The organism is Idiomarina aquatica (assembly GCF_003987185.1).
GTDB classification, from domain to species: Bacteria; Pseudomonadota; Gammaproteobacteria; order Enterobacterales; family Alteromonadaceae; genus Idiomarina; species Idiomarina aquatica.
On sequence record NZ_PIPS01000001.1, the window covers coordinates 114392 to 171548 of the forward strand.

At 53.5% G+C, this 57157-nt stretch carries 54 protein-coding genes (2 of these 54 cut by a window edge); 22 read left to right on the forward strand and 32 right to left on the reverse strand.

The features are described 5' to 3' along the window. Both CWE23_RS00615 and CWE23_RS00620 read left to right on the forward strand, forming a co-directional pair. Window positions 1-413, forward strand: partial view of an aspartate/glutamate racemase family protein gene (locus tag CWE23_RS00615; RefSeq protein WP_157982894.1) — the 3' portion only. The gene continues 280 nt to the left of window position 1, outside the view; the window shows 413 of its 693 coding nt (coding positions 281-693); the start codon falls outside the window, past its left edge; it ends in the stop codon at window positions 411-413. Window positions 414-627: 214 nt separating this feature from the next. Continuing rightward, window positions 628-1899: a M23 family metallopeptidase gene (locus CWE23_RS00620; RefSeq protein WP_126819117.1), complete on the forward strand. Its 1272-nt coding sequence runs from the start codon at window positions 628-630 to the stop codon at window positions 1897-1899. Between the two features lie 23 nt (window positions 1900-1922). On the opposite strand, the gene CWE23_RS00625 is transcribed toward CWE23_RS00620, so the two are convergent. The 3 genes from CWE23_RS00625 to CWE23_RS00635 all read right to left on the reverse strand — a co-directional run bounded on the left by CWE23_RS00625 (window position 1923) and on the right by CWE23_RS00635 (window position 5938). Further along, a complete protein-coding gene (locus CWE23_RS00625) occupies window positions 1923-3848 on the reverse strand; it encodes a hypothetical protein (RefSeq protein ID WP_126819118.1) in 1926 nt (641 codons plus the stop codon). A 35-nt stretch (window positions 3849-3883) separates the two neighbouring features. Continuing rightward, on the reverse strand, window positions 3884-4225 hold the full coding sequence (locus CWE23_RS00630) for a hypothetical protein (protein ID WP_126819119.1): 342 nt from the start codon (window positions 4223-4225) through the stop codon (window positions 3884-3886). Between the two features lie 69 nt (window positions 4226-4294). Then, entirely contained in the window at window positions 4295-5938 is a 1644-nt protein-coding gene (locus CWE23_RS00635) for a diacylglycerol kinase family protein (RefSeq protein WP_126819120.1), read from the reverse strand. Between the two features lie 100 nt (window positions 5939-6038). On the opposite strand from CWE23_RS00635, the gene CWE23_RS00640 reads away from it, so the two are divergent. After that, entirely contained in the window at window positions 6039-7403 is a 1365-nt protein-coding gene (locus CWE23_RS00640; RefSeq protein ID WP_126819121.1) for an MBL fold metallo-hydrolase RNA specificity domain-containing protein, read from the forward strand. Here CWE23_RS00640 and CWE23_RS00645 read toward each other — a convergent pair. The 5 genes from CWE23_RS00645 to CWE23_RS00665 all read right to left on the reverse strand — a co-directional run bounded on the left by CWE23_RS00645 (window position 7360) and on the right by CWE23_RS00665 (window position 12024). After that, the gene (locus tag CWE23_RS00645; RefSeq protein WP_126819122.1) at window positions 7360-8355 is read right to left on the reverse strand and encodes a Fic family protein; all 996 of its coding nucleotides are present in this window, start codon (window positions 8353-8355) and stop codon (window positions 7360-7362) included. The genes CWE23_RS00640 and CWE23_RS00645 overlap by 44 nt on opposite strands. Before the next feature lie 11 nt (window positions 8356-8366). Beyond that, window positions 8367-10460, reverse strand: a complete 2094-nt coding sequence (locus tag CWE23_RS00650) for a sensor domain-containing diguanylate cyclase (RefSeq protein ID WP_105306278.1) — start codon at window positions 10458-10460, stop codon at window positions 8367-8369. After that, the gene (locus CWE23_RS00655; protein ID WP_105306277.1) at window positions 10433-11032 is read right to left on the reverse strand and encodes a biliverdin-producing heme oxygenase; all 600 of its coding nucleotides are present in this window, start codon (window positions 11030-11032) and stop codon (window positions 10433-10435) included. Before CWE23_RS00655 ends, CWE23_RS00650 begins: the two co-directional genes overlap by 28 nt. A 78-nt stretch (window positions 11033-11110) precedes the next feature. Next, window positions 11111-11530, reverse strand: coding sequence for an HIT family protein (locus CWE23_RS00660; protein ID WP_105306276.1), 420 nt, complete (start codon window positions 11528-11530; stop codon window positions 11111-11113). Then, entirely contained in the window at window positions 11527-12024 is a 498-nt protein-coding gene (locus tag CWE23_RS00665) for an alpha/beta hydrolase (protein ID WP_126819123.1), read from the reverse strand. Before CWE23_RS00665 ends, CWE23_RS00660 begins: the two co-directional genes overlap by 4 nt. 93 nt (window positions 12025-12117) lie before the next feature. Between CWE23_RS00665 and CWE23_RS00670 the strand changes: the two genes are divergently transcribed. After that, window positions 12118-12990 carry a hypothetical protein gene (locus CWE23_RS00670; protein WP_126819124.1) on the forward strand — a complete coding sequence of 291 codons (873 nt, stop codon included), beginning with the start codon at window positions 12118-12120 and terminating at the stop codon, window positions 12988-12990. A 16-nt stretch (window positions 12991-13006) separates the two neighbouring features. Then, window positions 13007-13855 (forward strand): hypothetical protein, encoded by an 849-nt coding sequence (locus CWE23_RS00675; protein WP_126819125.1) that lies wholly within the window; start codon window positions 13007-13009, stop codon window positions 13853-13855. Between the two features lie 6 nt (window positions 13856-13861). Here CWE23_RS00675 and CWE23_RS00680 read toward each other — a convergent pair whose 3' ends face one another. Next, window positions 13862-15139: an acetyl-CoA hydrolase/transferase family protein gene (locus tag CWE23_RS00680; RefSeq protein ID WP_126819126.1), complete on the reverse strand. Its 1278-nt coding sequence runs from the start codon at window positions 15137-15139 to the stop codon at window positions 13862-13864. 159 nt (window positions 15140-15298) lie between these two features. Here CWE23_RS00680 and CWE23_RS00685 point away from each other — a divergent pair, with 159 nt between their 5' ends. Together CWE23_RS00685 and CWE23_RS00690 are read left to right on the forward strand one after the other, a co-directional pair. Continuing rightward, window positions 15299-15901, forward strand: coding sequence for a methyltransferase family protein (locus CWE23_RS00685; protein WP_105306271.1), 603 nt, complete (start codon window positions 15299-15301; stop codon window positions 15899-15901). Between the two features lie 169 nt (window positions 15902-16070). After that, window positions 16071-16361 (forward strand): hypothetical protein, encoded by a 291-nt coding sequence (locus CWE23_RS00690; protein WP_126819127.1) that lies wholly within the window; start codon window positions 16071-16073, stop codon window positions 16359-16361. A 7-nt stretch (window positions 16362-16368) separates the two neighbouring features. Here CWE23_RS00690 and CWE23_RS00695 read toward each other — a convergent pair whose 3' ends face one another. Continuing rightward, window positions 16369-16758, reverse strand: coding sequence for a glutaredoxin family protein (locus CWE23_RS00695; protein ID WP_126819128.1), 390 nt, complete (start codon window positions 16756-16758; stop codon window positions 16369-16371). A 152-nt stretch (window positions 16759-16910) separates the two neighbouring features. On the opposite strand from CWE23_RS00695, the gene CWE23_RS00700 reads away from it, so the two are divergent. Then, window positions 16911-18143 (forward strand): permease, encoded by a 1233-nt coding sequence (locus CWE23_RS00700; protein WP_126819129.1) that lies wholly within the window; start codon window positions 16911-16913, stop codon window positions 18141-18143. Here the strand turns inward: CWE23_RS00700 and CWE23_RS13830 are convergent. Together CWE23_RS13830 and asnA are read right to left on the reverse strand one after the other, a co-directional pair. Continuing rightward, window positions 18140-18904 (reverse strand): CLCA_X family protein, encoded by a 765-nt coding sequence (locus CWE23_RS13830; protein WP_198678790.1) that lies wholly within the window; start codon window positions 18902-18904, stop codon window positions 18140-18142. The two genes, CWE23_RS00700 and CWE23_RS13830, sit on opposite strands and share 4 nt — an antisense overlap. A gap of 12 nt (window positions 18905-18916) precedes the next feature. Next, complete coding sequence (asnA, locus tag CWE23_RS13835; RefSeq protein ID WP_158682658.1) at window positions 18917-19897, reverse strand: aspartate--ammonia ligase; 981 nt, start codon at window positions 19895-19897, stop codon at window positions 18917-18919. Between the two features lie 143 nt (window positions 19898-20040). Here asnA and asnC point away from each other — a divergent pair, with 143 nt between their 5' ends. From asnC to CWE23_RS00735, 6 genes are all read left to right on the forward strand, one after another. Beyond that, a complete protein-coding gene (asnC, locus tag CWE23_RS00710; protein WP_105306267.1) occupies window positions 20041-20511 on the forward strand; it encodes a transcriptional regulator AsnC in 471 nt (156 codons plus the stop codon). A 118-nt stretch (window positions 20512-20629) separates the two neighbouring features. Next, the gene (locus tag CWE23_RS00715; RefSeq protein WP_105306266.1) at window positions 20630-23266 is read left to right on the forward strand and encodes a M14 metallopeptidase family protein; all 2637 of its coding nucleotides are present in this window, start codon (window positions 20630-20632) and stop codon (window positions 23264-23266) included. Between the two features lie 127 nt (window positions 23267-23393). After that, complete coding sequence (locus CWE23_RS00720; RefSeq protein ID WP_105306265.1) at window positions 23394-23564, forward strand: DUF1328 family protein; 171 nt, start codon at window positions 23394-23396, stop codon at window positions 23562-23564. Between the two features lie 119 nt (window positions 23565-23683). Continuing rightward, the gene (locus tag CWE23_RS00725; RefSeq protein WP_105306264.1) at window positions 23684-25357 is read left to right on the forward strand and encodes a carbon starvation CstA family protein; all 1674 of its coding nucleotides are present in this window, start codon (window positions 23684-23686) and stop codon (window positions 25355-25357) included. Window positions 25358-25371: 14 nt separating this feature from the next. Then, window positions 25372-25644 carry a cory-CC-star protein gene (locus CWE23_RS00730; RefSeq protein ID WP_105306263.1) on the forward strand — a complete coding sequence of 91 codons (273 nt, stop codon included), beginning with the start codon at window positions 25372-25374 and terminating at the stop codon, window positions 25642-25644. 32 nt (window positions 25645-25676) lie between these two features. Further along, window positions 25677-26696 (forward strand): ArsA family ATPase, encoded by a 1020-nt coding sequence (locus CWE23_RS00735; RefSeq protein ID WP_126819130.1) that lies wholly within the window; start codon window positions 25677-25679, stop codon window positions 26694-26696. On the opposite strand, the gene CWE23_RS00740 is transcribed toward CWE23_RS00735, so the two are convergent. After that, complete coding sequence (locus tag CWE23_RS00740; RefSeq protein WP_105306261.1) at window positions 26660-27421, reverse strand: hypothetical protein; 762 nt, start codon at window positions 27419-27421, stop codon at window positions 26660-26662. The genes CWE23_RS00735 and CWE23_RS00740 overlap by 37 nt on opposite strands. 93 nt (window positions 27422-27514) lie before the next feature. On the opposite strand from CWE23_RS00740, the gene CWE23_RS00745 reads away from it, so the two are divergent. From CWE23_RS00745 to CWE23_RS00755, 3 genes are all read left to right on the forward strand, one after another. Beyond that, window positions 27515-28519, forward strand: coding sequence for a zinc-binding alcohol dehydrogenase family protein (locus CWE23_RS00745; protein WP_105306260.1), 1005 nt, complete (start codon window positions 27515-27517; stop codon window positions 28517-28519). A gap of 103 nt (window positions 28520-28622) precedes the next feature. After that, entirely contained in the window at window positions 28623-29780 is a 1158-nt protein-coding gene (locus CWE23_RS00750) for an efflux RND transporter periplasmic adaptor subunit (RefSeq protein ID WP_105306259.1), read from the forward strand. Between the two features lie 12 nt (window positions 29781-29792). After that, window positions 29793-32894, forward strand: coding sequence for an efflux RND transporter permease subunit (locus tag CWE23_RS00755; RefSeq protein ID WP_105306258.1), 3102 nt, complete (start codon window positions 29793-29795; stop codon window positions 32892-32894). A gap of 67 nt (window positions 32895-32961) precedes the next feature. Here CWE23_RS00755 and CWE23_RS00760 read toward each other — a convergent pair whose 3' ends face one another. The 4 genes from CWE23_RS00760 to CWE23_RS00775 form a co-directional block, all read right to left on the reverse strand. After that, window positions 32962-33345 (reverse strand): FxsA family protein, encoded by a 384-nt coding sequence (locus tag CWE23_RS00760; protein WP_105306257.1) that lies wholly within the window; start codon window positions 33343-33345, stop codon window positions 32962-32964. An 89-nt stretch (window positions 33346-33434) separates the two neighbouring features. After that, complete coding sequence (locus CWE23_RS00765) at window positions 33435-35141, reverse strand: M28 family metallopeptidase (RefSeq protein ID WP_105306256.1); 1707 nt, start codon at window positions 35139-35141, stop codon at window positions 33435-33437. Between the two features lie 24 nt (window positions 35142-35165). Next, the gene (locus tag CWE23_RS00770) at window positions 35166-35690 is read right to left on the reverse strand and encodes a DUF192 domain-containing protein (RefSeq protein ID WP_105306255.1); all 525 of its coding nucleotides are present in this window, start codon (window positions 35688-35690) and stop codon (window positions 35166-35168) included. A gap of 83 nt (window positions 35691-35773) precedes the next feature. Next, the gene (locus CWE23_RS00775) at window positions 35774-37180 is read right to left on the reverse strand and encodes a protein adenylyltransferase SelO (protein ID WP_126819131.1); all 1407 of its coding nucleotides are present in this window, start codon (window positions 37178-37180) and stop codon (window positions 35774-35776) included. A gap of 74 nt (window positions 37181-37254) precedes the next feature. On the opposite strand from CWE23_RS00775, the gene CWE23_RS00780 reads away from it, so the two are divergent. Further along, entirely contained in the window at window positions 37255-38151 is an 897-nt protein-coding gene (locus CWE23_RS00780) for a gluconeogenesis factor YvcK family protein (RefSeq protein WP_105306253.1), read from the forward strand. On the opposite strand, the gene dcd is transcribed toward CWE23_RS00780, so the two are convergent. Both dcd and apbC read right to left on the reverse strand, forming a co-directional pair. Further along, the gene (gene dcd, locus CWE23_RS00785; RefSeq protein WP_105306252.1) at window positions 38148-38735 is read right to left on the reverse strand and encodes a dCTP deaminase; all 588 of its coding nucleotides are present in this window, start codon (window positions 38733-38735) and stop codon (window positions 38148-38150) included. The genes CWE23_RS00780 and dcd overlap by 4 nt on opposite strands. A 32-nt stretch (window positions 38736-38767) precedes the next feature. Next, on the reverse strand, window positions 38768-39766 hold the full coding sequence (gene apbC / locus CWE23_RS00790) for an iron-sulfur cluster carrier protein ApbC (protein WP_126819132.1): 999 nt from the start codon (window positions 39764-39766) through the stop codon (window positions 38768-38770). Between the two features lie 90 nt (window positions 39767-39856). Here apbC and metG point away from each other — a divergent pair, with 90 nt between their 5' ends. Next, window positions 39857-41899: a methionine--tRNA ligase gene (gene metG / locus CWE23_RS00795; RefSeq protein ID WP_126819133.1), complete on the forward strand. Its 2043-nt coding sequence runs from the start codon at window positions 39857-39859 to the stop codon at window positions 41897-41899. Between the two features lie 5 nt (window positions 41900-41904). On the opposite strand, the gene CWE23_RS00800 is transcribed toward metG, so the two are convergent. Next, a complete protein-coding gene (locus CWE23_RS00800; protein ID WP_105306250.1) occupies window positions 41905-42210 on the reverse strand; it encodes a PilZ domain-containing protein in 306 nt (101 codons plus the stop codon). A gap of 88 nt (window positions 42211-42298) precedes the next feature. On the opposite strand from CWE23_RS00800, the gene hspQ reads away from it, so the two are divergent. Further along, window positions 42299-42640 (forward strand): heat shock protein HspQ, encoded by a 342-nt coding sequence (hspQ, locus tag CWE23_RS00805; protein WP_241970501.1) that lies wholly within the window; start codon window positions 42299-42301, stop codon window positions 42638-42640. A 75-nt stretch (window positions 42641-42715) separates the two neighbouring features. Then, window positions 42716-43084, forward strand: coding sequence for a histidine triad nucleotide-binding protein (locus CWE23_RS00810; RefSeq protein ID WP_126819134.1), 369 nt, complete (start codon window positions 42716-42718; stop codon window positions 43082-43084). 11 nt (window positions 43085-43095) lie between these two features. On the opposite strand, the gene CWE23_RS00815 is transcribed toward CWE23_RS00810, so the two are convergent. Further along, window positions 43096-43545, reverse strand: a complete 450-nt coding sequence (locus CWE23_RS00815) for a hypothetical protein (RefSeq protein WP_241970502.1) — start codon at window positions 43543-43545, stop codon at window positions 43096-43098. A 2-nt stretch (window positions 43546-43547) separates the two neighbouring features. Next, window positions 43548-45320 (reverse strand): gamma-glutamyltransferase, encoded by a 1773-nt coding sequence (gene ggt, locus CWE23_RS00820; protein ID WP_126819135.1) that lies wholly within the window; start codon window positions 45318-45320, stop codon window positions 43548-43550. A 73-nt stretch (window positions 45321-45393) separates the two neighbouring features. Here ggt and rrtA point away from each other — a divergent pair, with 73 nt between their 5' ends. Then, window positions 45394-45975 (forward strand): rhombosortase, encoded by a 582-nt coding sequence (gene rrtA / locus CWE23_RS00825; protein ID WP_126819136.1) that lies wholly within the window; start codon window positions 45394-45396, stop codon window positions 45973-45975. Here rrtA and CWE23_RS00830 read toward each other — a convergent pair. The 10 genes from CWE23_RS00830 to CWE23_RS00875 form a co-directional block, all read right to left on the reverse strand. Next, entirely contained in the window at window positions 45972-48479 is a 2508-nt protein-coding gene (locus CWE23_RS00830; RefSeq protein ID WP_126819137.1) for a S9 family peptidase, read from the reverse strand. The genes rrtA and CWE23_RS00830 overlap by 4 nt on opposite strands. Before the next feature lie 11 nt (window positions 48480-48490). After that, window positions 48491-49129: a maleylacetoacetate isomerase gene (gene maiA, locus CWE23_RS00835; RefSeq protein ID WP_126819825.1), complete on the reverse strand. Its 639-nt coding sequence runs from the start codon at window positions 49127-49129 to the stop codon at window positions 48491-48493. After that, window positions 49129-50154, reverse strand: coding sequence for a fumarylacetoacetate hydrolase family protein (locus CWE23_RS00840; protein WP_105306245.1), 1026 nt, complete (start codon window positions 50152-50154; stop codon window positions 49129-49131). Before CWE23_RS00840 ends, maiA begins: the two co-directional genes overlap by 1 nt. Before the next feature lie 3 nt (window positions 50155-50157). Then, window positions 50158-51291 carry a homogentisate 1,2-dioxygenase gene (locus CWE23_RS00845; RefSeq protein ID WP_126819138.1) on the reverse strand — a complete coding sequence of 378 codons (1134 nt, stop codon included), beginning with the start codon at window positions 51289-51291 and terminating at the stop codon, window positions 50158-50160. Then, the gene (gene hppD, locus CWE23_RS00850; RefSeq protein ID WP_126819139.1) at window positions 51284-52357 is read right to left on the reverse strand and encodes a 4-hydroxyphenylpyruvate dioxygenase; all 1074 of its coding nucleotides are present in this window, start codon (window positions 52355-52357) and stop codon (window positions 51284-51286) included. Before hppD ends, CWE23_RS00845 begins: the two co-directional genes overlap by 8 nt. A 228-nt stretch (window positions 52358-52585) precedes the next feature. Then, window positions 52586-54139 carry a transcriptional regulator TyrR gene (tyrR, locus tag CWE23_RS00855; protein ID WP_126819140.1) on the reverse strand — a complete coding sequence of 518 codons (1554 nt, stop codon included), beginning with the start codon at window positions 54137-54139 and terminating at the stop codon, window positions 52586-52588. Between the two features lie 136 nt (window positions 54140-54275). Next, window positions 54276-54626: a 4a-hydroxytetrahydrobiopterin dehydratase gene (locus CWE23_RS00860; RefSeq protein ID WP_126819141.1), complete on the reverse strand. Its 351-nt coding sequence runs from the start codon at window positions 54624-54626 to the stop codon at window positions 54276-54278. A gap of 77 nt (window positions 54627-54703) precedes the next feature. After that, the gene (phhA, locus tag CWE23_RS00865) at window positions 54704-55507 is read right to left on the reverse strand and encodes a phenylalanine 4-monooxygenase (protein WP_105306240.1); all 804 of its coding nucleotides are present in this window, start codon (window positions 55505-55507) and stop codon (window positions 54704-54706) included. Between the two features lie 39 nt (window positions 55508-55546). Next, window positions 55547-56782 (reverse strand): methionine gamma-lyase, encoded by a 1236-nt coding sequence (gene megL, locus CWE23_RS00870; protein ID WP_126819142.1) that lies wholly within the window; start codon window positions 56780-56782, stop codon window positions 55547-55549. A gap of 124 nt (window positions 56783-56906) precedes the next feature. Continuing rightward, window positions 56907-57157: the final stretch of a YcjF family protein gene (locus tag CWE23_RS00875; protein ID WP_126819143.1), read on the reverse strand. It continues 742 nt past the right edge of the window; 251 of the gene's 993 nt are visible here — the last part of the coding sequence; the start codon falls outside the window, past its right edge — the gene reads right to left on this strand; it ends in the stop codon at window positions 56907-56909.

Sequence of the window (57157 nt, forward strand, 5' to 3'; positions counted from 1 at the left end):
CCGACGCGATAACTGTTCCCGTGTTGCATATTGTCGATGCAACCGCCGCGGCCATCCGTCAGCGCGGTATTCGCAAGGTTGGCTTGCTCGGCACTCGCTTTACCATGGAAGAAGACTTTTATCGTCATCGTCTCGAGCAGCAGGAACTTGATGTGCTAACACCCGCGACGGACGTGCGTCAGCAGGTGCACGATATTATTTTTAACGAGTTATGCCACGGCATTACATCGGAACCCTCAAAGCAGGTCTATCTTGAAGCCATTGAGGCGCTGGCTGAGCGCGGTGCTGAAGCCGTTATTCTTGGTTGCACCGAGATTGGCTTACTGGTCTCGCAAAACGATAGCCGTTTACCCTTATTTGATACCACCGAAGTTCACGCCGAAGCGGCGGTAAAATGGGCGCTTGAGGGATAACATCACCCCACACTGCCAGCGCCCTTAAACCATTACACAGCATTTACACCCCACTCGGGAATTTTTGCGCCGACTTATGTCTAACCAAAAACTTGCGTCCTCGCGCGGGCGCTGATAAGTTATCGCGCCTTCAGCGCTCAGTCTCGGTTGATAAAGGAAGTTATGGTTAATAAACAATCTGTTGTAGTTTATTTGTGCGGAGGCGACCGCTGATATGATGGGCGTAAAACGCTGGCAGGTTTTCGCGGCTGCCCTCGCCATCATCGCGTTATCGCTGGGACTCAGCTCAGGCGGCGACGACAGTTCCGCCGATGTGCACGTCCCGCAACCACTGGTCCCTTTTGATTCTGCCTGGGTGCAGAGCGACGCCGACAATTACCGAACTCCGGTGGATGTTATCGGTGAACCGCAGTTGGTCTACGTCGCCCCCGGCCAAACCTTAACCTCTCTGCTGGTGCAAGAGGGTATTTCCGCCCAACAAATCACGCTGCTGGCAATGGCCGCCAGACCCGTCATCAACCTCGGCCGACTGCAAATCGGCACCCCTATCGAAATCACTTATATCGCGCCCGGCCAACCGCGTGTCCGCCTGGCACGAGAGTACGGCGAAGTGGTGGAGGCCATCTATTCAGACAGTGGCTGGACCATCAAGAAACATCAGTTGCCAACCCGCTCGACGACCGAGGAAACCGCTGTGACCATCGAGCGCAGCCTTTATCAGGACGCGGTCGAGAACGGTTTGCCGGTGAGCATGGTCAACAGCTCGATTATGGCGCTCTCCCACTTTGTCGATTTCCAGCGACAAATTCAGTCAGGTGACATTTTTGAGGCACGCTACGAACGTTATCAGGTGGTTCGTGACAAACAACTGTTTGCGCACCTGGCCCACCCACTACGCCTGACGTATCTGCGCTTTACCAATGATGGTGAGGACTATCGGTTGTACCGCTTCGACGGCACCTTTTATTTTGACGATGGCCGCGTCGCTCAGAGTTTCCTGCTGAAAACACCGCTGAACGGGGCGCGCTTGTCATCTCATTACGGTAACCGTTATCACCCGGTACTGGGGTATAACCGTCTGCATAAGGGCATCGATTTCAGTGCCCCGGTGGGGACGCCGATCATGGCCGCTGGCCGTGGAACCATCAAGCATGCGGGCCGTAAAGGCAGTTTTGGTAATGCCGTTATTATCGAGCACGCTGACGGTTACGAAACGCTGTACGCGCATTTGAATGGCTTTGCGGATGGCCTGTCTGAAGGCGATCGGGTCAATCAGGGCGATGTCATCGGCTATTTAGGCAACACCGGCTTGTCGGCAGGACGTCATTTGCACTACGAAGTGCACCGTTATGGCCGCAGCATTAACCCACTCAGTATCAAAGCGCCCTCCAACCGGCGCTTAGAAGGGGCTGAGTTGGCCCGCTTTAAACGCTATTTGGCACAATTACGGCAGGATGGCAGTGAGCTTGAAGGGCTGGCACCGTAACGGCGCCATGCCCTATTGATTGATTACTGAACCTTTGGTAACGGAGTCTGTTCGCTGATTGCCAGTGACGGGTATTGTTCAATCAACTGCTGATAACGTTCCGGAAACCGCAGCTTTATCACCGCCATTCGGCTTTGATGAAAGCGGGTAATCTCCGGGTTTGTTGCCATCAGCGCGTCGATCATCTGATTGATGCGCTCGAATTCATAGTCGCTGCCGGCGTGACGCAATGCCAGCAGCATGGGGTCAGCCCCTTGTTCGTCGCCTTTGTACGGCACCCCCTGATCGAGTAACCATGTGGTTAGCTGCAGGTCTTTTTCATTAACGGCATAATACAACAGGGTTTTGCCGCGATTGTCCGTGGCCGCAATATCGTAGCCCACGTCATTCAGCGTTTTTATCGTGTCGAGATTCATATCGAATCGTTTAAGCTGATGATGTTGCAGTGGCTGCGGCAGCAAGTCGGTTTGCTGTAACTGTTGATAGTACGCGACATCGACTAACATGATTTGGCCAACCAGATACCACCGTTCGGCGTCCGTCAGTGATTGTTGCTGCAGGTGCGTCAGCACCCTTTCAATGTCACCATCAACCAAAGGCTGTATGACCTCATCAATCACTTCTGTTCCTTTCATCCGCTGCGCATTGTTCTGATGAATCTGGCGGTACAAGTCCACAGCAAACGGCGAAATGTCGGCCAGATCGGCGATGATCGCACTCGGTGAGTCTCCGTAACGTGCTACCGCTTCTTCCATCACGTCATAGCGGCTTTGCGGTTGCCATTGCTGCACTATCGCCTCGACCGTCTGCTGACATGCTGAGCGAGTTTCGGCCACATCAGCAATGTCGAGTTGCTCTTCCAAATAGGCATCCCGTTCGCTGACTAAGCCCTGGTAAAGACGTCCATGGGTTTCGGTGGTCAGCGTTTGGCGTGGTTTGATGGTGAGCAGATTAACGTTAAACTGCTGTCTGAGGGTTTCGATCTCATCTTCATCAAATCGATAAAAGCGACGCGGAAAGTGACCCATCACAGATTCTGCCGACTGTTCAGAAAACCGCGCGCGGGCGCCAAGGGTAATCAGTCGATTGATGATTTCTGCCCGTTGCTCGTGTTTCTCGCAGCAATTCATGAGTCCGCTCAGCGCCCACTCCATGGTTGAACCGAGGTAAGCGTCGTGTGTGGGCGTTAATCCTGCATCCAGCAGACGGTTAAACACCTTTGAGCGCCCGGCCATTGCGGCAAAATCCAGCAGTGACAGGGCTTCTTCGAGGTACTCATAGCCGACGGTGGCGCTGGCGTCCGGCAGGCCATCAATCAGCAGGATAATATCGTCATCACTGAGCTCAGACTCGGCGATCACATAAGCGACATCATCAACGCTGATCTCGCCGCTGTCGGCGATTTGTTGTTGTTCTGCTAACGGCAGGTCGGCGAAGCCTTCCAGCAGACCACTGGGAACTTTGCGCTGCACGCTCAAGCCTTTGGCGGCGGCACCCGGCATATGCTCCTCGAGTTTTTCTGCCAGCATCGCATTGATTTTCGTCACTTCAGCGTTTTTTCTCAATTGCTTAGCCCGGAACATGGCGGCGAAATTAGAGTTTCTGAACGCGTCAATGGCGACGGTGATTTCGTCGACTGAGTAACCCTCATCGAGATAATCCGAGAAATTACCGACCGACTCACGAATCCATTGCTGCTGACCTTGGCGCAATTGGAAAAACGTTTGTTGGCACTGGGCAAAATTGGAAGTATCGACCTTGAGCTTGGTTTGCGGCTTTGCGTCATCAAGCGCCGCCGGGGCGTTTGCCGGCGACTGTTTATCGTGCGCTGAGGCTGAGAGCCGGGCTTCTGGCTGCAGCGGCTCCTTGTCCAGATACAACCACAGAGCCACCAGCAATAGCGCGGCAATAAGGACGGTTATAACGACCTTTTTTGTTATTTTTATCATACATCCCTGTTAGTTATTCACTTAAAGCGTCCTACTTAAGCACCCTTAAGCGGAAACTTCAAGGCGTCGTCTACCGCCTGTGGCAGCAACGGAAACGCGTATTGCCGGTATGCACTGGCATTCAGCGCTTTGCTGGCGAACAAGTAAGCCGGGATGATCAACAGTGGTGCCGGTACCGAGCCCCACTCCGGCAATACGATGGCGGCAAAAATAACGGCTAACAGCGCACTTTGACGCAACAGTACGGAACCTTTGAAATAGATTTTCGCGCGTAACTTAGCAATGGCGATAGCGCGTCGTGCGGTAGCGCCGTCGACCTCGGCCAGCGCCGGCTGCTGGCGCCAGCCGACAATATCGAAAAGAGGTTTTTTAAACAACGTAAACACCTTAACTTAATGTTGGAACAGCAAACTCAACAGACATCAGTTTACCACAAAACCGACCAATTAGTAATCAACGCGTTCCGGCACCAGGATCTTCAGAGCGCGCTTTTGCAAGGTCACTTTCATGCTGTCGCCCTGATAAGGCTCACCATCAACAACGTACTTCAATGGTTTTTGATCACGGCGTTTTACCTCCACCGCATTCGCCTGGGTATAGCCGGTATTGATGCCCAGGTTTTCCTCGGTCAGTCCGGAATACAGCAATTCGATCAGGCTGAATACGTGTTGGTTACCGGAGGACTGTGGCTCGATCCAGGTCAGATCCAGTTTACCGTCGTCCATCATCGGGCTGCCCTGCCCCTGCGCCAATAAGGTGGTGATTGGCGCGGCATTTGCCACAATCAAACTGCTGGTCTGCCACGCCTCGGCCGGCTCGTCGTTGAGACTCACGTGTAACGGCAACACTTCGTTTTCGTTGCATGCCCGCCACAGCCCTTGCAGATAAGCCAGTTGCCCCAGTTTGTTTTTGGCCTGGCGGTCGGCTTTTTCGATCATCTGCTGCTCAAAGCCTATTGCCGCACACAACAGCATGGTGCGGCCATTCACATCGCCGACATCGATGGCACGGCTGCGGCCCTCGATGATGGTGGTGCAGGCGGCTGACACCGGGCTGATTTTTGAACTCATCCCCCACAGTGCCTGACTTAATGAGTTGGCGGTGCCCAGTGGAATGATGGCCATCACCGTATCGCTGTCTTTAACCACACTGGCGACCTCGGTCAGTGTGCCGTCACCGCCACAGGCGATAACCAGTTCGGCATTGGCATCGACCGCGCGTTTGGCTAATACATCGGCGCCGGTGGTCTCGGTAGTTTCGAGTATTTCCAGCTCAAAATAGGGGCTTAACAGCGCTTTGACGGCGTCTTTTTGCTGTTGCCATTTACCGCCTCCGGAAACTGGATTGGCGATGATCCAGGCGCGTTTCGCCAGCAATAGCCGATGATCGTGGGCGAAGGCTTCCAGTTTTTGTTGCTGCACGCTGTTTAAGCGCGCAACGCGGCGCTGATCTTTGATGCTGGCAAGGACGTCCTGCACCGACGAATGATGGCTGCGCATCAGCAAATAGGCGGCGACCATAAAGACCGAACGGCCACGTCCCAACGCGCAGTGCACCAATACCTTACGGCCTTGCTGGTGTTGTTGCTGAATCCACTGCATGGCCTGATGGATCTGTTGCTCGCTCGGAGCCTTGTGGTCCAGTACAGGAACGTTGAGGTAAGCGATATTGGCATTTTCGGACGACCAGTCCAACGCATCGAATTCAGCGGTCACATCAAGGATGGCGTTAATGCCTTCGTTTTTGAGCTGTTCGATGTCGCTGCCAAACAAACGCCGTCCGACGTAGAGGTTATCGCCGACGCGGTGCCAGCCCGGTAAGCCGTCACGACGACGGGCAATGGCATTATAAACGCGCACACCGAGTAAAAAAGGCACTAACAGCCAGCGGATGGCCAGCGGGATGGTGCCGCCCTGGCGCTTGCGAAACAGCGAGGCCATATCCAGCCAATAAGCCGATGCCACCATGGCCAGCGCCACAAAACTCCAGCCAAACAACAACGTTAACGGCCAACCGGGAAGCCACAGTGCCAGTACCAACGCCGTGAGCGCTCCGGCGAGGTAGTAAAAAGGAATGTAACTGACCTGCATAGCGCAACTCCCATGTCGTACAACAATGTCTGCCATTGTTGGTTGCCGGCTATTGCCGGAGTGTGTCACATTATCAGCGACCGTTTTGCGAGGAACCTTTATGGACATTATCCATCATGGCGGCTTTGATCAAGTTACCGGTTCGTGTCACGAACTGCGGGTGAGTGACGGCGAGCGCTATTTGATCGACTGCGGCATAACTCAAGGTCATGACCAGAGTTCTGTGCCCGGTGCGTTACCCGATGTCAGCTTTGTTTCTGATTCGATTAAAGCCGTCATCATTACTCACTGCCACCTCGACCATATCGGTCGCCTTCCCTATCTGCTGGCGGCGGGTTTTAACGGGCCTATCCTGTGCACTAAAGCAAGCGCGCGGCTACTGGCGCTGGTGCTTGCGGATGCGATTCAGGTTGGTATCAGCCGTGATGCCGAGCTCATTGAAGCCGTGCTGGAACGGTTGCAACAGCAATTACAGCCGCTTGCGTATCAACAGTGGTGGCAATTGTCCGATCGCTGTCGGATACGTCTGCAAAACGCCGGTCATATTATGGGTTCAGCTTACGTCGAATGTGATGTCGATGACCAGCGAGTGGTGTTTTCCGGTGATATTGGTTGCAAGGGCACGCCATTGTTGCCGGACCCGACACCGCTGGAGCGAGCCGATCTGCTGCTGCTCGAAAGCACTTATGGTGATCGTTCGCATGAATCCCGTGCTGACCGTCAACAACGCCTGAAGCAACGGATCGAGCGTTGCATTGAGGACCGTGGCGCGGTCTTGATTCCGGCGTTCAGTATGGGCCGCACACAAGAGCTGCTGTATGAGTTTGAAGACATCTGGCATCAACTTGAGCAATCTCATCAACAGCAGTTTCCTGAGATTGTCGTGGACTCGCCGCTGGCCGCTGAATTAACTGACGTCTATCAGGAGTTGCACGAACTGTGGGATGCCGAAGCCAAACAACGCCTGCAACAGGGCCGTCATCCGTTGTCGTTCAGCCATTGCCATACGGTTCGCGATCATGATCAACACATGGCGCTGGTGAACCGTCTGACATCAACCGCCGAGCCGGTGATTATCATTGCGGCCAGTGGTATGTGCGCTGGTGGCCGTATCAGTAATTACCTGCGTGCGTTACTGCCCGATCCCAGAACCGATGTGTTGTTTGTCGGCTATCAGGCACAGGGTACACCGGGCCACGACATTCAGACCTACGGCCCGAGCGGTGGCTATGTCTATCTTGACGGCGAAAAAGTGACCATTAATGCGGGTATCTACACCCTCGGTGGTTATTCTGCTCACGCCGATCAGGGCGAACTGCTGGCGTTTATTGGGTCCGCTCAATCGGCGGTAAAACGGGTCCGTCTGATCCACGGTGAGCCCCATGCACAGCGCGCGCTGGCCGCACAAATCCGGGAGCGGTTTAATATTCCGGTAGAGACAGCTGCTGAGTTGTTCGGCGGGTAACCACCCAGCGCCCGGCTCGGGCAGAGCCTTCGCGAACCAACAGGCCGTCACGCTTTAACCGCGACAGATGTTTTTCTACCGCTCGTGACGAAATGCCCAGCACGGCAGCCGCGCGAGCGGCGCTCCACTGTGGCTGCTGCTCCAGCAGTACCAGCAATTTATCGCGTGTTGAGGCTTTGTCCGAACCCATTTGCACGCCGGGTTGTGAGAAAATGGCGGTGGATTTTTCCGAACCTGGCTGTGCATCACTGTACGGAGTTTCATTAAGCCGTGTTTCGACGCAGTATGAAATTTCGTTCAGCACGAACGCGATAAACGCACTGTTGTCGTTGTCCGCAATGGCCTGGCGTAACGTTGCGTAATAGTCGCCCTGCACTTCCAGCAATCGTTGCTCAAGCGGCAGCCCCGTCAGCGTTGGTCGCCAGGCGCTGAGCAGGCCTTTAAACCACAGCCGCGCCAGCACACCATTGGCTTTGCCAAACGGCTGAATAAATTCAAAGTCGTAGAGTACGTTAACCGCATGCAGCAGCGGATGATGCTGCGGTTCCGCAACGCTCTGCAGCACTTGTCGCAGCAGTTTAGCGGCCTGATTCGCCGGTGCGGTCATATGCACCAGCCGGTTATCACGGTAAAAGCCCATCCCGGTACTGCGGTAGTGACCCGCCTGAGGTGCATCACCAAGCAGCGCCGAGTGGCAGCGTTTCAGTTCTGCTTCGCTGTCCAGTTGCAGCGCGTCGAGCTGTTGATAAAGATCGGTCAGGGCTTGCACATGATGGTCCTGGTCAAGACCATCAAAGGTCAGGCTGGCCTGGGCCTGCTGTTGGTATTGCCGCGCCATCTCAGCCGCATCTTGCGGCACAAAACGCGCCTGCAAAAAACCGATGTTCTCGCACGCCGACGCAAGCTTCTCCAAAACTGGAATAACCGCCAGCATGGCGTTTGCTAAACTCACGTCGTTCTCCTTTATTGTTCTGCCGCGACTCGATTTCGACCCTGGTTTTTGGCCCGGTACAGTGCCTGATCCGCTCGTCGTATCAGTTTACTGCGCGAATCACCGGCATCCAGAGAAGCTACACCAAAGCTTGCCGTGACCACACCGGCTTTGTCAAATTCCAGCCCCATCAGCACCTGCCGCAGTCGCTCCGCCAGTTCCCTGGCTTGCGCAAGATCACTTTCCGGTACGATCACCAGGAACTCTTCACCGCCCCAACGTCCCAGTGCGTCGGTATCCCGCATGGTCGGCTTCAGTGCTTTGGCAATGCCCTTTAACACTTGGTCACCGACATCATGGCCATAGGTATCATTGACCTGTTTAAAGTTATCAATATCAAAAATAATCACACTGAGCGCGTGCTGATGGCGCTGCGCGCGGCTGAGCTCGGTATCCAGGGTTTGCTCCATATGGTAGCGATTCCACAGTTGCGTTAAGGCATCGGTGTGCACCAAATGTTCGAGGCGTTTGTTGGCCTGTTGCAAGCGTTCGTTCAATTCTTCGATTTGATAGGCCGAGGCTCCGATAGCCAGATCCTCAGCCAATGTGCGGGCCGCCTGTTTCTGTTCGTCGGTCCATTCCAGCGAACGTCCTTTTAAGGTCTCCTGCCAACCGGCAAAGGAACGCCGGGGGGACAACACCGTTTTGCCCTGAAATTGCTGGGTCTCGGTTTTTTCCGGGCGGCCGGCCCAGCTTTTCACTTCTACTGCCTCGCGGCGCAGCATTAACAACCAACCGTTGAGCTTTTTCTCATAGGGCATCGACACCGCCAGCAACCCGCAAAACGGCGAACCACGGAAAATTTCGGCGCAATCACTGTCGGCCAGATCGCGGCTACTGAACAACCCGGTAACCCAATGGTACTTGTGCAACCACTCCACCAACTGCGACACACGCCACAGCTCCAATTCGTCACCACAATGACTGACGTCCTTACCGTGCGCCAGCACCACCGTTTCCACCTGAAACAAGTTTAACCAGTGCTTACCCTGGCTGGCGAGTAGCTGTGCCGGTGCCATGATATCTTTGTCGGGGTCAAGCAGCGCTTTGCGGCTTTCCTCAACTCGATCTAAAAAGGCGATGGCCTGATATTGACGTTGTAGCATCAGCCGTTGACTGGCCATCAGCACCAGTGAATGCAGTGCGTGGCGTTGATAGGGATTGGTGCGGGCCGGTCGTACACCGTGACAGGAGAGCAGCCCCCATAAACGGTTTTCGTCAAAGATAGCCACCGACAGTGAGCGGCTGACGCCCATGTTCTGCATATAACCGGCGTGCATTGGCGATACTGCACGCAGGGTCCCCTGACTGAGATCCAGGGGTTCCAGCGCTTGCTCAAGCGCTGGATTCTGTAACAGTTGGTGCGGCGGCGCGGTTGAGGACGCTATTTTACGTACCGCATTAACGTGGTACATATCACGCACCTGTGAGGGAATATCGCTGGCCGGGAAATGCTGTCCAACGTAGCTGTCGAGATTATCTTCCTGCAAATGCTCAGCGACCACTTCACCGTTCCACTCCGAATCGAAGCGATACACTAAGATACGTTCAAAATCGCTGATCTCGGCGGCACTTCTAACCAGCTGTTCAAGCGTCTGCTGTTCTGTTTTACAGCGGCGTAACCGGTCAAACTGATGCCGTACGGTGGAGGTAAAGTCGCCGGCGAGCTTAACGTAGAGCGGTTCGATTTCGACCACCAACAGCCGCTGACCGTTGCTTTGGCGTAGCTGATAAACGGTACAGAAGGCGTCAATCGCCGTCGCCGCAAAGGTGTATTCAAACGAGTCGGTTTCATAACCATAACCCAGGCGTTGCCGGGTACGTTCAAGTTCGGCTAAAAAACACGATGGCAAGGTTTCTGCTAACGGTTCCGCAAACAGCGTCGCCAGCGGTTGTTGTAAAAACTGATCGCAATTCTCACTGGCAACCAGCAGTGTGCTGAGATCGCTGTTAAACGCCAGTAAGGCGCCGTGAGACTGCACGGCACCGGGGATGTGAATCGGCTCTTTGGCGCAGTTGGCCAGAGCCTGTTCCCAATTTATGTCATCATTAGGTTGTTCTGCCACGCGGCAACTCCTCGACGGTCAACAGGGCTAAGTAACAACTGAAAACATGCCTTTGCTCCCTCGATGCAGGCCTGTTGCTGTGTTGCCGTTAATTCAAGACCAGCAACCCAGGCCACAAACAATGACCAGGTACCACGACGGTGAAAACCAAAATATCTCAGCCCGTTGCTATGGGTGAGACCGAGTTTCTTTTTCAGCCGTTGTGCCAGCAGTTTGCCGCCGCTGGTTGAGCCTTCAATGACGTAGGCCTGTCCAATTGCCTGGTACTGACAATGGTGTGCGGGCGCACCAGCTATGGTCGGCACCTGTCCGCCCAATTCGGTGATGTCTTCCCGAATGTCGGCCAAACGCGGAAAATAGGCATAATCACGGCGCTGTTCATCACCAAAATGATGCACTAAGTTCGGCTCGACCGCCGCCACAAACTGATACAGTCGCTGCAGTGCCTGCAAGTACTGCTCAACCTGTAAGTCGGCACTGAGAAGTTGGCGCATAAACGCCAGTTGCTCAACGTCCTGATGCAAGTTCGCGGTTTGCTGCCGCAATGCTGTGAGTAAAGGTGTGTCCATCATCACTGTTAAACGCACTCCCGGCGGATTATGATCAACGCATTAATGCATTGGCTTTGTTGCTACTATGACGAGTCATTGTTACAAACTCAATGCTTTAAAGATTTCCTGTAGCCGGGTTACTGTTTCCTCCGCCAGTGGTTTCGGCGGCAACCGTCCCCAGACGGGATCCGGCCACACCGGATCATCACTAAAACGGCCAATATGATGCAGGTGCAATTGCGGTACTTTGTTACCGATGGCGGCAATATTGAGTTTTTCCGGACGATACTCGGCCTTTAGCCAATGGCTCAAAAACGCACTTTCGCGCCACAACTGTTGTTGATCGGCGTCATTCAGGTCAATGATTTCGGTCACGTTCGGTACCCGCGGAATCAGCAAAAACCACGGGAACTGACGGTCGTTCATCACCCGCACCTGCGATAACGGCCAGTCGGTGATATGAATACTGTCCTGCGCCAGACGTGGATGCAATTCAAATGGCTGGGTTTCTTCACTCATGCTAAGTCCTTGGTTAAAAAGCGGGTAAACAGATCAACGGTATGATCCAGGGTTTTGATCAACCGGTGGTCATCGTTGACCACGTGCAAGTCCGCGGCCAGCCGTTGCGCAACGCGCCAGCTGTTGGCGACCGGCACAATATCATCCTGCCAGCCGTGCACAATTGCCATCGGACAACTGACCTGAAGCTGGTCAAAATTTGCGGCGCCGCCGAGGTAATAGGCCGGTGCCAGCACAAACAGACCCGCGCAGGGGCGTTGACTGGCAGCCACCGTGGCAACGTATCCCCCCATACTGGAGCCGACCAGCAGCGGTGGTTGTTGACATTGGTCAATGGCGGCGAGCAGCTGTGTGACGCGCTTGTCAGCATCCATCTCACCGTTAAAGTCGATACTGTCGACACTGCAGGCAAGGTTTTCCGCCGCTTTTGCCAACGCTTTGATTTTAGTGCCCCAGGGGCCACTTTCTTTACCGTGATTAAAAATAACGTGCATAGTTAGTTGTTTATCGATATTAATTTTGTCTATATAAAGGTATGTTGTATTTTTGTGACAGCAACAATAACTCATACTTATTAGGATATAACGATGTTGCCAAGTTCGCTTTGCCGCACTGTCATGCTCGTCACCACGTTGACTATCGCGTTGTGCAGCTCCGCTGTATCGGCCGATGAACCCGATATCCGTTTTGGTGTCAATGCAGCACCGCCGTTTCATATTCCTGAGGCCCTGCAAAGCAAGCTTAACACGCCGCCCGGTTTTTGCGACGAGTTAGTGGCATCAGTACAACGACATTTACCGGAATTATCCGTTGAAGTGGCTTATTTGCCCCACATTCGCATTCGTCGGTTGATGAAACGCGAGCAAAATTTGTGTTTTCCCTGTTTAATTAAACGCACATCGTACAATCCCGATTATTACTTTAGTGATACCGTCAATTTGTATGCGCCCCATGGGGTGATCACCCGCAAGTCACTGGCGGAAAAACTCATTGCCCGCTACGGCTCACCACTGAGTTTCGAAACTCTGGCACAACAGCCGGAGCTGCGTTTTGCGCAACCCAGCGGCAGAAAGTATGGCGATATTCAGCCGATCCTCGACCAGTACTTAATTGACACGCCGCAGCATCGCTCGGTGTTCGGTGAAAACTCGGTGTTTAATCTAATGGCAATGATTGCCGCCGACCGGGTCGACTACACCATTGATTATGAAATGATGATTCATTTTTACGAGCAATTGGACAACGAAGCAGACTCCGAAAAATTGATCTATATTCCTATTAAGGAATATCAACAGCGTCCCATTATTGGTGCCATTGGCTGCGCTCGCAACGAGTGGGGTAAAAAAGCCATCGACTCCATTAACCGGATGTTACCGGCGATTGCCGGCGATGAAACATTCCAGCAACGACTGGATTTCTGGTTAGGTAGCGACAGACCCAGAGTAAAAACCAGTGACTGAGTCACGGGAGGTGATTATGAAGCTGATACCGACAGTACTGCTATGCGGGATGCTGGCACTGGCTAATAAGGCTCATGCACTGACCCACCCCGAGCCGGGGAAACCGCATGAGATCATTTGGGGTATCAACGTGGCACCACCCTTTCATATCGCCAATGGCGATTATGAGGGTGAAGGCATCTGTGATGTGCTGGTTGATGTTATGCAGGATCAGTTGCCGCAGTTATCGCATCATATTCGCCGCTTACCCGCGCGCCGTATCACCTTGTTAATGAAACGGGAAAAAAATCTCTGCTTTCCTTGTCTGATTAAGCGCTCCAGTTACAACGCCGAATTTAACTACACCGAGACCACCCACAAGTATCCACCGCACGGCATTTTAGCGCACACTAAGGCCGCCAAACACATTATTGACCGCTACGGTAACCCGGTGTCCTTCGAAGCACTGGCGCAAGATACCGACTTTCGTTTTGCGCAACCCATCGAGCGACGTTATGGTCAACTGCAGCCGTTACTGGATAAACACCTTATCGGCCAGTCCCATTACCGGATTGTTACCGGCGATGATGCACAGGTTAATTTAATGACCATGCTGCTGAGTCAGCGAGTTGATTACACGATTGATTACGAAATGATCAAACGCTATTACGATACCACGCATCAGCGTTCCAGCCAGGAGCAACTGGTGTTTCTGCCGATTAAGGAGTCGCAGGGACAAAGTATCGAAGGCGCCATTGGTTGCAGTAACAATGACTGGGGACGGCAGGCCGCCGCCAGTCTCAATGCCGCCATCAGTGATTTGCAAAACAATGAAGCGTTTCAACAGGCACTGGATGTGTGGCTGGGTAAAAACCGCCCGAAATAAGCTGAGTTAAATACTCAGCCCCCAGTCATCGTACGCTTCGCGGGCCAGTTGCTCGCGAAACTGCGGCGCAGCAATAGCGATCAGCGACCGCGCCCGCTCGATCATACTTCTGGCGCGTAAGTTTGCGATACCGTACTCGGTGACGATGTAATGCACGTGTGCACGAGTGGTGACCACACCGGCTCCCGGCGCCAGCAGTGAACTGATGCGTGACACTTTTCCGCCACAGGCCGTTGACGGCAACGCGATGACCGAGCGACCACCCTCAGACAGACTCGCGCCACGGACGAAATCCATTTGCCCGCCAACGCCAGAATAGATTTTTGTGCCAATGGAATCGGCGCACACCTGACCACTGAGATCCACCTGTAAGGCGCTGTTTATTGACATCACCTGACTGTTCTGGCGAATCACCGAAGTGTCATTGGTGTACTCAACATCGAGGAAAAACACCTCTTGGTTGTCATCGACAAAGTCGTACAACTTCTGTGAGCCCATCGCAAACGTGGTCACGATCCGTCCCGGGTGTTTGCGCTTGCGGGAATTATTGATGACGCCCTGCTCCACCAATGGCAATACCCCGTCAGAGAACATCTCAGTGTGGATACCGAGGTCCTTATGGTGACCCAAGCACGCCAGCGTCGCGTCCGGAATCGCTCCAATCCCCATCTGCAGGCAGTCGCCGTCGTTAATCAGGCTGGCCACCTGCTGACCAATTTTTTGCGTGGTCTCGCTTTGTGGCGGCTGCCGATGTTCCGGTAACGCAGCCTCTTCGACGAAATAACGATCAAAGCGCGACAACGGCACCAAGGCATCGCCGTGCGTGCGCGGCATTTTCGGGTTAACCCAGGCAATCACTTTGTCGGCTACCTGTAACGCCGCACGAGTGGCCTCTACCGAAATACCGAGACTGCAGTTACCGTGTTTATCCGGTGCCGATACCTGCACGATCGCGGCATTTAGCGGTTGTTCACCCGAGCGGAATAATTTTGGGATTTCCGACAGGAAAATGGGTACATAGTCCGCCAGACCGTCGTTAACCGCCTGCCGCGTTGAAGCGCCAACGAAAAAGGCGCGTTGTCGCAAATGCCCCTGCAACGAAGGGTCAGACAACATTTCGCTGAATTCGGTATGCAGTTGCAGTACCGTCAGATTGCGACGGCTCAGCGCAACGGATTTAAGTCCTTCCAGTAACCGGTAAGGTGTGGCAGCCATCGACTGGCACCAAATAACGTCGTTGTCCTTTAAAATTGAAAGCGCTTGTTCTGGCGTATTAACTTGCATGGTGTGTTCCTGTCTGATTACAACGTTGGCTTAAGCATACCACATTAACCCTATTAACCGTGTGGTCAAAAGGGGTACCTCTTTTAATTTTTGACTTACATCTTATGGCGAAATCCGTACAATCAAATCTATCGAAATTTTAGAACAACTGGAGTTATTGTGGTTGACGCAGACACCCTCTCGCGGTTTTTTCTGGCGATTTATTTTTTGCTCATCGGGGTACACTACACCCATGTCGCGTTAGGCCGGGCAGCCCGTTCACGCCAGTCTCATATTAATAGCGGCGCGCCGCGCAGCAGCGCCTGGTGGGTACGGCAAACGTTCAATTTTTTTCGCAGCTTTATTTTAATCTTGTGTGTGGCTCGGTTGTTTTTCCCGGTCGATGGCCTACTGCTGCGCTTTGATGCCTTGTATCAACTGCCGGTAGTGGCCAGTGGTGTTGGCCTGATGCTGGTGTCGCTCGGCATCATCAGCTACGTGCATGCCTACATGGGCGACCAATGGCGTTCCGGCATCGACACAAACAGCGCGACGCTACTGACGGATGGCCCCTACCAACGCAGCCGCAATCCGATGTTTATCGGCATTATCCTGGGTCAGTTAGGTTTTTTTCTGGCGCTGCCCAGTGCCTTTACGCTGCTGTGCCTGATCGCCGGTGCAAGCGCTCTTGTGGTTCAGTCAAAGAACGAAGAAGCCGCGCTGGCACAGCTGTTCGGGGAGCAATACCGCCGTTACCAAGCGCAGGTTCCGCGGTGGTTTTAGCGCTACTTTAACAAATAATATATTGTTGAACTTTAATTTGAAGAATTTCAATAAGATTGATTTTTTGGCGCCATTTTTACGTGGCAAAGCCGGGGTAATCCAAATTTCTTAACTACACTTATTAACAAGTAGTTAACCTTGTTAATGCTCTTTATAGGAGGGTGTGGTTATGGAGAATTATCGGGTAAAACCCCATTCAGGAACCACGGTTTTTTATCTTACCACCGCGATGATGTACCTCGCGCTGGGGTTATTGGCGCTGTCGCCCATTGCCATTATTTGGCTGGCCGCCGACTGGTTGCACGACGTATTTCGCGAGTCCGGTACGGTACTGAGCAGTAATCCGCGACTCTATACGGTGTTAACCATCATTGCCGTTTCTGCTGTTGCCACTCTGATTGCCGACAAAATTTATCATCGGGTGAAAGAACAACAGAAACGACAGCTTGAGCACATTTAACCGCTGTTTATTGGCCGAAGCGTTGACTCAGGTACGCGTTAATGTCGTCGGATTCATACAGCCACTCGACGCTGCCATCGTCTTTAGTGATGCGCAGGCACGGTACTTTCACGCGCCCGCCGCCCTGCTCCAGTTCCTGGCGGTGGGTTGCGTTGTGTTGCGCATCGCGGGTTTCGATGGGTAACGACAGTGACGCCATGTGTTTGCGTACTTTGATGCAAAATGGACACGTTTTAAATTGGTACAACGCTAACTGACGACAGGCTGCGGCCACCTGCTGTTGTTCCTGCTCGCTTCGCTCAACACCTTTTGGCGTCGTTAACTTCTCACCAAGCAGCATAAATGGCGTCAAAATTAAGCGCACCAACCTGAAAAAATACCGGATCACTATTCGCATCGCTGACTACCTCTTGTTGAAATCCGCGGCAAGGTTACCACATTGCAGCAAACCTGATAAGTTCATAGACGTCGTGCCAAAGTAACCTAATTTGGTCATTTGTCAGTAGGTAATAAGACAGGATTGCCATTTGCTGAATTCAAGGAGGGTTTATGGAAGCCTTTTTAGCGCGCTGGGGCGAAGCCGCTTACACCAGCCTGGGTTTCTTCTGGATGGCGCTGTGGGCGTTTATCCTTGGTTATCTCATCAGCAGTTTGATTCAAGTATTGATTACCCGCAAACGCATGCGCCAGTCGATGGGTGGCAATAACCTAAAGTCGGTGTCGCTGGGGTCATTTTTTGGCTTTATTTCCAGTTCCTGCAGCTTTGCTGCGCTCGCCACCACCCGCGCGCTGTTTAATAAAGGCGCGGCCTTCAGTGCCTCCATGGCGTTTCTGCTCGCCTCCACCAACCTGGTGATTGAACTGGGTTTTGTGATCGCCATTTTTCTTGGCTGGCAATTTGTGGTGGGCGAGTACGTCGGCGGTATTCTGCTGATCCTGTTTGCCTGGCTGTTTATTACCCTGACCAACCCAACGCAGTTAATTGCCAAAGCCCGTGATAAAGAAGCCGACGACGAAGATGACAGCGACGGCAGCTCGCTGTCCGATCTGTTGTCGTTACAAACCTGGCATCAGGTGGCGATGAAGTTCGTGATGGAATGGCAAATGGTATGGAAGGACGTGCTCATTGGTTTTACCGTTGCCGGCATTATATCGGCGTTTGTCCCCAGTGCCTTTTTCGAATGGCTGTTTTTAGGGGTTGGTTCGGAGCAGGAACTGGGCTTTTGGTCGGTGTTGCAACAGGCCGTGGTTGGCCCGATAGCGGCATTTTTCACCTTCATTGGCTCGATGGGTAATATCCCGCTGGCGGCCGTGCTGTTCGGTGAAGGGGTCGCATTTGCCGGGGTGATGGCCTTTATATTCTCGGATCTGGTGGTGTTGCCGGTACTGCGCATTAATGCCCGTTACTACGGCTGGAAAATGTCGCTTTATATCGCGCTGATGCTGTTTGTATGCCTGGTGGCCACCGCCTTGGTGATGCACTATGGTCTGCTGAGCCTGGATTTGCTGCCATCGCTCGACAACTGGAGCTCGCCAAAAGAGCAACAGCACTTTAGCCTTAACTACGGTTTTGTGCTGAATGTGATATTCCTGCTGATGGCCGCGGTGTTGGTTAAGTTTTACCGCGACCACCAGCGTCGGCATCAGGGTCATCACCACCATCATGACCATGATCATGGCGGTGGCGGCCGCAGCCTAAGTCAAACGGTGCTGCTGGTACTGAGTGGCATCAGCGTATTATGGCTGATCGGTGGCATGCTGGTGTACCTGCTATCCGCTTAAGCCGATAACGCCAGGCCAAGTTGCTGAAAGTAGTCAAACCAGCATTCAGCAACTTGGTTTTGCACGGCGATGGGTGGATAAAGCCCGGCTTTGGCCATGTCACTCTGTTGCGTCCCGGACACCAGAAAATGGTTCTTTAACGGTTGCCGTTGCATAATCGCTTCGAAACAACGCGCCGCCATTTCTTCAGGCATGGCAAAATACTGACTGCCGAGGCGTTTGTCGTAGGCCGCACAATGCTGCATAAAGTCACTCGGCTGACGTCCGTCAGCGGACAGAAACAAGCGTTTAAATGCCAGGCTTAAACATTGATTGAGCGAATGGCCGTTAAGCGCCTCCGAATACAGCCAATGCCGCGATGCAAACCGCAGCGGCGGCGGATCGTCCTGGAACATTTTGGCACAGACGTAATGATCAAAGGCATGAAACCATTCGTGCGCCAAACTGCCGCCACCGGCGTTTTTCGCCAGCGCCAACACCCGCCCATTGGGCAGATAATGAGCGGCAGCGCCCGGGCGACCACCGATACCGTAATGCAACGCCAGCGTTCCGCGCAGCGACAGCACCTGGTTCGGTACCTGCAGTAATTGCTGTAAATCGCATAACGCATCGAAAAACAGGTTAGCGGCTCGCTGTTGCTCGGCGGCGGTTACCCAGCGTCCAATTCGCACCGAGTAGAAGCCGAACAGCTGCACGATGTCAGCAAAACTGACATCGGCGCCACCACGGTGCTCTGGTCCATTTCGAAAATACTCTCGCATTCGCAAAGAATATCATAACGCGCCCTGAATCGCTTGCGGCCACACGCTGCAATGGGTTTTGGCAATGTGATCCAGTTGCAGCAGTTGCATCACCACCCGCGATTGTCCAATCCCCCCGCCGATGGTAAGTGGCAGCTCGCCGGTTAACAATGACTGGTGCCAGGGCAATTGAGCGCGGTGCTGCTGACGACTCAGTTGTAATTGTCGCACGAGGGCGTCGGCGTCTACCCGAATGCCCATCGACGACAGCTCGAGTGCATCGTCAATGGCCTCGTGCCAAACCAGCAAATCGCCGTTTAAGCCGGTGCGACCGTCATCAGCGATACTGCTCCAGTCGTCGTAATCCGGCGCTCGGACATCGTGCGCCTGGCCATCCGTCAACGGACTGCCGATGCCCATGATAAAAACACTGCCGTGTTCGCGGGTAATCGCCCGTTCGCGCTGCTTTGGCGTCAATTGTGGGTAGCGCTCGGCCAGCTCCTGACTATGAATGACGTGCAGCGACGGTGACAAACAAGCGGGTACGCCAAATTGCTCGCTAAGCCGCTGTTCGGTGCGCTTCAGCGCTGCATAAATGGTCGCCACCACCTGCTTTAAATACTCGCTGCTGCGCTGGGTTTCGCTGATAACCTGCTCCCAGTCCCATTGGTCGACATAAACCGAATGTTTGGCACCGAGGCTGTCTTCATCGGGGCGTAACGCCCGCATATCGGTAATGATGCCTTCACCTACGGCAAAGCCGTATTTGGCCAGCGTCTGTCGCTTCCATTTTGCCAGTGAGTGCACCACCTCAAATTGCTTCTCCGGAATGGCTTTGACACGGACCGCAACGGCCTGCTCGTGACCGGATAAATCATCCTGGATGCCGCTGCCCTGCTCGCTCAGGATCGGAGCTTCGACGGCCACCAGGTTCAGTGCCTCGGCCAGTTGCCCACTAAAGGTTTGTTTAATGGTGCGGATGATGGTCTGCTGTCGGACAAAATCGGTGATCATATTGGCTTCCTTAATCGTTAACGGATTTTTATCTAGTTTTTATCCATAAACAGATTTAATTCAATAGCGTTAACCAAAAATACCTTTACAGGATAGATATCTTCAATTTAAATAGATTAAAACTGAATATTATTTAAATTATTATGAAAAATAGCCCCGAAACTTATCAAATCGACAATTTGGACCGTGCCATCCTGCAAACCCTGATGCAGGACGCTCGCAGACCTTACAGTGAAATTGCCAAACAGCAGCAGGTCAGTCCCGCTACCGTGCATGTGCGGGTAGAAAAAATGCGCAACGCCGGCATCATTGCCGGTACCGCGCTAACAGTGAATGCCAAACGGCTGGGCTATGATGTCTGCTGTTTTATCGGCATCACCCTGCGTCATGCCGGTGACTACCCCCGTGCCATTGCCAAACTGGAAGCGCTCGAAGAAGTGATTGAAGCCTATTACACCACCGGCCCCTACAACGTTTTTATTAAAATCATGACGCCGTCCATCGATGACCTGCAGCATGTGCTCATTCATCGTATTCAGGCCATCGACGAGGTGCAGTCAACGGAAACGCTGATTTCGTTACAACAGCCAATTCAGCGCTCCATTCAGCCCTGATAACCGTTAACGAGCACAGCGCCCCGTCGCACAGATAAAACAAAATACCGAAAAAACATCCCTTTGGCGGTTCAGTTTGTTATGGTTGAGGGCAAATAAAACCAAGGGGAACACAACTATGTTACGTAAGCTTGTTCGTGGCATCAGCGCCATCGCGCTGGTCAGTGTGGCGTTACCGTCACTGGCAGCCACTAAAGATCTGTCGTACTATCTGCCGACGGATGTCACCTACGATCCATCAATTACCAAACCCTCTGAAATCCTCGGCCACGAAGTGGGTGAATGGCACGCTCGCCATGACCTTATCGTGCGCTATATGGAAGTGTTAGCCGAAGAGTCTGACCGCATTACTTTTGAAGTTACCGGTCGCACCCATGAACAGCGCCCGCTGGTGCTGCTAACCGTAACCGCACCGGAAAACCACCGCAATATTGATGACGTGCGCGAGCGTCACCTCGCCGCCGCTGACCCGGATCGGGATGCCGACCCGGACAATACGCCATTGGTGATGTACATGGGTTACAGCATCCACGGTGATGAATCCAGCGGCAGTAACGCCGCGCTGGTGTTTGCCTACTATCTGGCCGCCGCTCAGGGTGAAGCCATCGAACAAGTGCTGGCCGACTCCGTCATCCTGCTGGATCCGTCGTTTAACCCGGACGGTCTTGCACGTTTTGCCCAATGGGCCAACCAACACCGTGGACAGAACCTGGTCGCCGACCCGGAACATCGTGAACACGTGCAGCCGTTTGTGCGTGGCCGGGTCAACCACTATTGGTTTGATATGAACCGTGACTGGTTGTTGCTGCAACATCCGGAATCACGCGCCCGTGTGGCGAATTTCCAGAAGTGGAAGCCGAACGTACTCACCGACTTCCATGAAATGGGCACCAACAGCACGTTTTTCTTCCAGCCGGGTATCCCGTCGCGGAAAAATCCGATCACACCGGATGAGAACGTACGTTTAACCGAGATTCTGGCGGCAGAGCACGCCGACTCACTGGATGAATTCGGTAACCTGTATTACACCGAAGAGTCGTTTGATGACTTCTATTACGGTAAAGGTTCGACCTATCCTGACGTTCAGGGTGCTGTGGGTATTTTGTTTGAACAGGCATCCAGCCGTGGTCACCTGCAGGACTCGGTCAACGGCGAAGTGGAATTCCCGTTTACCATCCGTAATCAGTTTATTACCTCACTGAGCACCATTTATGGCGCCCACAAGAACAAAGCGCGCTTTATTCAGTTTCAGGAAGACACCTATGACCGCTGGATGGAAATGGGTGACGATGCCAACTTTGACGGCTACCTGATTGGCGACAGCAGCGATGCTAACCGTCTTGAGGGGCTGCTGGATATTCTTAAGCAGCATGACATTAAAGCCTACCGGGTTGAGAAAACCATTGAGACCGACGGTAAGCGCTACGAAGCCGGCCGCAGCTATTTTATCCCGGCTGAGCAGCCACAGTTTGGTCTCATCCAGGGTATCTTCAGCACCCGTAAGAGCTTCCCGGACAACACCTTTTACGACGTGTCCGGCTGGACTCTGCCGTTGGCGTTTAACCTGCAGTTCTCGCAGTACCGCGGCCGTATCAGCCTGGCGGATCAGGCCTGGGACGCACCTCAACGCGAAACCCTGACGCTGGCCGAAGACGCCTACGCCTATGCGTTCGACTGGAACGACTACCTGGCCCCTGGCTTGCTGCAATCGTTACTGGAGCAAGACATTCATGCGCGTCAAAGCTTCAAGCCACTGAGCGTGGAAACCCCCAATGGTCTGAAGCAGCTGAGCGCCGGCTCTATCGTGGTTACCCGCGCTTATCAGCAACACGACTGGGCGGATGTGCAGCAGGTTCTGGCGGACGAAGCCGCGCAACGTCAAATTGCCGTGGTATCGATCGAGTCCGGCCTGACCCCTGAGGGCATTGACCTTGGCAGCCGCAACATTCAACCGGTGGAAGAACCGTCAGTGATGATGCTGACCGGTGACGGCGTGAATTTGTATGAAGCCGGCGAAGCCTGGTACTACTTCGACCGCCACGTGGGTATTCCGGTATCGATGGTTGATACTGACCGCCTGGCACGCGTTAACCTGAACAACTATTCTCACATTCTGCTGGTTGACGGCAGCTACTACACGCTGGGTGAGCGTGAGCAGCAGCAACTGCAACAGTGGGTGAATCAGGGCGGCGTTATTATCGGCCAACAAGGCGGTGCCGAATGGCTGGCGAAGAATGACCTGTTGCGCGCCCAATGGGTTGCTGAGGAAACCTTCGAAGAAGCCTTTGACAGCACCGGCTTGAGCTATGGCGAGCGCGATGACTTTTACGCCAAACGTCGTGTTGCCGGTGCCATTTTCAATATGGATGTGGACACCTCTCACCCGTTACTGTTTGGTTTCCCACGCGGCAGCATGCCGGTGTTCAAAGACGAGTTGAATGCCATGGAAGTGCCGCAAAGTCCGTTCATCAGCGTTGCTCGTTACAACCAGCAGCAGCCGTTGCTGAGCGGTTATGCCGATGAGCGCAACCAGAACGTCCTTAAGGGTAAATCCAACATCGTTGCTCACCGCTTAGGGGCTGGCCACGTTATCGGCTTTGCCGACAACGTTAACTTCCGTGCCTTTTTCTGGGGCACCGCTAAGCTGTTGAGTAATGCCGTGTACCTGGCGCCGGCGATTGAAGCCTACGCTAAACCGATTGAAGACAAAAAAGCCGCCGACGAAGCGGCTGCTGAAGCGGCACACGCACACTAAGCTGCGGTTCCGTTAACAACCAGCCGCCACAGTAACCACTGTGGCGGCTTTTTTTATGCCGGTTTGATCTTTTTCGAGTTTCTCTACTACTGTTATATAGAATCGTTAAAAAACAGAGGAATTCAATATGTTGCGTTGGGTACTGATCTTTTTAGTCGTCGCCATCATCGCCGGTATTCTGGGCTTTAGCGGTATTGCCGGTGCGGCAGCTGAAATTGCGAAAATTATTTTCTTTATCTTTATTATTCTATTGGCCATCTCACTTATTGGTAGCTTTTTGCGCCGAAATCGCCGATGAACAAAACCATTACTGTCGTCTATTAGACCTTGGTCGGATGCCTTCCGTTATTGAGTATGCGTTACACTAAGGGCACTTGACCAAGGTTTTTTACTGTCTATCAATAAGAGGCACAAGCCATGAACGCAATCGTAGTGATGCTTCTGGGTTTGGGCGCTATGTTTCTCGGCTATGTATTTTATTCAAAATTCATTGCCGAAAAAATATACAAGCTCGACCCTAACTTCAAAACCCCGGCACATGAATTCGAAGACGGTGTCGACTTTGTCCCAACCAACAAGTACGTCCTCTGGGGCCACCATTTTACCTCCGTAGCGGGCGCCGCCCCCATCATTGGTCCGGCGATTGCCGTTATCTGGGGTTGGGTGCCGGCATTTTTATGGGTTGTTTTCGGTACGATCTTCTTCGCTGGTGTGCATGACGCCGGTGCTATCTGGGCATCTAACCGCAACAAAGCCCGTTCAATGGGTAGTCTCACCGGTGATGTGGTCAGCAAGCGCGCACAAACGCTGTTTATGATCGTCATCTTCCTGGTGTTGCTGATGGTAAACGCGGTCTTTGCCACCGCCATTGCCGGACTTTTGATCAACTTCCCAAGCGCGGTCATTCCGGTCTGGGGTGCCATCTTTGTGGCACTGATCATTGGCCAGGTGATCTTCCGTAAATGGATGGGCTTGGGCGCCGTATCCGTGCTCGGTGTGATTGCGCTCTATATCCTTATCTGGGTTGGTCCGTCGGCACCGCTGGCGTTGCCGGAAATGGCACTGGGCTTGTCCGACAATGCGCAATGGATCCTTATTCTGTTCGGTTATGCCGCAATTGCGTCACTGCTGCCGGTGTGGATGTTGTTGCAACCGCGTGATTACATCAACGGCCTGCAACTGTTCATCGGCTTAATCCTGCTGTACGGCGCGGTACTGCTGCTGGGGCCTGATATGACGGCACCGGCGTTCAACAGCAATACCCCGGAAGGCACACCATCGATGTTACCGTTGCTGTTCGTCACCATTGCCTGCGGCGCGATCTCCGGTTTCCACGGACTGGTGGCTTCCGGTACCACCTCGAAGCAGTTGGATAAAGAAACCGACCTGCGCTTCGTCGGCTACTTCGGCGCTATTGGCGAAGGGTCTCTGTCACTGGCAACCATCATTGCTGCCTGTGCCGGTTTCGCAACATTGGCAGACTGGGAAGCCGTTTACACCTCGTTTGGTCAGGGCGGTGTGTCGGCCTTCGTCGAAGGTGGTGCTAACATCATCAGCCAGGGTATCGGCCTTGACGTCGGTATTGCCGAAACATTGTTAACGGTTATGGCAGTATTGTTTGCCGGTACCACCATGGATACCGGTCTGCGTTTGCAACGCTATATTTTCCAGGAATGGGGAAATATTTACGACATTTCACTGATCCAGAAACCATTGGTCGCGACCTTACTGGCGGTTGGCAGCTGCTTGCTACTGGCCTTTGGTGCCGGCGGTGCAGATGGTTCCGGTGGTCTGCAAATCTGGCCGCTGTTTGGTACCACCAACCAGTTGTTGGCCGGTCTCACGCTGATGGTGATCACGGTCATGCTGGTGCGGCTGGGACGTCCTATGTACGTAACCTTATTGCCGCTGATTTTCCTGCTGATCATGACCGTGTTCGCATTGATCATTCAGTTGCAAGGATTCTATCAGGACGAAAAATACTTCCTGTTCTTCCTTGATATTGTGGTTCTTGTAGCAGCGGTATGGATTATTCTGGAAGCGACAGCTACGCTTTCTAAAGTCAGCAAAGAGAACAAGCAACAAGGCTAAACAGGAGCAGTAACATGAACATTCATTCGATTCGACAATGGTTTGGTCGTGCCGGCGAGTTGATGAATGAGTTTTACAACGCGCCCTACCGCTCCGCCATTGCGCGGGCCAAGCGCGATGAGGATGATTTGTTCATGTTGCTGGTGTTTTCCGAAATGATGGGCGTGCCGAATCCGGCCGCCTACTACACCCTGGAACTGCAACCCTTAATGCTCGAACGCTTTCATGAATGGCATCAGCGGATGGGCATGGAACACTCGCCACTGGATAATTTCCGCTGCTGTTAAGCTCATTTCTTAATCGCTAAACGGGATCCCATATGACCCAACTTCTTGACCGCAAAGTTTTGCTCGTCGGTGGTAAGGGCGGTGTCGGAAAAACCACGGTTTCTTCGGCGCTGGCATTACTGGCTACCCGTAACGGCAAAAAAGTACTGGTGGTTTCCACCGATCCGGCTCACAGTCTGGCCGATGCCTTTGGGCAGCCCATCGGTGATGAGATCACCGCCATTTCAGAGCGGCTGGACGCGCTGGAAATCGATCCTGACCGCGAAGTGCGCGAACACATCGCCCGCGTTACTCAACAAATGAAGCGGTTTACCAAACCGGAATTATTTCCCGAGGTAGAACGCCAGATGCGACTGTCGCAACAGTCGCCCGGGGCGCAGGAAGCGGCGTTGTTAGAGCGTATTTGTCAGATCATTGAACAGGCGGAGCACGATTACGATCTGCTGATTTTTGATACTGCACCGACCGGCCATACGCTGCGCTTACTGACCTTACCCGAGGCGATGGCGGCCTGGACTCAGGGCATGCTGCGCTCGCAACAACGTTCCGAAGAGTTTGAAGGGGTTCTCAAACACCTCGCTCCCAAGGCCGGCAAGGATGTCGCCAATCCCATGTCTAACCCTGAGCAACACGCCAGCGACGGTATGACGGATCGTACAAAGGCGATCACCGAGCAACTGCTGAACCGACAACGGTTGTTTCAGCGCACCCGACGGCTGCTAAAACACCCTGACTATACCGGAATTTTATTCGTATTAACCCCTGAGCGCTTGCCCATTCAGGAAACCGACCGCGCGCTGGCGGCATTAAGCCAGGAACAGTTGCCGATTGCGGGGGTGGTGATTAATCGCATTTTGCCGGATGACGCCGACGGTGCGTTTCTTGCGAAACGACGTCAACAACAGGTCAGTTACCTGCAGGAAATTGACCAGCGCTTTAAACGCTGGCCAATGTATTCGCTGCCCCTGCTGGCCGAAGACCCGCAAGGGCTCAGTGGCCTGGAAAGCTTTGCTGATCAGTTGCTCAGCGCCGGTTTTTCTAATACCGAATAATCGCGGTAGGTGCGCACGGTGTGATTGTTAAAGTCTTTAAAGTATAAATAGCTGCCGGCCATCTGCTCTTCCGTGCGGCGTGGCACAAAATAGGTGTGTTGGCCCTGTTGCAGTGGCATCAGTTCGATGGTCAGTTGGAACCGCTCAAGCGTTACCGACATGGCTGGCGAAAATTCTTCTTTGAGCCCCACCGTCAGACCCTTAATTTGCCGGCTGTTGTCAGCATCCAGGTAGAGAAAGCCTTGCAGTTTATCGTTATGTTCACTGAATTTATCCAGTTGCGGCGTAAAGCTGAAAGCAGCCACCGGCTCGCCCTGCCACTGTTGTTCGCCGGCATACGCCAGAGTTTGCGGTTGTATCAGGTCGCTTAATGACAGCTTTACACTCTGTTGATCGCCCTGCTCTTCGTCGTCCGGTTGTTGTCCTGACTGCCATTCGTCGTGCTTCATTTGTGCGTATTCACGCAAGCGTTGTTCGCTGGGTGCCTGGCCGTTTTCGGCCAACAACTGCCAGCCGTGATCATCAGTGTCTGCCTGATAGCGCTCAAGCAACGTTCGCTCGCCAAACTGCGACAGCCTCTCATAGGCCAGTTGCAGACCTTTTTGTTGCTGTAACTGCGCCACTGCTTGTTTGGCGTCAGCCAATTCGATGTCCTTGGCGACCACCGCCGGCACCAACAGCAACAGCCCGGATACCCCGAGCCATAAGGTTTTCAGTGTTGTCATCGCAATCCGTCTCTCTTTATAGTAAAAGCCAATCGATCGAAATCCCTAATTTAGCACGTATTAGTATCATTTACTGCGTAAGGAGTTCCCTAAATGAAAGCTGTGGGTTATCAACGTTCACTGCCCATTGACCATCCCGAGGCATTGCTGGATATCGACATCGAAGCCCCCCTGCCCGGCCCCAATGATTTGCTGATTGCGGTCAATGCCGTGGCGGTGAATCCCGTCGATAGCAAAATACGACAACGCGCAGAGCCGCAACAGGGCTACAAAATTTTAGGCTGGGATGCGGTGGGCGAAGTGCTGCAAACCGGTGCCGCCGTCACCGGCTTTAACGTTGGCGACCGGGTCTGGTACGCCGGTGACCTGACCCGTCCCGGTTGTAACGCGCAGCAACAACTGGTTGACGCCCGGATTGCCGCCAAAGCACCACAATCGCTGTCTGACGTGCAGGCGGCGGCAATGCCGCTGACCAGCATTACCGCCTATGAGCTATTGTTTGATCGCCTGACTCTGCAGCACAACAGTGACCAACGCACCCTGCTGGTGATTGGTGCCGCCGGCGGCGTCGGTTCGGTGTTGGTACAACTGGCGAAACAACTGACACAGGCAAACGTCATCGCGACCGCATCACGCCCCGAATCTAAACAATGGGTTGAGGCATTGGGCGCCGATCAGGTCATCGACCACAGCGCGCCGCTGGCCGCGCAACTGGACGATGATGCCGCGGTCACCGATGTGGTGTTGCTGACCCACAGTGATGAATACTTCGATGAAGTGATAGACCTTATCCAGCCACAGGGACGCATCGGTATCATTGACGATCCCAGCGAGCCACTCGATATCACACGTTTGAAACAGAAAAGTGTCAGTCTGCATTGGGAATTTATGTACACCCGGTCGATGTTCCAGACCGCGGACATGGCCGCTCAGGGCAAATTACTGGCACACGTGGCTGAGCTTTGCGATAACGGCCAGTTACGTTCGACCCTGGGTCGGCAGTTTGGCGAGCTCAATGCCGACAATCTGCGCAAAGCACACGAGGCCATTGAATCGGCCAAAACGATTGGCAAAATCGTCTTGACGGTGCCCCGCTAGCGGCGGTTGTGGGCGCATTCAGAGGATTTTTAATTTACAAACATACAAGTATGTATGTATAATTCAGCGACATAATCAGCAGAGAATCAACCAGAGGTAATGGATGAACAAACGGTTTAAATTTGCTCCCCTTGTCATTGCAGGCCTGCTCAGCGCAGGGTTGTTGTCGGCATGCGGTGACCAGCAAGCGGCGCAAAGCCAGCAACAACAGCGACCAGCTCCTGCGGTTGAGGTACTTGAAATGGCACCACAGACGGTTGAGGTAACCACCCAGTTACCCGGCCGCACGTCTGCCTACCGTGTCGCTCAGGTGCGCCCGCAAGTGAGTGGTGTGTTGCTCGAACGTAAGTTTGAAGAAGGCACTTATGTTGAACAGGGACAGCAGTTGTATCAAATTGACCCGGCAGTCTATGAAGCCGAGCTGGCCAGTGCCAAAGCCGAAGTTGAACGCGCCAAAGCGGTTCTGAGAAGCTCCGAACTGCGCTACAAACGTTTTGCCGAACTGCTGGACGAAAACGCGGTAAGCCAGGACGAGTTTGACAGTGCTGAGGCGACCTTTTTCGAAAACAAGGCGGCCGTGGCGCTGGCTGAAGCACAGCTGAAAACGGCTCGCATTAACCTCGAGTACACCCGGGTTAACGCGCCCATCAGCGGCATTGTCGGTCGTTCTAACTTTACCGAAGGTGCGCTGGTTACCGCCTCACAGGCTGAACCTCTGGTGACCATTAACCAGTTGGACCCCATTTATGTCGACATCAGTCAGTCCAGCAAAGCGTTTTTACAGCTTAAAGCGGATATCGCGTCGGGTCGTATCGAAGCGAACCCAAATGGCAACGCGCCGGTGCGGTTAAAACTCAACGGTCTGGATTACTCGGAACAGGGTGAATTACTGTTCTCCGAAGTGTCGGTGGATGAGGACACCGGAGCGATTCTGCTGCGCGCCGAATTCCCGAACCCAGGTAACCAGTTGTACCCCGGCATGTTCGTTCGCGCCGAAGTCAGTGAAGGTACCCTGAACAAGGCCTTATTGGTGCCGCAACAGGCGGTATCGCGCGACCCGCGCGGACGTCCGTTCGTGATGGTAGTCGGCGACAACAATAAAGTGGAGCAACGGATGATCGAAACCGAACGCGCCATTGGCAGTGACTGGCTGGTGAGCAGCGGTTTGCAGCAAGGCGAAAAAGTAGTTGTCGCTGGTCTGCAGAATATTCAACCCGGTGCCGAAGTTCGTATCGACGACTCTAGCTCAGAACAGCAGTAAAGGACGTCTGACATGGCCAAGTTTTTTATTAACCGCCCCATTTTTGCCTGGGTTATTGCCCTGCTGACAATGATGGCAGGTGCGATTGCAACCTTACAGTTGCCGGTAGCGCAGTACCCTACCATCGCGCCACCAGCGGTCGAAATTCAGTATAACTACCCCGGTGCCAATGCCGAGACCGTTGCCAATACGGTAACCAAGGTCATCGAGCAAAACATGACCGGGATTGATAACCTGCTGTACTTCTCGTCACAGAGTAACTACGGCAACGGTAGCATCAGCCTGACCTTCGCATCGGGAACGGATCCTGATATTGCGCAGGTACAGGTGCAGAACAAGCTGTCACAAGCAACGCCGCAGTTGCCTCAGGAAGTTCAGGCGCAGGGCATCACCGTCAGTAAATCCAGCAGTTCGTTCTTGATGGTACTGGCGCTGGTGGCAACCGATGACCGCTACACCCAAACCGACTTAAGCGACTACATCGCCTCCAATATTCAGGACCCGATTTCGCGGACCACGGGTGTCGGTAATGTACAGCTGTTCGGTGCCCCTTATGCAATGCGCATCTGGGTTGACCCTGCCGCGATGGTCAATTATGGCCTCAGTATGGCCGAGCTTAAAGACGCGATTCGCGCCCAGAACGCGCAGGTTGCAGCCGGTGAACTCGGTGGTACCCCGGCGGTTGACGGCCAGCGTTTGAACGCCACCATCATCGCACAGACGCGGATGTCTGATCCGGAGCAGTTTGAGAACATTACCCTGAAGGTTCTGCCCGACGGCTCGCAGGTGCGAATGAAGGACGTTGCTGAGGTTGAACTGGGCGCCGAGAACTATTCCATTAATGCCAACTACAACGGCAAACCGGCTACCGGTCTGGCGATCAATCTGCAAACCGGCGCCAACGCACTGGAAACTGCCGAAGCGGTTAAAGCGCGTGTCGCCGAACTGGAACGTTTCTTCCCGGACGGCATGGAGATGGTCACCGCCTATGACACCACGCCGTTCATTAAGATCTCCATTTCGGAAGTCGCACAGGTACTGATCGAGGCCATCATTCTGGTGTTCCTGTTGATGTTTGTGTTCCTGCAGAACTTGCGGGCAACGCTGATACCAACGTTGGCGATACCGGTGGTTATTTTAGGTACCATGGGCGTGCTGTCCCTGGCCGGCTTCTCGATCAACACGCTGACAATGTTCGGTATGGTGCTGTCGATAGGTCTGTTGGTTGATGACGCCATCGTGGTGGTCGAGAACGTTGAACGTTTGATGTCCGAAGAAGGCTTATCGCCCAAACAGGCGACCATCAAGTCGATGGGTCAAATCACCGGCGCTCTGGTTGCGATTGGTGTGGTCATGGCGGCGGTGTTTGCACCGATGGCGTTCTTCCCCGGCGCTACCGGCGCGGTTTATCGCCAATTTTCACTGACCATCATCACCTCGATGGGGCTGTCGGTGCTGGTTGCGATCATTTTCTCACCGGCGCTGTGTGCGACCCTGTTAAAACCGGTCAAGCACGACAAAAGCGACGGCTGGGGACCGCTGGGCTGGTTTAACCGGACGCTGGAAAAAGCCACCGTCAAATACACCAACTCGGTGCACGGCATTTTGCGTCGGACACTGCGCTTTGGTCTGCTGTACCTGGGGATCATCGCGGTGTTGGCTTATTTATTTACCCGCTTACCGGCGGCGTTTCTGCCGGAAGAAGACCGTGGCGTGTTCTTAACCCAGATGAACTTGCCGGTCGGCTCCACCATCGAGCAGTCAAACGCGGTAATGGATAAGATCGAGAACTACTATCTGCAGCAGGAGGACGCGGTACAGTCGGTGTTCTCGGTGGTTGGGTTTAGCTTCTCCGGTCGCAGCCAGGCAAACGGTATCGCCTTCGTGCGTCTTAAAGACTGGTCTGAGCGTGACGAAAGCCAGAGCGTGCAAGCGGTCATTGGGCGTGCCTTCGGCTTCTTCGCGACCATTAAAGAAGCAATGATTTTTGCCTTTAACTTACCACCGATCCCGGAACTGGGTACCGCCAACGGGTTTGATCTGTACCTGCAGGACCGCGGCAACCTCGGTCATGCGGAACTGATGCAGGCACGTAACCAGCTGCTGGGTATGGCAAGCCAGAGTGATCTGTTGATGCAGGTGCGGCCCAACGGCCTGGAAGATGCGCCACAGCTTAAAATCGACATCGATTTTGAGAAAGCACAGGCATTGGGGCTGACCATTGCCAGCATCAACGACACCCTGAGTACCGCCTGGGGCTCTGCCTACGTCAATGACTTTATTGACCGTGGTCGGGTAAAACGTGTGTACTTGCAGGGTGAAGCAGATGCGCGGATGTTGCCGCAGGACATCAACGACTGGTACGTACGCAACAATCAGGGTGACATGGTGCCGTTCAGCTCGTTCTCGAGCTGGGAATGGACCTACGGTGCACAGCGGATTGAGAGCTACAATGGCGTACCGGCACTGAACATTCAGGGTCAGCCGGCACCGGGTGTAAGCACCGGTGAAGCCATGACCGAGATGGAACGTCTTATTAGCCAATTGCCGACCGGCACCGGCTATGAGTGGACCGGTATCTCGTTGCAGGAACGCCAGTCGGGCGACTTCGCCCCTATCCTGTACACCATCTCGCTGGTGGTTGTGTTCCTGTTCCTGGCCGCACTGTACGAGAGTTGGTCGATTCCGTTCTCGGTGATGCTGGTGGTGCCTTTGGGTATTCTTGGCGCGGTACTGGCGGTGATGTTACGTGGCATCTCTAACGACGTGTACTTCCAGGTGGGGCTGTTAACCACCGTCGGGGTATCCGCGCGTAACGCCATTTTGATCGTCGAGTTCGCAAAAGACCTGCAGGCACAGGGCAAAGAGCTGTTAGAAGCGACGCTGGAAGCGGTGCGTCTGCGTCTGCGTCCGATCCTGATGACCTCACTGGCGTTTATCTTTGGTGTTATGCCACTGGCGCTCAGTGACGGCGCAGGTGCAGCCAGCCGTAACGCCATCGGTACCAGTGTTATCGGCGGTATGATTGGCGGTACGATTCTCGCTATCTTCTTCGTCCCCTTGTTCTTCTATGTGGTACGTAAGATATTCCCGGTCAAACCTGAGACCGAATAACAGCAACCGCTGCGATCAAAAAAGCCCGAGCTGAGCTCGGGCTTTTTTTTGTTAAATGGCCGGGTGACTAGCGACGGCTGTCCTTGTCCACTTCTTCGTATTCGCCGTCAATAACATCCGGGTCCTGCGCGTCTTTGGCACGTTGCTGCTGTTGCTGATACTGACGTTTACTTTCCTCAAACTGCGCTTTGGCCTGCTTGCGTAATTGCCAAAACTGTTTGATCGCGTGACGTTGCTTCCACATTACCGGAATCATCAAAATGGCTCCGATAATCAACACGAAAATACCAAAGGTTACCGCCAAACCAACAAACACCAGCAATAAAAAAAGGCCCAGTATGCGACTGAGCCAGTTACCTCCTGGTCCTCCGCCGGGTCCTCGCGGACCGCCGGAAGCCGAGTAACGGCCTTGGTTGAAGCGAATATACACCTGTTTTCGCTGTTCACTCATGATAACTCCTGTTAACTGCCTCTATTTAATAGACCACAGAACAGAGTACATGTTCAACCTCAGCCGTCGCTGATTTTGATCGAAATGGCTTATTGCTGACGCTCGCTCTCGGTGGCTTTGCGCGCCGCTTCAAACTCATTTCCCGGCGCCCACTGCGGCCAGCTGCGAGAGTTTGCCAGTTCGTTACCTAATTTAAAGAACGCCGACAGGTCCTGCTGGGCACCACGCAGATCCCAGTTTGGATCGTATTCGTCAGCCGGCTTGTGATACGCCTCAGCGACGTACTTCGCACGCTGCTCTTCGGTCCAGGCTTTGCCCTTGGTGATGTGATCATTACCGCCTTCAGCGTACAGCATCGGTACGCCTTTCTTGGCCAGGCTGAAGTGATCAGAGCGGTAGAAGAAACCGGCTTCCGGCGTCGGGTTCGGTGCCAGATAACGACCCTGCTCTTCAATGTAAGGTTTCAGGTACTCGTCCATTTCGCTGTTACCGTAGCCGATAACAACCATGTCCTTAACCGGTCCGTAGACGTTCATTAAGTCCATATTGATGCCGCCAACCGCTTTACTGAGCGGTAACATAGGCTCATCGGCGTACCATTTTGAACCCAACAAACCGCTTTCTTCAGCGCCGACGGCGGCGAATACCACTGAACGTTCCGGCTGCGGCTGCTGGGCGAATTTTTCCGCCAGAGCTAACAAGCCCGCTGTTCCGGTTGCGTTATCCTGAGCGCCATTATAAATCGGGTCATCCTCGCGTACCGGGTCGGTACCCAGGTGATCGTGGTGCGCCATGTAGATCACGTGCTCTTCCGGGTACTTGCTGCCTTCGATGTAACCGATGACGTTGTATGCGCTCAGCTCTTCGAATTTGTTCTTCACCGTGACGTTGGCCTGCACGTTCATCGGCATGGCTTCAAAGGAGTCACTGAGGGCTAACTGACGTGCTTCGTCTACGCTCATATCCAGTTTACTGAACAGCGCTTCGGCGCTATCCAGCGTGATCCAGCCCTCAACTTTCGCGCGATCCATGTTGTTGTTGTCTTTCTTCAGGTCGTAACGAACCGGTGAACCGCTGGCAACGACGCCCCAGCCATAACCGGCCGGACCTGTCTCGTGAATGATCAAGGCACCGGCTGCGCCCTGACGAGCGGCTTCTTCGAATTTATAGGTCCAGCGACCATAGTAGGTCATGGCGTTGCCGTTAAACAGCTCCGGGTCTTGTGTTGCGTAGCCCGGATCGTTCACAAACATCACCACGGTTTTGCCTTCAACATCCAGGCCTTCGTAGTCGTTCCAGTCGTATTCCGGTGCGACGATACCGTAGCCGACAAACACCATCTCGCTGTTTTCCAGCGCGACTTCGTCGGTTACCTGCATGGTCCACGCCATCATTTCAGTACGATAGTCCATGGTTTCCGGCGCGTTGTCACCGCTGAACGTCAGGTCACTGACCTGATACGGCATAATTTTAACCAGCGGCACCGACTGACGATAGCTGCCGGTTTCTTCGTTGTAAGGCTTTAGGCCCCACTCTTTAAAGTGGTTTTCGATAAAGGAAACCACTTTTTCTTCGCCTTCGGTGGACGGCTCGCGTCCGGCAAACTCATCCGAAGAAATGGTTTTTAAATAGTCGCGGAAGTTTGGATTAAAAGCCGAGCCTTCTAAGTCCGGCTTTTGCTGCTGGTTTTCAGCCGTTTGCGTTTCGGCGCTGCCTGACGCCGTTTCTGATTGATTGGCCGGACCGCAGGCTACCAATAGGCTGGCGGCAATGGCGGTCAAAGCAAAATGTTTCATAACATGCCTCTGTTTCACGGTTTATTATTGTAAAAGTTCACTGCAACGTTGACCGTCTTCGACGGTACCGACGATGGTTACCCGATCGCCCATACGGATATCATGTTCCGCAAAGAATCCGGCGTTCATTTCTAACGCGTATTGATAGTTTTTACCCGGCGCATAACTGCGACACTGATTAGGGTCGTCACTGCCACACGGCAACATGGTAAAGGTTTTGACGATTTCACCGCGCTCGTTCAAATAGGCAATGTCCAGCGGGATCAGGGTCTGATACATCCAGAAGCCGGAACTGCCTGAACGCACTTGAGGATAACGAAACAACATGCCTTCGTAGTCGCCGAGTTGCTCACGTCCCATCAAGCCACGGGCGTGCTGTGCGGTGGTATCGGCCAGTTCAACCGTCAGCGGTTGCTCTAATTGGCCCAGGCAAATCGCGGTTTTTTCAAAGCTTTGTGGCGCAGGAACGCGCCACTGCTGTGCCATGGCGGTTGATGCAACGGTCAGTAGCACGCTAGCAACGACCAGGGCTGTTTTTCTCGAACTCATGTGAGTGCCTTATTATCATGATGCGTTATGCACGGATGGCCTTTGATTCTGTCCCATTCGCCGCGAAATCGCAACCGCCCTGCTCAGCTGGAACAGGACAAACTGCCTGGCGCAATTTCTTCGGCCGGCGGCTGCGCCCAGTGACTGCCCCAAAGGCATCGCTGAAACGGTCGTTCAAGCGCCTCCAGATAGGATGTCAGCGGCGCATCATCGCCCTGTTCTGCGGCACTGATGACCTCACTGAGCAGGTGTGTGCGTAACGTCACTACCGGATTGACCTGCTGCATCGCCGCAATATCCGGTGCCTCATTAACGGCGTCGAGATACTGCCTTAACCAGGCTTCTCCGACCACGCTCAGTTCGCTGGCGGCAGACTCGGTAACATAACGTTCCAGTTCGATAAAGCTGCGGTTATAGTCTAATTGATGCGCTTCCAACAACTGTAACCAGCCGGCAATGAGCTCTCGTGCCAACCCCGGCTCGACCTGCGTTAAGCCAAGCCGCTGCCGCATTTGCTGAAAATAAAACGTTTGGATCAGCGGCTCATACTCGTCGATTACTGAGGTAAATTCCGTAACGTCCATCGACGCGCTCAATGCCACCTGCAGACGCTGTAAATTCCAGCGGCCTATGCCCGGTTGGCGGGTAAAACTGTAGCGGCCGCCCTGGTCGGTATGATTAAAAATTTTCTCCGGCTGATAGCTGTCAAACATTGCGTAGGGGCCGTAGTCAAAGGTTTCCCCCAGCAGACTCATGTTGTCGGTGTTCATGACCCCATGAATAAAGCCATAGGCCTGCCATAACGCAATCATCAGCGCGGTGCGCTCGGTTACCCGGCGAAACTGCGCGGTCGGCGTCGCATCGTTTAATTCCGGCCATTGTCGTGCAATGACATAATCCCATAACTGCCGTTGTTGCTGCGGCAGTCGGCGATAATAACAGTGCTCAAAATGCCCAAAGCGGACGTGAGTCTTCGCCACTCGCAACAACATCGCGCCGGGTTCGATGCGTTCACGCTGGATCTGCCCTTCGGTAGAGGTCAGTAACAACGCCCGGGTGGTAGGAATGCCCAACGCGGCGAACGCCTCACTGGCCAGATATTCTCGAATCGACGAGCGCAGTACCGCGCGCCCGTCACCGCCACGGCCATAAGGGGTTGGTCCGGCACCTTTTAAGTGCAGATCGTAAAACTCGCCGGTGGGCGTTTTCACTTCACCCAGCAATAAGCCCCGGCCATCGCCTAGATAGGGGTTAAAATGACCAAACTGATGGCCGGCGTACTTTTGTGCCAATGGTCTTATACCGGGCCACTGTTGTTCACCGTCCAGTCGTGCGGTCAGGGTTTCTGCACGGATCGGTTCACCGCCCAGTTGCTGCCATAACGCCTGGTTAAATAAGCGAGGCGTCGACTGGCCATCCGCAGCAATGTCCTGCTCGCTGACCAAATCGGAAAATGTTTCGGCGTACTCGTTAACAAAGTGTAAACTCATAGACTCTTATCTTACAGGGCGCTAAACTATTTGGCGACCTTAGTTATTAGACACAACCGCGTAAGGATGGTTGCATGCAGATTACGGCGTTGCGCCGGATTACTGCCATCGGTGGTGGCCACGGCCTAGGCCGGGTATTGTCCACGCTGGCGTTTATGAAGCACAAATTGGTAGGCGTTGTTGCAACCACCGACAATGGTGGCGCAACAGGTCTGTTGCGGGCGTCCCATCACACCATTGCCTGGGGCGATATCCGCAATTGCCTGTCGCAATTGGTCGAGCAGCCGCTGGCTGCGGATGTGCTTAACTTTCGCTTCGAAGGTGAAACCTCGCTGGCCGGCCATAACCTCGGTAATCTGCTGCTGTATACCCTTGATCAGGTCAGTGCGCGGCCACTGGACGGCATCCAACTGCTCAGCCGGCTGCTGAACGTCAACACCCGCTTATTACCAATGTCAGAGTGCCCGACCGATTTGGTGGCGACCACGGCTGAGGACATTCAGTGTCATGGCGAGATTTTAATTGATCGGTTGGAACACATGCCCAAGGCGTTGAGCCTGTCCGGCGAAGCCCATGCAACGCCGGAAGCCGTTCGCCATCTGTATAACAGTGATTTGATCATTCTCGGTCCCGGCAGCTTCCTGACCTCGGTACTGCCGCCATTATTGGTCAAAGACATTGCGGTGGCGTTGCGCAAAACTCGCGGCAAAGTGGTCTTTATTGATAATCTGGTGCACGAAAAAGGGCCTGCCGGAACCCTCTCGGTGACGGAAAAGCTGGCCTTTCTGGAGCAACACATTGGCCAGTGTGTGGTCGACCTGGTGTTATCCAATCACCATGACCCTCAGTTACAGATACCGCGTCTGGGCGGGTTAACCGCCGATAGCGATGTCCACTACCGGCATGATCCTGACGTATTACTGCAGCGCTTGAACGCCGCTGTGGAAACCCTGTTCAAGCAAACCGCTTAACCGCCGTCCGCAGAAATCCGTGACGCAACCGCGCCGTGCTGATCGCGGTATTTAGCATCGACTCGTTTGTTGTAGGGGCGTTCACAAGGGCCGCTCAAGCGTTCAAAACTGATGGCACCGATTTTCATGCCCGGCCGCAGTGCCAACGGCAACTTACCGCTGTTGTAAAACTCCAGCACAATTTGTCCCGACCAGCCTGGGTCGATACGATGTGCCGTAACATGCACCATCAATCCCAGTCGCGCCAGTGACGAACGGCCATCGAGCCAACCCACCATGTCTTCCGGTAAGCGAATCGATTCGTGCGTAACAGCCAGTGCGAATTCACCCGGGTGAATGAAAAACGCTTGATCCGGGCGCAAGTTGATTTCATCACTCATGACTTCCTGAATGGCTTTTTCTATCGCCTCTCGCGAGCCGCTGATGTCGATGTAAGGGGCGGCATGATCCTGCAGGACTCGAAATTCGGAGCCGAGATGAATGTCCAGCGTTACACCGGAAATATTGTGCTTCGCGGGCGCAGGCTCAACGCCAATAATGCCTTCCTGCAAAAATTGTTCGATTTCTTTGTCGTTTAACCGCATAGCTGTTCCCTAAACTGACTGATGTGTTGATGTTACACGTTTTTTTGCGCCTGATGATAGAGCTTTCTGGCAACCTCTGCGGCCGTTGAGCGGATCAACTGACTGAACGGATGCTGCGGTTGCGCCATCAATAGTGGTTGCTCACGGTCGAGACTGTCCCGGAATTCGGTGGTCAGCGGCCATTGCCCTAACAGGCCGACCTGATGTTCCGTCGCCAGCGCGTCACCTCCGCCAGCGCCAAAAATGGCATCGCGTTCGCCACAGTGCCGGCACTCATAATAGCTCATATTTTCTAACACACCCAGCAACGGGATATTAAGCTTTTTAAACATCGCGATACCTTTCTCGGCATCGCGCAAGGCAACGGTTTGTGGCGTTGTTACCACCACCGCGGCAGTCACCGGTAGTTTCTGTGCCATGGTTAACTGAATATCCCCGGTGCCCGGTGGCATATCGACGATCAAATAATCCAGTTGCTGCCAGTTAGTGTCGCGATAAAGCTGCTGCAAGGCACTGCTGGCCATCGGTCCGCGCCAGATGGTTGCATCGTTATCATCAACCAGATAGCCGAGCGAATTCACTTGTAGGCCAAACCGTTGCAATGGCTCCATCTTGTTGCGTTCGTTAACACTCAATTGATGGTCGCCACGCCCAAGCATGGTCGGGATCGATGGTCCGTAAATATCCGCATCCAACAGCCCGACGCGGGCGCCCAGTTGTTGCAGCCCCAGCGCCAACGACACGCTGACTGAGGATTTGCCGACGCCGCCTTTACCCGATGACACCACAATCACATTACCGGTGGTTAATGGCAACTCTGGCTGCGAATTGGGCATTTTTTTGATGCGACACTGTAGCTGCCATTGATAATCGCGGGTTGCCGGGTGCTCGGCCAGCTGTTGCAGCAGCGCCTCTTGGTCGACGGCGTACGGCACGGTAAGTTCTGCTGTGCCATTGTTTTTGTCCAGCCGAATCCAGTCGGACTGCAGTCCGGCCGGCAGGCCATCTTTAAAATCAGAAAACTGTGACATCAGCCACCTCTTGGCTCTGTGTATCATACGGTTCCTATGATAATATTGAGCTTCACATTGATATTAACAGTAATGGAAGCAGATTCTCGCATGAGCCAGAGCGAACGTAAAATTTTGGTGACCAATGCCTTGCCCTATGCCAACGGGCCGATTCATATTGGACATTTATTAGGCTACATCCAGGCCGACATCTGGGTGCGCTTTCAAAAGTTGCGCGGCAATGAGTGCCACTACATGTGCGCGGACGATGCCCACGGCACGCCGATCATGCTCAAGGCCCAGCAACTGGGTATCTCGCCCGAACAAATGATTGGCGAGATGCAACAGTCTCATGAACAGGACTTTGCCGGCTTCAACATCGGCTTCGATCACTACTACAGTACCCACAGTGAAGAAAACCGTGAGTTGGCAGAAACCATTTACAATCGGTTGGATAAAGCCGGTCACATCAAAACCGAGGTGATCGAGCAGCTCTACGATCCGCAAAAAGAAATGTTCCTGCCGGATCGTTTTGTTAAGGGCGATTGCCCGGATTGTGGTGCCGAAGACCAATACGGTGATAACTGTGACGTTTGTGGCGCCACCTATGCGCCGACGGATTTAAAAAATCCACGCTCGGTGGTGTCCGGTGCTACCCCGGAAATGCGTCAGTCGGAACATTACTTCTTTGACCTTCCCGCGTTTGGCGACATGTTGAAGAGCTGGACTCGCTCTGGTTCGTTACAGGGCGAAATGGCCAATAAACTGAACGAATGGTTCGAACAAGGTCTGCAGCGGTGGGATATTTCCCGCGATGCACCCTATTTCGGCTTCAAAATTCCGGGCACCGAGAACAAATATTTTTACGTCTGGCTGGATGCTCCGATCGGTTACATGAGCAGTTTTAAGAATTACTGCGACACCACGGGCAAAGCCAACTGGGACGAATACTGGCAGGCGGACAGCAAAGCCGAGGTGTATCACTTTATCGGCAAAGACATTATCTACTTCCACAGTCTGTTCTGGCCGGCGATGCTGAAAGGCGCTGACTTCCGTCAGCCGACCAACGTCTGGGCGCATGGTTTTATTACCGTTAACGGTACTAAGATGTCGAAGTCTAAGGGCACCTTTATCAAGGCGCGTACTTACCTCGATCACCTTAATCCGGAATACCTGCGTTATTACTTTGCCGCCAAACTGACCAGCCGCATCGACGATCTGGACCTGAACCTGACCGATTTCGCGCAACGGGTTAACTCAGATTTGGTCGGTAAGGTGATTAACATTGCCAGCCGCTGTGCCGGCTTCATCAGCAAAAAATTCGACGGCCGTCTGTCGGGTGACATCGCCGACGCGGTGTTGCTGGAAGATTTCCAGAAAGCCGGCGACCAGATTGCTGAGTATTACGAGAACCGTGAGTTCTCCAAAGCCATGCGTGACATCATGGCGTTGGCCGACCGTGCCAATCAATACATCGCCGACAAAGAACCCTGGCAGTTGATTAAGCAGCCGGGACACGAGAACGAAGTCCACGACATTTGCTCGCTGGGTATCAATCTGTTCCGTATTTTGATGATTTACTTAACCCCGGTGGTTCCGCAACTGGCGCAGTCGGTACAGCAGTTCTTAAACGATAACTTTAGCTGGGACAGTCACCGTACGGTACTCACCAACCACCCCATTGATAAATTTAAAGCGCTGATGCAGCGCGTCGATATGGAAGACATAAACGCTATGCTTGACGCATCAAAAGAACAACAGGCCGAGGCGACGACCGCGGCGGTCGCTACCGAAACCAATGACGAACTGAAAAAAGAACCGATCGCGGATGAAATCAGTTTTGATGAGTTTGCCAAAGTTGATTTACGGGTGGCGCGCATCGCCAATGCCGAGCACGTTGAAGGCGCTGATAAGCTGCTGAAACTGACGCTTGATTTAGGCAGCGAGCAACGCCAGGTATTTGCCGGGATTAAGTCGGCCTACCAACCGGAACAGCTGATTGGTCAACTGACCGTGATGGTGGCCAACCTGGCACCGCGTAAAATGCGTTTTGGCCTGTCTGAAGGCATGGTACTTGCGGCCGGCCCGGGGAAAGACGAAATTTATATTCTTAACCCGCACGACGGCGCCAAACCCGGTATGCGGGTGATGTAATCCGGCTACAGCAGTTGGGTTATCTTACAACCCAACTGGTAACCGCCCTCTTCCAGGCGCTGGCTGCGCAACACCTCGGCCAGCGCTTTAAAGGCCGGAAACTTTTCACCGGCTTTGATGTAAATGACAATACGTTCGCCTTCGGCAACCGGCGGCTCAACCTGTAACGAAGCTCCGGTAGCACTTAAATCAAGACACACGGCGTCCAGTACCTGCTCGTGCTCACCGCCCTCATCATAGCCAATCACCACCTTTGCGTCGGCATTAACCGACATCCGCATAAAGTTACGATGGTCGTCTGATCCCAACATGCCGCTTCCTTAAAAATTTACAATTCTTTATTCAGTTTTAGCACGACTGTGCCGATAAGAAAACTGAAACCAAATTAAGGATGATCCCATGTCAATGATAGAGTTGGATTCTAATAAAATGGTCAGTGCGAAGTTTGCCATCGGACAACTTATTACTCATTCGCTGTACGGCTATCGAGGCGTTATTATTGATGCCGATCCGGTGTTCAGCTTATCCGACGAGTGGTATCAGCGTATGGCCACCACCCGCCCGAGTAAACAGCAGCCCTGGTATCATGTGCTGGTCAATAATTCGTCCATTCAGACCTACGTCAGCGAGTCCAATTTAGACCCGGACTTTACCGAAGCGCCGATCCAACACCCGATGGTTGACTTGGTGTTTTGTGACCGTACCCGCGGGCATTATGTATTGGCCGATAAAATTAACTAATTAGACGGACAACGATTGCTCGTTGTCGCAGCGATAGGTACCATGGAAGGACGCTGATTTACCAAGGAATGTACTATGGCTGAAGAAACCATTTTCAGTAAGATCATAAACCGAGAAATCCCCGCTGACATCGTCTACGAAGATGACATTGCACTGGCGTTTAAGGACATTAATCCGCAAGCACCGGTGCATCTGCTGATCATCCCGAAAAAGCCGATTGCGACCATTAACGACATCGAAGAAGAGGATGCGGACATTGTCGGTCACCTGTACATTGTCGCCGCCAAACTGGCGGTACAACATGGCTTTGCCAAAGACGGTTACCGCTGCGTGATGAACTGTAACGAACACGGTGGCCAAACCGTTTATCACATTCACCTGCATTTACTTGCCGGCAAACCGATGGGCTGGCCACCCTACACCGATGTTATGAAGAAAGCCTGAGCACGGTGCTGCTAAGGCCGGTAGCGTGGGTCAAGAATTTGATCCACGCGCCAGGTACCCTCTTCCTGCACCAGTACCACGTCACGACTGTCCTTAACGTTATCGCCTTTGTATTCACCTTCGAAAATCACCGTCGCCCGCAGTTCCTGCTTGTTGTTTAAATAAGGCACGATGGAATCCGCTTCGACCGTTAATTCGACACGATCATAGTAACGACCCAGCACGTAACGTTCGACGCCGCTTAGCGTGGCGTAATGCTCGATCAGGCCATCCATCCGTTCAGAGGCAAAGCGCTTCGCTTTGTTGAGATCGTCATCACGATATATGGCCTGGTAAAAGCCCTTGATAGCAGCGGCTTCCTCGGTTTCTGCGTCACCGTCACCGTAGCCCCGTTCAACCTCACCGCAGCCGACTAAAGTTAACGCCGTTACCATTGCCGTTGCTAATACTGTCACGCGCATCCTCAGTCTCCCTTAACCGTGCCTTCACGGCGTGGGTCGGCACCGCCAACCAACGAGCCGTCGGGCATCAGGCTGATGCCGTGCAAACCACTATTAAGATCGATCACACGCACCTCATGACCGCGTTGTTGCAACGGCTCGGCGTGGTCGGCAATGGCACGACCTTTTTCCAGCGAAGTATAGTCGTTGCGATTCGTCACATGACCCATATTGATCGCTTGCTGCATGTCCAAGTTCCAGTCCAGCAGACCAACCAGTGTCTGAGTTACATAATTAATGATGCGACTGCCTCCCGGAGAACCCAGCGCATGCAGTACCTGCTGGCCGTTCTGATCCAACACCACAGTCGGTGCCATCGAACTGCGCGGACGCTTGCCCGGCTCTACCCGGTTGGCGATTTTAACCGAACCGTCCATCGGCACCAGCGAGAAATCGGTGAGCTGGTTATTGAGCAGGAAGCCACCGGCCATCACGGTCGAACCAAAACCCATTTCGATACTGGTGGTCATCGATACCACGTTGCCATCGGCATCAACAATGCTGATGTGGCTGGTGTTCGGCAATTCATAGGCGACATCCTGCTGGTATTCAGGCACCAACGCGCCACCGGGTGTTGCTTTGCCCATATCTTCTTCGCCAATCAACGCGGCGCGTTCGGCAAGGTAGTCATCATTCAGCATCGCCGTGACCGGAACGTCAACAAAATCGGGATCGGCAATCCACTGATTGCGATCGGCAAAAGCCAACCGCGAAGCCTGACTGAATAAATGCGTTGCTTCCAGGCCATTTACCGGCAACTGGTCAAACTCAAAGTTTTCTAGCACGCCCAAAGTCTGGAGCGTGGTTAAACCACCGGAACTTGGCGGGCCCATACCGCAAACACGGTACTGGCGATAATCGTCACATACCGGTTCACGCAATTTGGCCTGATAATTGGCGAGGTCCTGCAGGCTGAGTTTGCCGGGCGCAATCGGACTGTTCTGCACCGCATCAACAATCATCTCGGCGATCGGCCCTTGGTAGAAGGCATCGGCGCCCTGTTCGGCGATCAGTTGCAGGGAGTCTGCGTAGTCCGGGTTCTTCAACCGTTCACCGGCTGCAAGCGGTTCGCCATCGGGGAAGAAGTAGGCACTGGCGGCCGGCATTTTCTTCACCCCGGGATTGATTTCCATGGCCACCAGCTTAGCCAGTCGCGGCGACACCTCAAACCCCTCTTCGGCCAGCTCAATGGCGTCGTCAAATAATACCGACCAGTCGCGCTTGCCCCAGCGCTCATGCGCCAGTTCCAACCCGCGGAGCAGCCCCGGCGTACCTACCGAACGGCCACCGACTACGGCATCAATCCAGCGCGGCGGTTTACCGTTTTCGTCCAGAAACAAAGCCTCGGTGGCCGCCATAGGCGCGGTTTCCCGTGCGTCAATGCTGTACAGCTTTTTATCCTCAGCGTGCCAGTACAGAATAAATGCTCCACCACCGATGCCCGATGATTGCGGCTCGGTTAACCCCAGCATCGCCTGCACTGCAATCGCGGCATCAATGGCCGAACCGCCGGCTTTCAGTACCTGATAGCCGGCTTCGACCGCATGCGGATTGGCCGCTGCAACCATGTAATCTTGCGCGGTTACGGCGGTTTTGTCGGTAAACCCGGTTGCTGCTTCCGGCTCCCGCACTTCAACCCCGGAGGAGGCTGAGCTGAGTTCCGAACCGCTGTTACAGGCGGTCAATGAGGAAGCAAAGGCGAGCGCGATGAGGCTGGTTTTAAGGTTTAATTTCATGCATTTCCTTTTTCTTTACCGCAATTTGCCTCTATCATACGAAGCCATGGGTATTGGTGCAATGAGATCGAACATGGAAAAACTACAACACGGCGTTTTTGCGCTTATATTGGCTGTTATCGTAATGGCGGTTTTACAACTGATGCCGCAATGGCACGATGCGCTGACGTTTCATAGCGAGTCGGCATTAAGCCAGGGCTGGCCGTTGATCAGTGCTCACTTTATTCACCTCGACTGGACCCATGCGCTGTTTAACTATCTTGCGCTGGCGGTTATCGTCGCCATCTGGCATCGTCATTTAAACAGCCGCTGGTTGCTGAACGCGATGCTGCTCAGTGCGGTCACCATCAGTCTGCTGCTGTTATTTTTTGAGGTACAGTTTGTCGGTTTATCCGGTGTCATTCATGGCTTGCTGCTGTACTGCCTGATTCGCGATGCCAAACAACACCGCTGGATGTGGCTGTTGGTTGTCGTCGTGCTGGCCAAAGTGGTGGCAGAATTGCTGGGCTGGCGTCCGGCACATTTCGTCGGCGACGATGTCGCGTTAATTCATGCCGCAGGCCTGGTCAGTGCCTTAGTGCTGTTAAAACTGGAACGGCGCCGCTTAAGCGACGCCGTTCCCGAACCGTTAAAAAACAAAAACGCTGAGCGCTAATCGCGCTCAGGTTTCAGGTTTTCTTCGAACAACTTGAAGATACGACGGTATTCGTTCAGCCAGCTTTCCGGCTGACGGAAGCCATGCGGTTCGACCGGATAAATGGCCGTTTCCCAATCGGTCTTCTTCAGCTCAATAAGACGCTGTACCAGACGCACGCTGTCCTGGAAGAAAACGTTGTCATCGATCATCGGCGCGTTGATCAACAACGCGTCCTGCAGGCCTTCCGCGAAATAAATCGGTGAACTGCGACGATAGGCAATGGTGTCGTCCTGTGGCAGGTTCAGAATGTTTGAGGTGTAGCCAACGTTATAGTGGGCCCAATCCGTTACCGGACGCAATGCCGAGCCGGCTTCAAACAAACCCGGTTCCTTAAACAACGCCATAAAGGTCAGGAAACCACCGTACGAACCACCGTAGGTACCCAAACGATCACCATCCACGTTCAGTTCGCGCTGAAGGTAATCGGCAACATCCACCAGGTCTTCCACTTCCGGCGTGCCCATTTGGCGATAAATTGCGGTACGCCAGTCGCGGCCGTATCCTTTCGAACCCCGGTAGTCGAGATCCGCAACCACATAACCGTGCTTATTCAGCAAGCTATGGAACATAAACTCACGGAAGTAATTTGACCAACCCAGATGAGCGTTCTGCAGATACCCGGCACCGTGAATGAAGACCACCGCCGGGTACGCTTCAGCGCGGTCAGCGTCGAAGTCTTCAGGGGTGTAAATGCGGGTATAAATCGGCCGCTCGACATGGCTTGACGGTACCCCGACCACATCCGGTGCGGTCCAGTCGATGCTGAGGAATTTCTCAGACACGGTAAAGGTCTTACGCTCTGGCGCATCGCCCGGCTGAGTCGATTTGTGATAAAGCTCCGGTGGCATCAACGGCGTTGAGTGCGTCAACAGCAGTTGATCATCGGTCGGGCTCAGTTCAAACGCGGTCATACCGCCCAAATCGGTCAACGCTTCAGGCTTACTGCTGCCGTCGGTTTTCACCCGATAAACTTCGTAAATGCCCGGATGGTCGATGTTGGCCTGAAAGTAGAAGTACTCCGCATCCCGGCTCAGTTCAGCGGTTTCGACCACATAGTCACCTGCGGTCAGTTGCTGGCGGTCTCCGTTCAGCGGCTTCACGTACAGGTGCGAGTAACCGTCGGCTTCGGACATAAACCATAGGGTTTCGGTGTTCAGCCAACCAAATTCGTTATGGGTATAGTTAATCCAGGCGTCGTCGTGCAGACGATCCTGAGCGACCAGTTTTTTACCGGCAAAGTCCACCGTCGCGATCCAACGGTCTTTGTTGTCCCAGGCTTCCAGCATTACCGCCAGCTGCGTACCGTCTTCATTCCACTGCATGGCGCCGTTTTCCCAGCCCCAGTCAGCCATCAGATGAATCGCACGCGGCTTTTGCTCCGACTCATAGTCTTCACCACGAGCCTCGTGGTTTTCGCGCTTGACCTCGGCCAGTACGTCTTCATTCCAGCCCGGCAAGGTATTGTACGTCAGCGTGGTGTCGCTGTGGTTTTGCAAATCCAGAATCACCAGTTGCTGTTCATTCGGCTTAGCATCGGCGACACGGCGGCGCACCCGTTCACTGGAGACGCGACCATCTTCGTTGATGTAGTTTGGCATGATGTCGCCGTCTTCGCGCCAGGCCTGCGGCTCACTGATGGCGGCAATGATTTTATCACCACGTGGCGACAAACGGGCATCAACCAGCTGTTTGGATTTATCCAGATAAAACGGTTTTGGTGCCAGCGTTGGGTTTTCCGCCTGCAATTGCTGTTCACGCTCAAATCGCTCGGCCGCTGCCTTACGCTCTTTCTGCACAAACTGGATAAGCTGTTGCTCTTCACGGGCCAGGTAATCGGCGGCTGGTTTATTTGCCTGTGGTGCGTCTTCAAACTTGATTGACGCCACCTGGCGGCTCGCACCGGTATTCACGTTCACCACGTAAAAGTCGTTACCCTGCTGATAACTCAGGCTACCATCCGTCATCGCCTGCAGATTGTGCTGACGGGCTTCATCGCGGGTCAATTGGCGTACGCTGTTATCCGCAAAACGGACAAACACATTACCTTCGTAGGTATAGGCTATCCAATCGGCAACGGCTGAACGCTCGGTTTCGTCAGCGACGTAGAAATGATAATCCGACAAGGGTACCCGCTGGGCATCACCCTGAGCATTTTTTATCACCATTAAGTCACGAATGTCACTGCCTTCGCGCTTCTGGTAAAACAGCATATCGTTGCCGTCCAGGCTCCAGAAGGCGTTCTCCGGAAAACGACCCATCCAGTCCGGATCGGCCATGATTTGTTCCATCGTCAGCTCGGCCGTACCCTGAGCACTGGCAAGCGGGTCGGCACTGACGGTTTGTACTTGCTTGGACGTGGCTGCCGGAGCCATTGCCGCGCCGTCATTAGCGGGCGACGTAGATGCGCAAGAGGCGGCTAATAATGCCGCCCCTATTGCAATCACTAAACGTGATTTAACCATGTGTTTATTCCTTATTGTGCGTCTGGCTGATTCTCTGGACGTGCCTGCTGCACCGCCTGCAACTGTTGTAAGCGGTCGTTGACAGCGGTCAACGTCGGGTAGTCGTCTAACGGTACCTTAAAGCGTTGCGCGTTGTACACCTGCGGCAACAGGCAGATATCTGCCAATGTTACCGAATCTCCGTAGCAATATTCACCGGCAGTTTCGGTCAGCCGCTGTTCAAATGCGGTGAAAGCCGTGTGTACCCAGTGATGAATCCAGTCATTGCGCTGTTCATCTGAGCAATTGAGGGTTCCGGTCAAGTATTGCAGCACCCGTAAGTTGGTGATCGGTTGCAGTTCGCAGGCCAGGTCATACGCGAGGGCGCGTGCCTTGGCGCGATCAACCGGATCCGATGGTAACAAAGGTCGCTGCGCGTAGCGCTCATCCAGGTATTCGATGATTGCTAACGATTGATTCAGGGTAACGTCATCATCAACAAAGGTCGGCACCAGGCTTGCCGGATTGAGCTTTTTGTATTCGGGGGTATGCTGTTCACCGCCGTCTTTAACCAGGTGTACGGGCTGATAGTCAAACGGCAGTTTTTTTAAATAAAGCGCCAGCCGGACACGAAAACTGGCGCTTGAGCGCCAGTATCCATAGAGCTTCATCATTGTGACGGTCCTTTATATTCCACCACTTTTTGATCAATGGCACCAAAGATGGACTGACCGTTGGGGTCTTTCATTTCCATATGAATGGTGTCGCCGAATTTCATGAATTCAGTGCTGGGCTTGCCGTCACGGATGGTTTCGATCATGCGGACCTCGGCAATACAACTGTAGCCGACGCCGCCTTCTTCGATGGCAGTACCGTGGTCGGTGCCCTGTTTGTTCGATACCGTACCCGAGCCAATGATGGCACCGGCGCCAAGGTTACGGGTCTTCGCCGCATGTGCGACCAATTGAGCAAAATTGAAGGTCATGTCTTCGCCGGCATTGGGTTTGCCAAACGGCTTGCCGTTGTATTCTGACAGCAACGGTAGATGCACTTTATTGTCGCGCCAGGCGTCACCCAGCTCGTCCGGAGTGACCGCGACCGGTGAAAACGCTGACGATGGCTTGCTCTGGAAAAAGCCAAAGCCTTTGCCCAACTCACCCGGGATCAAGCCGCGCAGTGACACGTCGTTCACCAGCATCAGTAACTTAATGTGCTCGCCGGCCGCTTTGGCGTCGATGCCCATTGGCACATCATCGGTAATGACCGCGATTTCACCTTCAAAGTCGATGCCCCACTCGGTGCTGGCCATCTGAATTTCGTCGTGTGGTCCCAAGAAGTCGTCGGAGCCACCTTGATACATCAGTGGATCTTCCCAAAAGCTGGGCGGCATTTCGGCGCCACGAGCCTTACGCACCAGCTCAACGTGGTTAACATAAGCACTGCCGTCAGCCCATTGATAAGCACGCGGCAACGGTGATTCACACAGCACCTGCTCAAAGGTCACTTCACCGTCAACACGGCCCGCGTTGAGCTGCTGGTAAACCTCATTGAGCTTCGCTTCAACGTCATCCCAGTTATCAATGGCTTCCTGCATACAGGAGGCGATTGCGGGCACGGCAACGGCGCGTGTCAGGTCTTTACTGACAACCATTAACTGGCCGTCACGGGTTCCATTTCGGTATGTGGCTAGTTTCATAAATTATTTTTTCTCCTGCCAACTGTAAACGTAGTCGGGATTCTCGACCGCCAATGCGGCGTTACTCATTTCCAGCGCATTGCGGGTATCAAGCATCACCGCAACTTCGTCAGTGAATTTCTTTTTGTACTCACGCCCGGCTTTAAAGGCTTTCGGGTGCGGGCCATGGGTAAAACCTGCCGGATGGAAGGTTACCATACCACGATCGATGTTATCGCGACTAAAGAAGTCACCCTCGTGATAGAACAGCACTTCATCGTAATCGTCGTTGTTGTGATAGAACGGCACTTTGAGGGCGCCCGGATCCGATTCAATCGGCCGTGGCACAAAGGTACAAACCACAAAGCCGTCCGCCACAAAGGTGGTGTGCGCCGACGGTGGTAAGTGATAGCGATGGCTCATTAACGGGCGGATATCGCGCCAGTTTAAGCGTACCGGTGCCAGATCGCCGTGCCAGCCAATGGCATCCAACGGGTTGTACGGATAGGTGATGGTACTGATCTGTTGATGACGTTTGACATACACCTGCCAGCGCTGTTCGCTGTACTGCGCTTTGAACGCATCATCAATGGCCGGAGTATCCAGTACCGCCGGATCAAACACTGCATGATTACCGACAATGCCTTTCTCCGGCAGCTGATAGGCGCCGTTAGTGGCCTCAATCATCAGCAGTTCCATTTTTTCGTCCGGCTCTAACCGCCAATTGGTTGAGCGCGGCAACATAAAGTAGTCGCCCTTAACCAGATGGATATGGCCGTAATCGCAGAACAAATGACCGCTGCCCTCATGAACGAACAACAGATCGTCACCGTCGGCATTACGCACCAGGTACTTCATGTTTTCCGAACAATGCCAGATGCGGAACTTACACTGACTGTTCGACAGCAGGTCTGGCGTCAGCCAAGGATTTTCCGGCGCCTGTTCGGTCAATTTGTTGAAGTCAAAGGCACGCGGTTTTAGCGGCCCTTCCCACTCCGACCAACCGGTCGGCGCATGTTGATGATGGAAGTGCGTCGCAGGGCCAAAAAAGCCGCTGCGACCCGCTTCGCGCTCATAAATGGCCTGCTCCGGAAAGTCAGCATGGGCTTGTCGTGACGACGTCCCTTCCTGCTTCGGGAAGCTGATCCATTTACGCATCGCTCAATACTCCACGGCGAATTTGATCTTCCTCGATACTCTCGAACAGCGCTTTGAAGTTACCTTCGCCAAAGCCTTCATTGCCTTTACGCTGAATGATTTCGAAGAATACCGGACCAATCACGGTCTGCGTGAAAATCTGCAGCAAAATACCGTCTTTCATCGGGGCACCGTCGATTAGGATGCGTTGTTCGCGCAGCGCATCAACGTCTTCTTCGTGACCCTCAACACGCTCATCGATTTTCTCGTAGTAGGTGTCCGGCGTGTCCATAAAGTTCATGCCAATGGCGCGCAAGTCTTTAACGGTTTTGTAGATGTTGTCTGAGGTCAGGGCGATGTGCTGAATACCCTCGCCTTTGTACTCACGCAGGTACTCTTCGATTTGTGACTTGTCGTCGTGCGATTCGTTGATTGGAATGCGGATTTTGCCGCACGGTGCGGTCATGGCGCGGCTCAACAAACCGGTCAGTTTACCTTCGATGTCAAAATAGCGGATTTCACGGAAGTTACCGATGCGCTCGTAGAAGCCGGCCCAGGTATCCATGTTGCCGCGGAACACGTTGTGCGTCAGGTGATCGATTTCGTACAGACCCGCCGCGTGTTCTTTCATTTTGCTTTCCCAGTTATCGTAAAACTCGAAATGCTGATGATAAATCTCGTGGTTGTCGTAGTTGTCGATAAAGTACAACACGCTCTCGCCGATGCCGTACACGGCTTTGGCACCGTCGATGACGCCCTGTTCGGCAGGAAATGCTTTGGCGCCATTGGCCACGGCGTGGTCAAACGCATGCTTAGCATCTTTTACACGCCATGCCATACCACAGACGCTGGGACCGTGGTCTTTGGCAAATTCTTCTGCCTGGCCACCCGGCTCAGCATTAACGATGAAGTTAACGTCGTTTTGTTTGTACAGCCAGGCTTGCTTGGTTTTGTGCTTGGCTACTTCGGTAAAGCCCAGTTTATCAAACAGGTCTTTCAGTGCGTCGATGCCTTTTTGATCCGGAGCGCTGTACTCAACGAATTCAAAGCCATCGGTATTCAGTGGGTTGGTCATTACATCTGACATGGTTTTATCCTTCCTGTTATTCGGTGTTGTTTTTTATGTCCCTTACACTGTAGGAGGATGCCGTGTCGATGGCGAGCTTTGCTCAACTGGCGAAATTTTAGTCCGCCACAGGCTTTTTGTAACGTTTGATTTACAAATAAAAAAGGCGTCTGCAAACACATACAGAACGCCTTTCGGTCGATTTTGGCGTGTAAATATTATTTTACAACGCTAATTGAATGTCCGTTTTTATTTACGCTGGCGTTGTTTACCGATGCCGTAGTCGCGCAGCTTGTTGGCCACTGCGGTGTGCGACAGCCCCAACCGCTTGGCTAACTGGCGGGTGCTCGGAAAGCTTGGGTACAGACGTCGTAAAATGCTGGACTCAAACTGCCGTACCGCTTCATCCAGGGTAAGATCGTCCATATCAACCGCCAGCGGTTCATTACCACTGTGTGTTTCGGGTAAGCGCACATCGGCGGCTTCCAGAGTGTTTCCTTCTAGCATGGAAACCGAGCGGAACATGGTATTTTCCAATTGCCGCACGTTACCCGGCCACTGATAGCGCCGCAGTTTTTCGCGCGTCGCACGACCCAGCTTGACCTGACTGCGACCCAGGGTTTTGCAAGCTTGCGCAACAAAGTGTTCGGCCAGCAACATGATGTCCGAGCCACGTTCCCGCAATGGCGGCAACTGCAATGACAACACGTTTAGGCGGTAATACAGATCCTCACGGAATTTGCCTTGTTCGACCAGCGCATAGAGCTGATCCTGAGCGGTACAAATAACCCGCACGTCGACACTGACCTCCTGCTCCTCGCCGATACGACGAAACACGCCGTCTTCTAGAAAGCGTAACAGCTTCGCCTGCAGACTGATGGACATTTCACCCACGGAGTCCAGCAGCACGGTGCCACCGGCGGCCTGCTCCAACACACCGGACTTGCGCGTGCTTTGATGACTGAGGCTACCTTCACCGTGGCCGAACAGTTCGCTTTCCGCCACATTGTCGGGCAACGCCGCGCAATTAATGGCTAAAAACGGTTTCTCAAAACGACTGCTGGCGTAATGGCAGGCCTTCGCCAGCAGTTCTTTACCGACGCCGGTTTCGCCCTCGATCAACAACGGTGCATCCAGTTCCGCCATGCGTTGTGCATCTTTCAGCACCCGTTTGATGCTGGCATGCTCGGTCAGAATACCCGCAAAGGCTGACTGGTTGTCGCCGCGCTGCCAGGTCGCGGTAATCGGCTCGGTTTTACAGGTTATCACCGCTCCGGCAAAGGTTTCGCTGCCGTCCTCACCGGTTACCCAAATCGGTAACAGCTGGGCGTGATATTCGTCATGACCGATCAAAATGGCTTCGTAGGTCGGTTCTTTTGGCTGTTTTTCCAGCCAGCGCAGGATCGAGAAGCCATGAATGTATTGGTTAATGACCTCGCCTTTGAGATTTTCGCCCTGGCCGCTGAGCAACTGCGCACCGGCATCGTTAATGATGTCGATGCAACCTTTAGTATCAATGGATAACACCGGGTCGGGCAAGGTACTGAGCAGCAGACTGAACTCAAAATGCTCGCGTTCAAACGGCATGTAGGGAATGGTCTTAACGTCTTTTACATTGGGAATGCGCCGAATTTGCGGCATTAAGTGACTGAAGTCCTCAAACGCCAATTCGGGGAAATTTAGAAAGATCTTACCGCGCGGGTCCACTTCGATACCACGTAAGTCAATCTCGTGGTCACGCAATATTTGCAGCACGTCCTGGCAAATGCCTAAGCGGTCGTCGCAGCTAATCTCTAATCTCATATCGGGTTGTCACCGGTTCGTCAAAAAACGTCTTGTAAAGCAAATGATACAGCAAAGTGACGGTGACAGATAGTAAAAACCCCAGCACTCGGCCGGGGTTTTATTCCATTGGTCGAATTATTCGGTGTGCGCCTGGTTACGCGGAGTCTTCATCAAGTACTTTGTCGGTTTTCGCCGCCATAATGAAGTCGTTGCGATGCAGGCCGTCAATGGCGTGAGTCCACCAGGTAACGGTGGTTTTGCCCCACTCGGTGGTAATCTCCGGGTGGTGCTTTTCCTGCTCGGCAATCTCGCCGACACGGTTGGTGAACGCTAATGCCTGACGGAAGTTTTTAAATGTATACTCCCGTTGCAGCATCATCACGCCGTCACGGGTGATCGGTGTCCATTCAGGAATTTCACGCATCAGTTCTTTCAGTTCGTCGTCACTGACCTTAGGCACATCACCACGGCAGGCTTCACACTTCTCGCTGTCTAGAGACATCATTGCTCCTTTCATGTTTGGTAAATGAGTTACTGTGCTTGCGCCACCGGCGCAAGCCATTGAACCTTATCTGGCGCTCGCTACGCGACGTCGGTCTTTGGTTTTGGCGGAAACTTGGGTTCAAATAATCCCAGCTCCATCGCCTCCTGTACCAGCGCCATAATATCCATATCGGAAATTTCGTAAAGTTCATCGACGCTTTCTATGGTGTAGTAGATCGGCTGGATGATATCAATCCGATACGGTGTGCGCAGCGCATCCAAGGCTTTTAAGGGTTTACGCTCCGGCTTATCACTGTTCACCGCGTATTCGGTTTCTGCCGGAGACGACAGAATACCGCCGCCATAAATGCGCAGCCCTTGTGCGGTTTTCATCAGACCGAACTCGACCGTAAACCAATACAGACGGGCAAGATACACCCGCTCTTTCGGCGATGCCGCATAACCCAATTTACCGTATTGATGGGTGAAATGCGCAAACGCCGGATTGGTCAGCAGTGGGCAGTGACCGAAGATCTCATGGAAAATATCCGGTTCCTGCAGGTAGTCAAATTCTTCCCGCGTACGAATAAAGGTCGCCACCGGGAACTGTTTGTTCGCCAACAACCGGAAAAACTCATCAAACGGGATCAACGCTGGTACTGCAGCGACCTGCCAGCCGGTTTCGCGTTCCAGCACCGCATTAATTTCGTGCAACTGTGGCAGTCTATCCTTGGGCAGATCCAGTAATTCGAGTCCCTTCATGTACTCGTCACACGCTTTCCCGGGAATGCATTTTAGCTGACGCTCTACCAGGTCATGCCAAATCGCATTCTCTTCGTCGGTCCAATGAATGATGCCATTCTCGTCCGGCTGTTTGGATACGTACTTACTTTCTTTACCCATACCTTCCTCTTGTTCTGTGAAACGTAATTATGACCCGGCTTATGCCGTTTGTTGCCAGCGCTGTTGGCTGGCTGTTAATGCTTGTTGTAAGTCAGCGATGATGTCATCGGCGGCTTCCAGACCAACAGCAATGCGCACCAGCGTGTCGGTTATGCCGGCCTTTTGTCGTGCTTCCGGCGTGTACGGCGAGTGCGTCATTGACGCAGGATGCTGGATCAGCGTTTCGGCATCACCCAGGCTCACCGCCAGCGGAATCATCTGCAACTGATTGAGAAAATAGCGTGCTTGTGCCTCGTCACCTTCCAGTTCCAGCGCAATCACCGCCCCCGCATGTTTCATTTGCGTGCCGATAAGATGATGGTGTGGGTGATCCGCCAGTCCCGGATAATACACTTTCCGTACCCCCGGGTGCTGCACCAGAAAATCCGCCACTTTCTCGGCGTTTTCACAATGCCGCTGCATCCGCACGTCTAATGTTTTCAAGCCTCGCAAAATCAGCCAGGCATCGTGCGGGCTGATGGTCGCGCCCATATCCTTAAGCGTAGTGCCCTTAATCAGCGCGATGTCTTCGGCGCTGCCGCAGACGATGCCGGCGACCACGTCTCCATGACCGTTTAAAAACTTGGTGGCACTGTGCACCACCAAATCGGCGCCCTGTTGTTTCGGTTGCTGTAACAGCGGCGTCATAAAGGTATTGTCGACGATAAGGCGAATATCGCGGCCGGCGATGACCTGACTGACAGCCGCAATATCGACCAGTTTTAGATGCGGGTTCGCCGGCGTTTCTAAAAATACCAGCCGGGTGTTGTCCTGCAGCGATTGCTGCAAGGCATCAGTGTCGTTAAGGTCGACAAAGTCGGCGTGCACGCCGAAGCGTTCAAACAGTTCGCTGAACAACGCAAAACTGCAACCGTAAATGGCATCGGATACCACGATGTGGTCACCGGCCCTTAAAAAGGCCATGGTACAGGCTGCAATCGCGCCCATACCGGTTGCCGCAGCCGCCGCAGCTTCGTAGCCTTCCAGCTCTGCCACCCGGGTTTCCAGTTCATGGGTGGTCGGATTGCCGAGACGGCTGTAGATATACCCGGCCTCTTCACCGGCAAAACGCGCCGAACCTTGATCCGCATCAGCGAATTTAAAGGTTGATGTCTGATATAACGGCGATGCCAGTGCGCCGTGAGGATCATCATGGCCGCTACCGGCATGAATCACCTTGGTCGCCAATTGCCACTGTTTTTTATTGTTATTATTTTTGTCGTGATGCGCTGTCATATTGACCCGTTTATAACCACTTTTTTTACAATGTTGTTAACACTAAGAGTGCATTGCGGGGTCTGTTATTGGCAACAAAAAAGCCCGCAACAAGTGCGGGCTTTACTGTAACGGAAATTTTCCACTAGGGTTTATGCGGCTCATTTGGGGTACGTGTCGAGGCGCGATAAATGCCCGGCAATAACTGGCTGAGCTGGGTTAACAACTCTTTCTGTAAGCGCCCATAACCGGGTCGTTTAACATGGTGGAAGGGTAACGGTCGGGTCAGCGACATCACCTGAAACCCCAACCGCGCGGTCAATAAGCCGGCCCCCAACCCTTGCCCGGCGCGGGCCGACAATTTACTCATCAACTCGGCACTGAGCCATTGGGTAC

What these genes read in the sequence shown, in the direction of transcription:
- ggt (WP_126819135.1), bottom strand. Translation starts at nt 45,320, where the DNA reads ATGAAATTAAACCTTAAAACCAGCCTCATCGCGCTCGCCTTTGCTTCC.
- rrtA (WP_126819136.1), top strand. Translation starts at nt 45,394, where the DNA reads ATGGAAAAACTACAACACGGCGTTTTTGCGCTTATATTGGCTGTTATC.
- CWE23_RS13830 (WP_198678790.1), bottom strand. Translation starts at nt 18,904, where the DNA reads ATGCGAGAGTATTTTCGAAATGGACCAGAGCACCGTGGTGGCGCCGAT.
- CWE23_RS00770 (WP_105306255.1), bottom strand. Translation starts at nt 35,690, where the DNA reads ATGAGTTCGAGAAAAACAGCCCTGGTCGTTGCTAGCGTGCTACTGACC.
- CWE23_RS00730 (WP_105306263.1), top strand. Translation starts at nt 25,372, where the DNA reads ATGAACATTCATTCGATTCGACAATGGTTTGGTCGTGCCGGCGAGTTG.
- CWE23_RS00635 (WP_126819120.1), bottom strand. Translation starts at nt 5,938, where the DNA reads ATGCAGGTCAGTTACATTCCTTTTTACTACCTCGCCGGAGCGCTCACG.
- dcd (WP_105306252.1), bottom strand. Translation starts at nt 38,735, where the DNA reads ATGCGGTTAAACGACAAAGAAATCGAACAATTTTTGCAGGAAGGCATT.
- CWE23_RS00700 (WP_126819129.1), top strand. Translation starts at nt 16,911, where the DNA reads ATGGAAGCCTTTTTAGCGCGCTGGGGCGAAGCCGCTTACACCAGCCTG.
- CWE23_RS00840 (WP_105306245.1), bottom strand. Translation starts at nt 50,154, where the DNA reads ATGAAACTAGCCACATACCGAAATGGAACCCGTGACGGCCAGTTAATG.
- CWE23_RS00625 (WP_126819118.1), bottom strand. Translation starts at nt 3,848, where the DNA reads ATGATAAAAATAACAAAAAAGGTCGTTATAACCGTCCTTATTGCCGCG.
- CWE23_RS00745 (WP_105306260.1), top strand. Translation starts at nt 27,515, where the DNA reads ATGAAAGCTGTGGGTTATCAACGTTCACTGCCCATTGACCATCCCGAG.
- apbC (WP_126819132.1), bottom strand. Translation starts at nt 39,766, where the DNA reads ATGTCACAGTTTTCTGATTTTAAAGATGGCCTGCCGGCCGGACTGCAG.
- metG (WP_126819133.1), top strand. Translation starts at nt 39,857, where the DNA reads ATGAGCCAGAGCGAACGTAAAATTTTGGTGACCAATGCCTTGCCCTAT.
- CWE23_RS00670 (WP_126819124.1), top strand. Translation starts at nt 12,118, where the DNA reads ATGTTGCCAAGTTCGCTTTGCCGCACTGTCATGCTCGTCACCACGTTG.
- CWE23_RS00665 (WP_126819123.1), bottom strand. Translation starts at nt 12,024, where the DNA reads ATGCACGTTATTTTTAATCACGGTAAAGAAAGTGGCCCCTGGGGCACT.
- CWE23_RS00810 (WP_126819134.1), top strand. Translation starts at nt 42,716, where the DNA reads ATGGCTGAAGAAACCATTTTCAGTAAGATCATAAACCGAGAAATCCCC.
- hppD (WP_126819139.1), bottom strand. Translation starts at nt 52,357, where the DNA reads ATGTCAGATGTAATGACCAACCCACTGAATACCGATGGCTTTGAATTC.
- CWE23_RS00860 (WP_126819141.1), bottom strand. Translation starts at nt 54,626, where the DNA reads ATGATGTCTCTAGACAGCGAGAAGTGTGAAGCCTGCCGTGGTGATGTG.
- phhA (WP_105306240.1), bottom strand. Translation starts at nt 55,507, where the DNA reads ATGGGTAAAGAAAGTAAGTACGTATCCAAACAGCCGGACGAGAATGGC.
- CWE23_RS00690 (WP_126819127.1), top strand. Translation starts at nt 16,071, where the DNA reads ATGGAGAATTATCGGGTAAAACCCCATTCAGGAACCACGGTTTTTTAT.
- CWE23_RS00775 (WP_126819131.1), bottom strand. Translation starts at nt 37,180, where the DNA reads ATGAGTTTACACTTTGTTAACGAGTACGCCGAAACATTTTCCGATTTG.
- CWE23_RS00655 (WP_105306277.1), bottom strand. Translation starts at nt 11,032, where the DNA reads ATGATGGACACACCTTTACTCACAGCATTGCGGCAGCAAACCGCGAAC.
- CWE23_RS00750 (WP_105306259.1), top strand. Translation starts at nt 28,623, where the DNA reads ATGAACAAACGGTTTAAATTTGCTCCCCTTGTCATTGCAGGCCTGCTC.
- maiA (WP_126819825.1), bottom strand. Translation starts at nt 49,129, where the DNA reads ATGAAGCTCTATGGATACTGGCGCTCAAGCGCCAGTTTTCGTGTCCGG.
- CWE23_RS00765 (WP_105306256.1), bottom strand. Translation starts at nt 35,141, where the DNA reads ATGAAACATTTTGCTTTGACCGCCATTGCCGCCAGCCTATTGGTAGCC.
- megL (WP_126819142.1), bottom strand. Translation starts at nt 56,782, where the DNA reads ATGACAGCGCATCACGACAAAAATAATAACAATAAAAAACAGTGGCAA.
- CWE23_RS00780 (WP_105306253.1), top strand. Translation starts at nt 37,255, where the DNA reads ATGCAGATTACGGCGTTGCGCCGGATTACTGCCATCGGTGGTGGCCAC.
- CWE23_RS00640 (WP_126819121.1), top strand. Translation starts at nt 6,039, where the DNA reads ATGGACATTATCCATCATGGCGGCTTTGATCAAGTTACCGGTTCGTGT.
- CWE23_RS00680 (WP_126819126.1), bottom strand. Translation starts at nt 15,139, where the DNA reads ATGCAAGTTAATACGCCAGAACAAGCGCTTTCAATTTTAAAGGACAAC.
- CWE23_RS00735 (WP_126819130.1), top strand. Translation starts at nt 25,677, where the DNA reads ATGACCCAACTTCTTGACCGCAAAGTTTTGCTCGTCGGTGGTAAGGGC.
- CWE23_RS00620 (WP_126819117.1), top strand. Translation starts at nt 628, where the DNA reads ATGATGGGCGTAAAACGCTGGCAGGTTTTCGCGGCTGCCCTCGCCATC.
- CWE23_RS00725 (WP_105306264.1), top strand. Translation starts at nt 23,684, where the DNA reads ATGAACGCAATCGTAGTGATGCTTCTGGGTTTGGGCGCTATGTTTCTC.
- asnA (WP_158682658.1), bottom strand. Translation starts at nt 19,897, where the DNA reads ATGATCACCGATTTTGTCCGACAGCAGACCATCATCCGCACCATTAAA.
- CWE23_RS00830 (WP_126819137.1), bottom strand. Translation starts at nt 48,479, where the DNA reads ATGGTTAAATCACGTTTAGTGATTGCAATAGGGGCGGCATTATTAGCC.
- tyrR (WP_126819140.1), bottom strand. Translation starts at nt 54,139, where the DNA reads ATGAGATTAGAGATTAGCTGCGACGACCGCTTAGGCATTTGCCAGGAC.
- CWE23_RS00675 (WP_126819125.1), top strand. Translation starts at nt 13,007, where the DNA reads ATGAAGCTGATACCGACAGTACTGCTATGCGGGATGCTGGCACTGGCT.
- CWE23_RS00755 (WP_105306258.1), top strand. Translation starts at nt 29,793, where the DNA reads ATGGCCAAGTTTTTTATTAACCGCCCCATTTTTGCCTGGGTTATTGCC.
- CWE23_RS00740 (WP_105306261.1), bottom strand. Translation starts at nt 27,421, where the DNA reads ATGACAACACTGAAAACCTTATGGCTCGGGGTATCCGGGCTGTTGCTG.
- CWE23_RS00815 (WP_241970502.1), bottom strand. Translation starts at nt 43,545, where the DNA reads ATGCGCGTGACAGTATTAGCAACGGCAATGGTAACGGCGTTAACTTTA.
- CWE23_RS00695 (WP_126819128.1), bottom strand. Translation starts at nt 16,758, where the DNA reads ATGCGAATAGTGATCCGGTATTTTTTCAGGTTGGTGCGCTTAATTTTG.
- hspQ (WP_241970501.1), top strand. Translation starts at nt 42,299, where the DNA reads ATGTCAATGATAGAGTTGGATTCTAATAAAATGGTCAGTGCGAAGTTT.
- CWE23_RS00845 (WP_126819138.1), bottom strand. Translation starts at nt 51,291, where the DNA reads ATGCGTAAATGGATCAGCTTCCCGAAGCAGGAAGGGACGTCGTCACGA.
- CWE23_RS00660 (WP_105306276.1), bottom strand. Translation starts at nt 11,530, where the DNA reads ATGAGTGAAGAAACCCAGCCATTTGAATTGCATCCACGTCTGGCGCAG.
- CWE23_RS00715 (WP_105306266.1), top strand. Translation starts at nt 20,630, where the DNA reads ATGTTACGTAAGCTTGTTCGTGGCATCAGCGCCATCGCGCTGGTCAGT.
- CWE23_RS00720 (WP_105306265.1), top strand. Translation starts at nt 23,394, where the DNA reads ATGTTGCGTTGGGTACTGATCTTTTTAGTCGTCGCCATCATCGCCGGT.
- CWE23_RS00800 (WP_105306250.1), bottom strand. Translation starts at nt 42,210, where the DNA reads ATGTTGGGATCAGACGACCATCGTAACTTTATGCGGATGTCGGTTAAT.
- CWE23_RS00760 (WP_105306257.1), bottom strand. Translation starts at nt 33,345, where the DNA reads ATGAGTGAACAGCGAAAACAGGTGTATATTCGCTTCAACCAAGGCCGT.
- asnC (WP_105306267.1), top strand. Translation starts at nt 20,041, where the DNA reads ATGAAAAATAGCCCCGAAACTTATCAAATCGACAATTTGGACCGTGCC.